Source organism: Microbispora sp. CL1-1 (assembly GCF_012034195.1).
Classification (GTDB): Bacteria; Actinomycetota; Actinomycetes; order Streptosporangiales; family Streptosporangiaceae; genus Microbispora.
The window spans coordinates 1-57,671 of sequence record NZ_JAATEK010000017.1; the positions used below are offsets into that span (position 1 = coordinate 1).

A 57,671-nucleotide genomic window follows, 5' to 3' on the forward strand; every position below is an offset into this window, starting at 1 on the left:
AGCACTCCTCGCTGCGGCGTGACCTACAATCGGAGTCTCCACTTCGGTTACAGGCTATGAAGCGGCGAATCCGGATGTCAATCGAGGCGTGGGGAGAGCCGAGGGATGCCGAAGGACCAGCGCGTTCCCGAGCAGGACGCCTCCGGAACGCCGGCCAGGACACTGCGCGCCGACGCCCAGCGCAACCGTACCCGCATCCTGGAGGCCGCGGAGACCGTCTTCGCCGCCAAGGGCCCCTCCGCCTCGACCGAGGAGATCGCCCAGAAGGCCGGAGTCGGCATCGGGACCGTCTTCCGGCACTTCCCCACCAAGGAGTCCCTGCTCAAGGCGATCATGCACGCGGTCGCGGTCAGGCTGGCCGACGAGGCCCGGGCGCTCGCGGCCGAGGGCGATCCCGCCACCGCCTTCTTCGCCTTCTTCACCCGCACGGTCGAGCAGGCCGCGGAGCAGAAGACCGTCGTCGACCTGCTCGCCCAGGCCGGCATCCCGGTCACCGTCGCCAAGCCCGTGCTCGCGCTGCGCGAGGCCGTCGAGGTGCTCGTCGGCAAGGCCCAGCAGGCCGGTGCCGTACGGCCCGACGTACGGGTGCCGGAGATCATGGCCCTGCTCGTCGGCGTGTGCCAGGCGTCCCTGCACACGCCGTGGGAGCCCGATCTGCGGGCCCGTACGCTCGCGATCGTCTTCGCGGGCCTGCGCCCCGCAGGCGCGACCGGCTGACCCCCGTCTCAAGGTGGTCACACAAAACCGCAGCTCATCGGCATGGCGGGCACGTCGTGTGAACCCTTGCACCTGACAACCGCAATGATTGGCTGCGCACGGTGCGGACGGACCCGTCGATGGGGAGGGGTCGGAGGCGCCGCGCAGCGGTCACCGCTGTCAGAGAGGAGACGACGTGCGGCGCCAGGACGAGGCCGAAGATCTGGTCCAGCTGCTCACGCCCGAAGGCGAGCGTGTCGCGCACCCCGAGTATGACCTGGACCTGTCGAAAAGCCAGTATCGGGGGCTGTACCGCGACATGGCCCTCGTACGCCGGATCGACCGGGAGGCCTTCGCTCTCCAGCGCCTCGGCGAGCTGGGAATGTGGATCCCCTGTCTGGGGCAGGAGGCCGCCCAGATCGGGTCGGGCCGGGCGCTCGCCCCGGACGACCACGTGTTCCCCTCCTATCGGGAGCACGGCGTCGCCTGGTGCCGGGGCATCCCCCCTCTCGACCTCATGGGCATGCTGCGCGGCACGACGAACGGCGGCTGGAACCCCCGGGAGACCCGCTTCCACCTCTACACGATCGTCCTCGGCGCGCAGACCCTGCACGCCGTGGGATACGCCATGGGGGTGCGCAGGGACGGCGACGACTCGGCCGTCGTGGCCTACTTCGGCGACGGCGCGGCGAGCGAGGGGGACGTCAGCGAGGCGTTCAACTTCGCGGCCGTGTTCGACGCGCCGGTGGTGTTCTTCTGCCAGAACAACCAGTGGGCCATCTCCCACCCGGTCGGCCGGCAGAGCAAGGCGCCGATCTACCAGCGCGCGCGGGGCTACGGCTTCCCCGGCGTACGAGTGGACGGCAACGACGTGCTGGCCTGCCTCGCCGTGACGAGGGCCGCCCTGCGGCACGTACGCTCCGGGGGCGGGCCGTTCCTCATCGAGGCGCACACCTATCGGATGGGCCCGCACACCACCTCCGACGACCCGGGCCGTTATCGGCCGGCCGAGGAGGTGGAGGAGTGGCGGCGGAAGGACCCGATCGCGCGCATGCGGGCCTACCTGCTGCGGGAGGGCATGGCCGACGAGGCGTTCTTCGCCGAGGTCGACGAGGAGGGCGACCGCCTGGCGCTCGAACTGCGCGACGGGGTCATCTCCATGCCGGATCCGCCGGTGGACGCCATCTTCGAGCACGTCTACTCCGACCGGCACGCGCTGGTCGAGGAGGAGCGCGCCTGGTACGCCGCCTACCTCGACCGCTTCGAGGAGCCCGGCGCCTGAGAACCGCAGGGGGCGCTGACATGACCGACCCGCCCGTACGCCTGTTCCCCGGTCGTGACGGGGCGGAGCTCGCCTATCGCGAGATCGGGGACGGCCGTCCCCTCGTCCTGTCCACGGCTTCGCCGCCGACGGGCTCCAGTGGCTGCGTCCGGGTCCCGCGGCCGACTTTCGTCACAAACTAGCAAAAGTTACGTCGTTTCGCGCGAACTATCTTCACAACTCTCAAAAAGAAGCTTACCTTCGGGGCGAATCACCGCCAGAGCGGCGGGTTTGTGAAGCGCGCGCGTGCCGAACACGCGGGCCCTCGAAGGAAAGGAAGCTCCGCCATGCCCCCCAGGCGGCCGACCGATCGCGCCAGAAAACGGATCGCGCAGACCTGCGCCCTACTCCTGGCCTTCACGGGCGTGACCGTGCTCACCCCGGCCGCGCCCGCACAGGCGCACGCGGCGCCCATCGAGGCCGCCGACTACCAGCGCGTGGAGCTGGCCAAGGGCGTCGCCGAGATGGGCGAGCCGATGACGATGACCGTGCTGCCCGACCTGTCGGTGCTGCACACCGCGCGCGAAGGCGTCCTGCGGCGCACCGACGCGCGCGGCGACACGACCGTGGTCGGCACGCTGAACGTCTACACCCACGACGAGGAGGGGCTCCAGGGAGTCGCCGCCGACCCGGGCTTCGCGACAAACCGGTTCATCTACCTCTACTACGCGCCCCGGCTCGACACGCCTGACGGCGACGCTCCGGCCACCGCGTCGGACTTCTCCGCCTGGAAGGGCGTGAACCGGCTGTCCAGGTTCACCGTCAAGCCCGACTGGACGCTCGACAAGGACAGCGAGGTCAAGATCCTCGACGTGCCCGCCGACCGCGGCATCTGCTGCCACGTGGGCGGCGACATGGACTTCGACGCCGAAGGCAACCTCTATCTCTCGACCGGCGACGACAGCAACCCCTTCGACTCGTCCGGCTACGCCCCGATCGACGAGCGGCCCGACCGCAACCCCGCGTACGACGCCCAGCGCAGCGCGGGCAACACCAACGACCTGCGCGGCAAGATCCTGCGCATCAAGGTCAAGCCCGACGGGACCTACGACATCCCCGAGGGCAACCTGTTCCCGCCGGGCACTCCCGGCACGCGGCCCGAGATCTACGCCATGGGCTTCCGCAACCCGTTCCGGCTGAGCGTCGACAAGGCCACGGGCGTCGTCTACGTCGGCGACTACGGCCCCGACGCCGGCACCAGCGACCCCAACCGGGGGCCGAGCGGCCAGGTCGAGTTCAACCGGGTCACCCGGGCCGGCAACTACGGCTGGCCCTACTGCACGGGCACCAACACGCCGGCCGAGACCTACAACGCCTTCACGTTCCCCTCCGGCCCCTCCGGGGCGAAGTACGACTGCGCCGGCGGCCCGGTCAACGCCTCCCCGCGCAACACCGGGCAGCGTACGCTGCCGCCCGCCCAGCCCGCGTGGATCAGGTACGGCGGCGACGCCGGCTCGCCGCCCGAGTTCGGCAGCGGCTCCGAGTCGCCCATGGGCGGGCCGGTCTACCACTACGACCCCGCGCTCGACTCGGCGGTCAAGTTCCCGCAGGACCTGGACGGGCACCTGTTCGCGGGCGAGTTCGGCCGCCGGTGGATCAAGGCGATCGACGTGCAGGCCGACGGGACGCGCGGCGACATCGCCGACTTCCCGTGGACCGGCACGCAGATCATGGACCTGGCGTTCGGTCCGGACGGCGCGCTGTACGTGCTCGACTACGGCACCGGCTACTTCAACGGCGACGCCAACTCGGCGCTGTATCGCTTCGAGTACATCAAGGGCCGCGACCGCTCCCCCATCGCCGTGGCCAAGGCCGACAAGACCTCGGGCAAGACGCCCCTCACCGTCACCTTCTCCTCGGCCGGCTCCGCCGACCCCGAGGGAGCCGCGCTCACCTACTCCTGGGACTTCGGCGACGGCACCAGCTCCACCGAGGCGAACCCGGTCAAGACGTACGACGAGGACGGCACGTTCACCGCGACGCTGACCGTGCGCGACCCCGCGGGCAACAGCGGCAGCGCGAGCGTGGTCGTCACGGCGGGCAACACCGCGCCGACGGTGACCATCGAGACGCCCGTCGAGGGCAGCCTGTTCCAGTGGGGTGACTCTGTCCCGTTCACGATCAAGGTCACCGACCCTGAGGACGGCGACGTCGACTGCGCCAAGGTCAAGATGACGTACGTGCTCGGCCACGACAGCCACGGCCACCAGATCAGCTCCAAGAACGGATGCTCGGGCGAGCTGACCATCCCCGTGGACGGCGAGCACGACGACGCGGCGAACATCTTCGCCGTGTTCGACGCCGAATACACCGACAAGGGCGGGCTGACCACCCACGCCCAGCACATCCTGCAGCCGCGGCACCGCCAGGCCGAGCACTACACCGCCTCCCAGGGCGTCAACCCCATCAACAAGGCGCCGGCGCACGGCGGCAGGACCGTGGGCGACATCGACAACGGCGACTGGATCTCCTTCAAGCCCTACACGCTGACCACGGCCAAGGGGATCGCGGCCCGCGTCTCCTCCGGCGGGAGGGGCGGCACCATCGAGGTCCGCGCGGGCTCGCCGACCGGCACCCTGCTGGGCAAGGTGAGCGTGCCCGTCACCGGAAGCTGGGAGACGTTCACCGACGTCTCCGCGCCGCTCGCGAACGCCCCGGCCGGGACGACCGAGCTCTACCTCTACTTCAAGGGCAACGACGGGGCGCTGTTCGACGTGGACGACTTCACGCTGACGGCCGAACCGCCCACGGGCGGCAGCCCCGGACCGATCGTCAACGCCGGCGGCCTGTGCCTCGACGTCGCGAACGCCGACCCGGCCAACGGCACCAAGGTGCAGCTCTACCAGTGCAACGACACCGGCGCGCAGGTCTGGAGCGTCAACGGCTCCACGATCCGCTCGCTCGGCAAGTGCCTCGACGTGTCCAACGGCGGCACCGCCGACGGCACGCGGGTGCAGATCTGGGACTGCGTCGCGAACGTCCCCGCGCAGATCTGGACGATCGGGACGGACGGCACCATCAAGAACCCGCAGTCGGGCAAGTGCCTCGACGGCTCGAACACCGGGCAGATGGTCATCAAGACCTGTGACGGCAGCAACGCGCAGAAGTGGACGACCTCGACGGCCCCGGGCAGCGGCGAGGGCGAGGTCCTGGTCTTCTCCCGTACGGCCGGCTTCCGGCACGACTCCATCCCGGCCGGCATCCAGGCCATCAAGGACCTGGGCTTCAGGGTCACCGCGACCGAGGACCCGGCCGTCTTCACCACCCAGAACCTGGCGAAGTACAAGGCCGTGGTGTTCCTCAGCACCACGGGCGACGTGCTGAACGACGCCCAGCAGGCGGCCTTCGAGTCGTACGTCAAGGCGGGCGGCGGCTACGCCGGCATCCACGCGGCGGCCGACACCGAATATGACTGGCCGTTCTACGGCGGCCTGGTCGGGGCGTGGTTCGCCTCGCACCCCGCCGTACAGCAGGCGACCGTGAAGGTGGAGGACCGGGCCCACCCGGCGACCGCCCACCTCGGGACGGCGTGGACCCGCACCGACGAGTGGTACGACTACCGCACCAACGCCCGCAGCACCGCCCACGTGCTGGCCACGCTGGACGAGAAGTCCTACTCCGGCGGGAAGATGGGCGAGGACCACCCGATCGCGTGGTGCAAGGAATATCAGGGCGGCCGGTCGTTCTACACGGGCGGCGGCCACACCGCGGCGTCCTTCTCCGAGCCGGCGTTCCGGCAGCACCTGCTCGGCGGCATCCGGTACGCCATGGGCGACCTCAAGGCCGACTGCCGTCCCGAGACCGGCTACACCACGCTCTACGATGGCGGCACCACCGGCTGGGAGCAGGCCGGGCCGGGCGGCTTCACCGAGACCGACGGCACGCTGACCTCGCACGGCGGCCTGGGGCTGTTCTGGTACAAGGCGAAGGAGTTCCACTCCTACTCGCTCAAGCTCGACTGGAAGATGAACGGCGACGACAACTCGGGCGTCTTCGTCGGCTTCCCCGCCTCGGACGACCCGTGGTCGGCCGTCGACAACGGCTACGAGATCCAGATCGACGCCACGGACGTGCCGGAGAAGACCACCGGGTCGGTCTACGGCTTCCAGTCGGCGGACCTCAAGGCCAGGGACGCCGCGCTCAACCCGCCCGGCCAGTGGAACACCTACGAGATCCGCGTGGAGGGCGAGCGCCTGCAAGTCTTCCTGAACGGCGTGAAGATCAACGACTTCGTCAACACCGATCCGGCGCGGTCCCTCCAGCAGGGCTACGTGGGCATCCAGAACCACGGCGACGGCGACGAGGTGTCGTTCCGGAACATCCGCATCAAGGAGCTCGGCCCGGCGACGGGCGACGTCACCGTCCAGGCCGAGAGCTGGACCGAGGCGAACGGCGTGGACACCTACCCGCACGCCCCCGCGCACGGCGGCACCGTGCTCGGCTATGTCAACCCCGGCGACTGGGCGGCGTACGACGGGATCGACCTGACCGGCGTCACCCGGTTCACGGCGCGGGTGGCCTCGCCCAACCCGAGCGGCGGCTTCGAGATCCGGACCGGTTCCCCGACCGGCCCCGTGCTCGGCACCGTCACCGTCCCCAACACCGGCGGCTGGGAGTCGTACGAGGACGTCTCCACGCCGCTCACGAACGTCCCCTCCGGGACGGCGAAGCTCTACCTGGTGTTCACCGGGGCCGACTTCGACGTGGACGACTTCACGCTCGTCCGCGACCCGAAGGACGGGCCGAAGGTCGAGCTGACCGTGACGGCCGAGTCCCGCTGCGTCGGCACCTCGGCGCACCTCGCCGTGACCGCCGTGAACGACGGTGACGTGCCCGCGACGGTCACGCTGACCACGCCGTACGGCGCCAAGACGGTGAGCGATGTGGCCCCGGGCAAGAAGGCCTACCAGTCCTTCAACACCCGGGCCGGGCATATCGACGGCGGCTCGGTCACCGTGACCGGCACCGCCACGATCGACGGCACGGAGGTCACCTCGTCGTACGACGCGGCCTACACGGCGGCCACCTGCCGCTGACCGTACCGCTGAGCCGCACTGGCCGGCCGGTTTGCGGCCACCCGGGGTGCCCCGCGACGCGAGTCGCGGGGCACCCGCTTCGTTTCCGGCCGGATACTCCCGGCGCGGTAGCCGTACGCCGGACGGAGCAGGGCCGAGGTGCCTGTGGCCGGACAACGCGATGCGGGCACGGCCCGGCCTGACGTTGCGAGGCGTCAGCCAGCCTCGGAGGGAAGGCCCCGCATGGCCGCATCGCACACAGCGTCTCCGACTGGGCCACCCACCGGGTCACCCACCGGGTGCCACTGGGTCGCCCACCGGGTTAGCCGCAGCGCCCGCACCCGCCTTCGCCCGTCCGGCCGCCCCGGGTCACCCGAACGGCTGGATCGCCGACCTCGGCTTCGCCGTACTCACCGTGGTCGTCTTCGTCGCCGTCGCCCTCGCCCTCGCCCTCGCCCTCGCCCTCGCCCTCGCCCTCGCCCTCGCCCTCGCCACGGGAGTGTGCAACCCGTGGGACGGGGTCGTCCCCCTCGCGCTGGTCCTCGGTGCGCTCCTGCTCGTCCGGCGTCGATGGCCGATCGCCGTGCTGCTGCTGTCGGTCACCGCGGTCTTCGTCTATCACCTGGGGCATCCCTCCCCCGCCGGGTGGATCCGGCCCGGCGCGGTGGCGTACTTCACCGCAACCCGCGTCTCCCCACCCGCCCGCGACCCGACTGCCCGGCCAGGCGTCCCGGCCCGGCGCGGTGGCGCATTTCACCGCAACCCGCGTCTCCCCACCCGCCCGCGACCCGACTGCCCGGCCAGGCGTCCCGGCCCGTCGCAGCGGCGTACTTCACCGCAACCCGCGTCTCCCGACCCACCCGCGACCCGACTGCCCGGCACAGTGCTCCCGCCCGACCGCGACGTCCTCCGCGCACAGCGCCCCCGACGTCGCGTGTCGGGAGATCGCCGAGCGCCCGGCCGTCTGCCTGCCGACCGCCGACCGCCGACCGCCGAAACCTACGTCAGGACCGTTGCTGTCCCCGACCTGTGATTCCAAGAGATTGCTAGTTGATCTTGAACTAGCCCCAAGGACGCGAGAGAATTAATACAAGTTTTCGAATCACTCGATGGAGGTGCCATGGATCTGTTCGATGACGATCCTGAGCGCCTTCGTCGTTCGAGCGATGCCGACGGTGAGTGGTGGGACCGTCTGATCGCCAATTCGCCGCTGTGGTCGTCCGACGGCTCGTCCGCCCGTGAGCCCTTCCCGATCATCAACTTTGGCCCCCGGCAGCCCGCCGGCACGCCCGGCACCCAGACCACGGACGCCCCAGGGACGGACGTCCCAGGCACCGACACCGACAGCGCAGACAGCGACGACACGAACGCCGTGCGTGGGGCTGCCATCGGTGCGAACGCCGCTGGCACGGACGGCGCTCGCGCGGACGCCGCCCGTGGGACTGCCGATGGTGGGGCTGCCGATGGCGCGGACGCTGCTGACGCGGATGCTTCTGGCGCGGATGCTTCTGGCGCGGATGGCGCCCGTGGTGATGCCGCTGACGCGGGTGCTTCCGGTGTGGGTGGCCGCGGTCGTGGTCGTGTGCGGTCGTCGTGGGTGGTGGTGGGGTCGGTTCGTGAGGTGGCCCAAGAGCTGGCGCTGACCCCGCTTCCCGATGACGTGGATGTGTGCCTGGCCGAGGCGGAGGAGTTGCTGTTCGCCCGGGATCGGATCACCTGCGCGCTGGCCGATCGGGTGGGGCGGGTGCATCGTGCGGGTCAGGCCAGGCAGCATGGGCATGCCTCCACCCGCTGCTGGCTGCGCACCAGTGGGGGGATGACGGTGGGCGGCGCGGGCCGCCTGCTCACCCTCGGCGCGGAACTGCCCCGCCTCCCCAAGGTGCGGGAGAAGTTCGCCACGGGTGAGCTGGCGGCCGGGGTGGTGGAAGCCATCTGCGCCGCCGTCGCCGGACTAACCGACGAGCAAGCCGCGCTGGCGGAGCCGATCCTGGTGGACCTGGCCGGCAAAGCGGGGGCGGCGGAGGTCGCCAAAGCCGGCCGCCACCTACGCGCGGTGCTCGACCCCGATGGGGAAGAACGCGACGAGCGGGCCGATTACGGGCGGCGGTTCCTGCGGGTCCGCCCGGGCAAGGGCGGCGGCGTGGAAGGAGAGTTCTACCTGCCGCGTGAGGCCGGCGCCCGGTTGATGGCCTTGTTGCAGGCGTACGCCAAGCTGAGGGCACAGGGGGATGACCGCCCGCTGACGGTACGTCAGGCCGACGCGCTGATCGCCCTGCTGGAGCAGAAGATCGCCGCCGAGCTCCTCGTCGTGGTCAGCGCCGAATCCCTCCCCACCGACCCCGAAACCACCGACCCCACCACCGACCCCACCGCCGACCCGGCCACCGACGACACCGACCCGGCCACCCAAGACCCCGCTGCCCCGGCCACCCAAGACACCGACCCGGCCACCCAAGACCCCGCTGCCCCGGCCGCCGCCGACGACGTCAGCGACCACTTCGCAGACCTCGACGACAGCACCCCCAGCGACTACGCCCCCGACACCGCCGCAAGCACTGACGAGCCGAGCCAAGCCGACGACACCACCGACCACGCCGAAAACGCGCGGGATGCCGGGGGCTTCGAGGAAGGCCAGGACGACACGGGCGACCCTGCTCCCGGCGAGGCCGGGACAGATGCCAGTGCCGAGAGCGCCGACGACACCAACGCCTACGCCCCCGACGCCACCGGAAGCGCCGACGACCCCAGCCAGGCCGACGACGCCGTCTCCGACGTGATGGGCGATCCGGGTGCTGAGGGCGGCACCGACGGCCCCGAGACCCCGGACGAGCTCGACACTGCTGAGGCTGTCCCCGCCACCGACCCTGCCGCTGGCTCCGGCGACGTCGCGACCGGACTTCGCGATGAGGAGCCTCGTGGCTGGGGAGCCGGTGAGTGCGGGGCCGGTGAGTGCGGGGCCGGTGAGTGCGGGGCCGGTGAGTGCGGGGCCGGTGAGTGCGGGGCCGGTGAGTGCGGGGCCGGTGAGTGCGGGGCCGGTGAGCGGCGGCCCGGGGAGTGCGAGCCGCGCAGCACCGCGAACACCGCCTGCGCCGAGGACAACGACACCGCGAGCACCCGCTCTGCCGAGAGCGACACGACCGCGCCTGCAGAGGGCGATGGCTGCGATCGCGGCGCGGCCCAGTCCGGAGCAACCCACGCCCGGCGGGGTGCGTCAGCATGGCCTGCTCACGGTGGCGGGCATTCGCACACAGCCCCTTCGCACGCTGCCCCTTCGGACACAGCCCCTTCGGACACAGCCCCTTCGGACACAGCCCCTTCGGGTGCGACGGCTTCGGATGCGCCGCCATCGCAGGCAGCGCCATCGCAGGCAGCGCCCTCGGAGGCAGCGCCCTCGGAGGCAGCGCCTTCGGAGGCGGTGTGGCCGGATCCTCCTCCCGAGGATGTCTCCGCTCATCACACCCACGGTGGGCCTCGGACTGCGGGGGACTGCCGGCATGGCCAGGGCACGTGCCGGTGCGGCAGCCAGGGCGCGTGGCGGTGCAGTGGCGACGCGCGGTGCTCGTGCGCGACGCAGGCAGCGGGAACTCCGGGAACAGCAGCGGGAGCCGGGCGAGGGACGCCGGAGACGGCGCAGGAGGCATCGCAAGGAGCCGCACAGGGGGCATCGCGGGGAGCGGCGCAAGGTGCGTCACCGGGATCTCCGGGTGCGTCGGCGGACGCGATGCCTGGGGCGTTCTTGGGGTCGGCGTTGGGAGCGTCGGCAGGCACGCTGCTGGGGACGGCACTGGGTGCCTCGCTGGGAGGGCCGCTGGGGATGGTGCCGCCGGGGTTGTTGCTGGCGACCGGGCAGGTGCTGCCCGTCTCCAGCGTGCACCGGCTCGCCCGGACCTCGACTCTGGTGCGGATCGTCATGAACGCCGACGGGCAGGTGCTCGACATGGGCCGCAAGGTCCGTCTGGCGACTCCTGCCCAGCGGCGGGCCATCTTCGCCCGGTATGCCACGTGCTGGGTCGACGGCTGCCCGCTCCCGGCGACCATGTGCCAGATCGACCACGCCGACAACTGGAGCACCGGCGGGCTCACGGACCTGAAGCTGCTGGGCCCGGCCTGCCAGTTCCACAACCGCGACCGCTACCAGCACCCCGACCGCTACACCCGCCGCAACGTCGGCGAAGACCGCTGGGCCTTCACCTACCACCGCCTCGGACGAGCCCGACGACTACACGAGTAAGGCCGAAGGCGCGGGGGTGAGCGATGCGCAGGGCAAGCCCGGGCGACACGCGGACAGGCCCAGCGGCTGCGGGCGGGAGGCGGGAGGCGCGAGCGCGGACGACGCACAGTGCAGGGCCGCGCGGCTGCCGGAGTGAGGTCGGAGGCACAGTGGACAACGCACAGGGCAGGCCCGGGCGCACGCACGGGCAAATCCGGGCGGCGCGCGGACAGGCCCCGCCGGCTGCGCGCGTGACCACCCGAGCCGAGGGTCGAGGGGCAACACGGGGATCGACGGGAGGCGTGAGGAAAGAGTCGCCGGTGCGCTGGCCACTGGGCTCACAGTCCTTCACAGTGCGCCGCTGGGCCTCACCGTGCGCCGACGGTTCTCACACTGTGCACGAAGCTTCGCAGCGCGGCGCAGGGCTTCGCAGCGCGGCGCAGGGCTTCGCAGCGTGCTGCAATGCTTCACGCGCGCCGGAGTTCGGTCATCGCTCCCGTCCGCTCCGCTCCCTCGAGCCTGGCGGGCCACTGTGAAACACGGCCTCGCGTGGCACCGCAGCATGGCGTCCGGGGTCACGACGCCTTGACCGCAGATCTGAGCCGCTGGGCGGCACTGTGAAGCCCCGTGGGGTGGACGGCGAAGCCGAGCGCCGCCTGGTGCCGGAAGCAGGCGGCGCCCCGCCCAGGTCGTGCGGACCGAGGGCGGGAGCGCCGCGCGGAGCCAAGCGAAAGGACATCGCGGGGGTAGTACGGACCGAGGGCGGGGAGCGCCGCGCGGAGCAAGGGAAGGGGCACCGCGGGGGGGTAGTCCGGACCATGGACGGGGCACCGCCCGGAGCGCGGAAGGGAGCGCCCGTGCGGGGCAAAGGGAATGGGCACCGCGCGGAGCGCGGAAGGGCGCACCGCGCGGTGCTGGGGAAAGCGCCCTGCGGGGTGGTGGGCCTTCCCTGCAGGGCGTCCTATCCCTGGAGGGCGTCCTGTCCCTGCGGGGCGTCCTGGTCGGGGGTCGGGGACGCGGAGGGCGAAGCGGACGCTGACGCCGAGGCCGAGCCGGCGGGCAGTGCGCTGCCGCGCTTCCACTGGTTCCAGCTCAGCTGCCAGTAGCTCCAGCCGTTGCGCCAGTCGAGCTTGCGCTTGGTGCCGGTGACCGTGATGACGTCACCGCGCTGGCTGATGCCGTAGAACCACTGGGCTCCAGCGGGGGTGGCGCGCACGCAGCCGTGGCTCTGGTTCGACTTGCCCAGGAACTGGTAGTCGCCCGCGCTCTGGTGGACGTACTCGCCGCTGTCGGAGATCCGGACCGCCCAGGGGATCTCCAGCTTGTAGTAGAGCGGGTCCTTGGGGTCGGTGACGCCGAGCCAGGACGAGGTCATCGTTTCGACCCGCTTCTTGCCCATCGCGAGGTGCACGCCGGTGGTCGTGAGGTAGACGTCGACGCCGTTGCGCTTAAGGCCGCCGCGGCCCGCGCTGATGGGGATGGTCTTGGCGAGCTTCCCGTCGCGGCGCACCTTCATCACGTGCCTCTTGGTGTCGACCACCGAGATGTTGGCGGTGCCGACGGCGAAGCGGCGCGAGACGTCCTTGGCGGCCTCGTTGCCGGGGATCTGGCTCAGCCTGGCGGTGAACAGGACCTTCTGGTGCGGCTTCCAGTAGGTCTTGGTGCGATAGATGACCTTGCGGTCGGAGACCCAGCGCCATGCGCCCTCGACGGGCTTTTGGGCCTGGACCTGCAGCACCGCTTCCGCGGCCGCCTTGTTTCGTACGGCGCGGTCGAAGGTGACGATGATCGGGAAACCGACGCCGACCCGCTCGACCTTCTCGCCCATGGGCGTGATGTCGGCGATGCCGAGCTTCGGCTTTCCTGTCTTGCGTGCCGTCTTGGACGCCGCGCGCGGGGCGAGTGCCGCCGCCTCGACGCCCTGGGCCTGAGTGGCCGGGGCCTGAGTGGTCGTACCGGCCGCACCAGTGACTGATGCGGCGGGAGCGGTTGTGCCTCCCGCCGAGCAGGCCGTAGCGACGGCGATGGCGGCAACGCTGAGTGTTACGTGGGCCGCCCGCCGGAGGGTATTCACGGTCTACTCCTCATAGGGGGTGTTCACAGCGAATTGCACTGAGTTGGAACGTGCGAAACGGTGGTTTTGTGCGGCCGATTCTGTAACGATCAAGTAACACCGATATGGGTGGTCCCGGTCGGATTTGCCGGGCCGCTCTGCCGTACGATCGGCCGCGTGCTGCTGATGACGCTGGACGCCTGTCCCGGCGGGCCCGGACTCTCCGCCCGCGACGACGAGGAGGCGCTGCGGATCGCCGCCGAGGCCTTCTCCGGGACGGATCCCGTCGTGGCGGTGGACGAGGACGACCGGGACGCGCCCCTCCGCTTCCTGCGGCGTGACGTCACCGGCGCGTTCGTGGCGATCCAGACGCGTCCCCCGATCGCCGAGGCTCTCGGCCTGCTGCCGCACCCCGAGGGCGGGTGGTATCGCGAGACGTGGCGGACGGCCGCCTCCGTCGAGCCTCCCGGGTACGGCGGCACGCGGGCGACGGCGACGGGAATCTATTTCCTGTTGGAGCCGGGCGAGGAGTCGGTCTGGCACGCCGTACGGTCCGACGAGGTGTGGTTATGGCACCGGGGCGGGCCGTTGACGCTCGTGCTCGGCGGTGCGGGCGAGCGGCCCGGCCGGGAGGACGTGATCGTCCTGGGGCCGGACGTGGAGAACGGGCAGGTCCCGCAGGCGGTGGTGCCGGCGGGCACCTGGCAGGCGGCCCGCCCGGCGGGAGACGAGGGCGTGCTGGTGAGCTGCGTCGTGTCACCCGGCTTCGACTTCGCCGACTTCACCGCGCTCTGAGGCCCGACTTCACCGTGCTCTGAGGCTGATTAACCGTGCTTTGAGGTCGGCTGTGCCGCGTCCAGTGACGGGTCGCCCCTGTGTCCATAAGGTGGCGCGGCTCATGAGGTTGCGCTGCTCATGAGGTTGCGCTGCTCATGAGGTTGCGCTGCTCATGAGGTGGTGCGGCTCAGGTGGTGGTGCCGGGGAGGCCGACTCGGTCGGGCACCTGGCGGGGCAGGCCGCGCAGCCACCCTTCCACGTCGGCGGGCCACCAGCGGCCCGCGGACAGCCCGCGCAGCGTCTCCTTGACGGCGCCGGCCGAGGCGGGGCTCGGCACCACCCGGGTCGGCGCGGCCCCGGCGAGCACGCCGAGCCACCAGTGCCGCCACGTGGGCGTGAGGTTGTCGGGGTCGAGGACGATGTAGTAGTCGGGGAGCACCAGCCGGTCGGCACGCAGCGCCCCGGCCGCCGCCTCGATGGCCACCTCCAGGCCGCCCACCGGCGTCGTACCGTCGAAGAAGCCGGTCCACGCCTCACCGACGTCGGCCAGCGGATCGGCGTCGTGCAGTACGTACGTCGCGCTCGCGCGCGTCACCACGTCGGTCATCTCGGCGGGCGTCCGTTCCCCGCGCAGAATCGCCCGCACGTTGTGCAGGCCGTCGAGCCCCGCGATCACCTCGGCCGCCCGGTCACCCACCACCACGACCACCGTGCTGCTCAGCCGTCGCATACGGGAAGTCTAGGAAGCCTGGTGATAACCGTACGGACCCGGGGGTAGGCGAGCACGGGTAGAGGCGAGCACGGGTAGGCGAGCACGGGTGGAGCGAGCAGCGGGGGGAGAACCGGGGTGCGGGACAGGGACCGCTGGGTGCTGACCGACGGCGCGTGGACGGCGAGCGCGAGCGAACGTGACCGTACGGTCGCCGACCCGGCGACCGGAGAGCCGGTGGGCGACTTCCCCGCCGGGTGCGCCGAGGACGTGGAGCGGGCGGTCCACTCGGCTCGCCGCGCCCAGCCCGCATGGGCCCGTACGGCTCCCGCCGACAGGGCGGCGTGCCTGCACCGGATGGCCGGCCGGATCGAGGCCCGCGCGGACGAGCTGGCCGCGCTGGTGACCAGGGAGATGGGCAAGCCGATCGGCGACAGCCGCGGCGGTGTGGCGGCGGCGATCGGCACGCTCCGGCAGTATGCCGAGCTGGGGCCGCTGCACCGGGGACGGAGCCTGCAGGGCGGCTGGGACGCCACCGATCTCATGGTCCACGAGCCGCTCGGCGTGGTCGCGGTGATCACACCGTGGAACGACCCGGTGGCCATCGCCTGCGGGCTCGTCGGAGCGGCCGTGGTGACCGGCAACGCGGTGGTGCACAAGCCGTCGGAGCGCACACCGCACACGGGGGCGCTGCTCGCGGAGCTGATGGCGGCGGAGCTGCCGCCGGGCGTGCTGACGATGGTGCCGGGCGACCGGCATCCGGGCGAGACCCTGGCCGCGCACCCGGGTATCGACCTCGTCGCGCACGTCGGCTCGACCGCCGCGGGCCGGGCCATCGCCGCCGTCGCCGCGCGCACCGGCGCGAGGACCCTGCTGGAGAACGGCGGCAAGGATCCGCTGATCGTGGACGCGGGCGTGGACGTGAAGTGGGCGGCGGGACAGGCGGCGACCGGCTGCTTCGCCAACGCCGGGCAGATCTGCACCTCCGTCGAGCGGGTCTACGTCCACCGCGACGTCGCCGAGGAGTTCCTCGCCGCGCTCGTGCAGCGGGCCGAGGAGCTGCGCATGGGGCCTGGCATGAACGAGGAGACGACGCTCGGCCCGCTCGTCGACCGGGCGCAGCGCGACGTCGTCGACCGGCACGTACGCGGCGCGATCGAGGCGGGGGCGCGGCTGCTGACCGGGGGATATGTGCCCGAGGGGCCGGGGGCGTTCTATCCGCCGACCGTCCTGGCCGACTGCACGGAGAACATGGACGTCATACGCGAGGAGACGTTCGGCCCGGTCGCGGCGGTGCGGGTGGTGTCGTCGTTCGACGAGGCGCTCGAGCTGGCCCGTGAGTCGCGGTATGGCCTGGCGGCCACCGTCCTCACCCCGTCGATGGCCAACGCCCAGCGGGCCTGGCGCGAGCTGCCGGTGGGCACGGTGAAGATCAACGCCGTCTTCGGCGGAGCGCCCGGCGGCGCGGCCCAGCCGGTGCGCGCCAGCGGGCACGGGTTCGGGTACGGCCCCGAGCTGCTCGACGAGATGACCCATACCAAGGTCGTCCATCTGAGCCCGCTCCCCTGAGTCGATCACCGGGACCGGCTGTCAAGAGATTCTGAGCTTTGACCCGACACTGAGCGCGGGGCGCGCGATCGGCGGTGACGTGCTGCCTACGGTCTTTCTCGTACGATCCGTCACCTCGGGGGAGACTCATGATCATCAGCTCGGCCGCCGCCGCCCTCGCCGCAACCCTGATCGCCGGACCGGTCGCGTTCGCGGACCCAGCGCCGCCCGGGGGAGCTTCCGGGGACGACGCGATCCCGGTCGCGACCACGATCTCGGCGCCGCTCGACACGGCGGTCTACGACCCCCGCTACACCAGCGAGTACGGCCCCTCCGGCCCCGACGGCCTGGGGATGGCCGGCACCGCACCCGCCGCGCTGCCCGTCACGAGGCCCGTCACGAGGCCCGTCACCATGCCGGTCACGAGGCCCGTCACGAGGCCCGTCACGAGTCAGGCCATGGAGCCGAAGCAGGCCGTCTATCACACGAAGGGCAAGGACGGCGTGCGGCACGACGTGTACGTCGTCCCGATTTCGGATGATCCCTCCCAGCCGATCACGCTGCCCGACTTCGGCTTCAAGACGTTCCACGTGGCGAACAAGCCGCGCGCCCACACCAAGCAGCGTGCGCACAAGCCGAAGAAGGCCCAGCACCGTACGGCCGTCCGCGGTGGGGGGAAGAAGAAGCACCGCCACGGCGGCAAGGGCATACACCGCGGCCGCTGACCGATCACGCGCTGACCGATCACGTGCTGACCGATCACGTGCTGACCGATCACGTGCTGACCGATCACGTGCTGACCGATCACGCTGCCGGTGCGGGCAGGTGGGCGGCGGCCCTGCGGCGTTCGGCCTCGGCGCGGGTCGCCGCCTCCCTGACCGGGCGCTGCACGAGCATTCCGGCCAGTGTGGCAGCGGTCGCGCTGCCCAGCCCGATGACCCAGCCCACCGGGCCGAGCGGCCGGCAGCCGAAGACGGCGCTGACCCCCGGCACCGTGACGATGAACCACAGGACGGCCAGCGACGACAGCGACGCGAGCACGACGATCCTGTCCCGGCCGCCCCCCGCGAGCGTCTGCAGGAGCTGCGCGGACACGAGGGCGACCAGGCCGATCGTGTTCGCGCGCCCGCGGGTGCCCGTCATGCGTCCGAGGATCCACGCGACCGTCGCCGCCGCCGTCGTGACCGCCGCCCGCAGGTAGATGTCGCGGGTCAGCGACGCGCCCAGCGACGCCTCGGGGCCCTCGGCCAGCAGCTCGTCCGGATCGGTCGACGCGGGCGGCCGTACGGCGACCGCCATGGCCGGCACCATGTCGGTGAGCAGGTTCACCAGCAGGAGCTGCCGGGCGTTGAGCGCGCTCCCGCCGGCCAGCAGGTTGGACCCCACGGTGAACGCGATCTCGCCGATGTTGCCGCCGAGGAGGATGCTCAGCGAGTCGCGCACCGAGGTCCACATCGCCCTGCCCTCGACGATGGCGTCCACGATCGTCTCGATGCGGTCGTCGGTGACGACGAGGTCGGCGGCGGACCGCGCGGCGGGCGTCGCGCGGGAGCCGAGGGCGATCCCGACGTCGGCCGTACGGATGGCGGGCGCGTCGTTGGCGCCGTCACCGGTGACGGCGACGACCTCACCGGCCCGGCGCAGGCACGTGACGATCCTGGCCTTGTGCGCGGGGGTGGTGCGGGCGAAGACCGCCACCTGGGGCAGCACCTTGGTCAGCGTCTCGTCGTCGAGCTCGTCCAGCTCGGGACCGGTCATGACGCGCCGGCCGTTCAGCGCGTTCAGCTCGACCGCGATGGCCTCGGCGGTGCTGGGGTGGTCGCCGGTGACCATGACGATCCGCACCCCGGCCCGCATGAGGCGCCCGACGCTCTCCGCGGCCGTGGACCTGACCGGGTCGGCCAGGCCGAGGAAGCCGAGGAAGCACAGCTCGTCGATGCGCGACTCGTCGAGGTCGCTCCGGTCGGAGGCGGGCCGCTGCGCGACGGCGAGCACCCGGTAGCCCTGCCGGGCCAGCCGCTCCACCTCGTGCACCAGCTCCGCGCGCACGGTCTCGTCGCAGGGCACCGCCCCGGTGTCGCGGTGCACGGTGGTGCAGTGGGTGAGCACGATCTCGGGCGCGCCCTTCACACTGAGCAGGTGCCCATGCTCGGTGCGGCCGAGCACGGCGTGGTAGCCCCGGCCCGGTTCGAACGGCAGCTCGTCCACGCGCTCCCAGCTCTCGAACCCTTCGGCCGGCGTGACGCCGAGCCGGTGGGCGCCTTCGAGCACCGCGCGGTCGGTCGGGTGGGCGATCACCCGTCCCCCGCCGGACTTGGGGCTGGCCCGGACGGCCGCGGCGAGGACGCGCCGCAGCCACGCGTCCGCCTCCTCCAGCGGACGGCCCGACCACCCGTTCGACAGGTGCCGCAGGCTGATGCGGCCCTCGGTCAGCGTGCCGGTCTTGTCGAAGCACAGCACGTTGACCCGGCCCAGGGCCTCGATGGTGGACGGGTTGCGCACCAGGGCGGCGCGCCTGGACAGCCGCCGTGCGGCGGCCAGCTCCGCCACCGTGGCGACGAACGGCAGCCCCTCGGGCACGGCGGCGACCGTCAGGCTGACGGCGGGCGTGAGCGCCGCGGCCAGCGGCCGTCCGCGCAGGAGGTCGGTGAGGAGCAGCACCACACCCGAGGCGATCGACAGCGGCAGGATGCGCCGGCTCAGGTCCCGAAGGCGCAGCTCGACGCCGGTCGGCGGGCTCGGCTCGCCCGCGAGCCTGGCGCTGCGCCCCGACTCGGTCATGTCGCCGGTCGCGACGACCACCGCCCGGCCGCTGCCCGCCGCGATCGAGGTTCCCTGGTAGACCATCGAGCTGCGGTCGGCGACGGCCGCCGCCACGGTCGGCGCGGCCGTCTTCGTGACGAGCTGCGACTCGCCGGTGAGCGTCGACTCGTCCACCTCCAGCCCGACGGCCTTGATGACGCGGGCGTCCGCGGGCACGGCGTCCCCTGCCCGCAGCTCGATGACGTCGCCGGGCGCGAGGTCGGCCTTCGTCGTCTCGACGACGCCGCCGGGGCGGCGCAGCCGTACGAGGACCTCGGTCGACTCGGTCAGGCTCAGCAGCGCCCGGTCGGCCTTGAACCGCTGCACGCCGCCGAGGAACGCGTTGATGACCATGACCCCGCTGATCAGCACGGCGTCGAGCACCGAGCCGACGAGGGCCGAGATGCCCGCGCCGGTCGCGAGGGCGGGCGTGAGCGGGTTGGCCAGCTCCTCCAGCGTGGCCCGGGCCAGCGAGTGCGGCCCCTCCGCCTCCTCGGGCACGGCCTGCGCGCGGCGCCTGCCCGCCTCCTGCTCGCCGATGCCCTCCGACGAGGAACGGAGCCGCGCGAGCACCTCACGCGCCGACATGGCGTGCCATGGTGTGCTGTCGGCGCGGGCCGGGGTGGAGACGCGGCCGGCGTTCTGCCCGTCCCACTCGCCGAGCACGATGGCGCCCAGCGAGACGGCGGCGCTGGCGAGCTGCGCCCGGCGCAGGGCGGTGGCGGCCGGGCCCGCGACGGCCAGCAGGGTGCCGACGCACGCGCCCGCCGCGCCGAGCCGTACGGCGTTCGCGCTGTTGCCGCGCGCCCGGGGCAGGCAGCGCAGGAACAGGTGGACGCCGTTCAGCTCGCCGGCGATGTCGGCGTCCCACGGCACCACGTGGCCGGGTTCCTCGGCAGCAGGATCGACCACACCGACGCCGATGTCGGCCTGGGCGAGCGCGTGCCAGGCGTTCTTCGACACGACGGCCACGCAGTGGCCCGCCGCCTGCAGGTCGTGCACGTGCCCGGCGAGCTCGGGGCCTCCGGGCAGCGTACGGACGATCCCGAGGCGCTGGGCGAGGCCCTCGTCGCCGCCCGCGAGCATGACCGTGCCGGCCGCCTTGGCGGCGCTGACGACGGGCACGGCCAGGGCGTCGATCTCCGGGGCGAGACCGGCGACGGCGACCCGTGAGCCGTCCCTCGACACCTCCACCGCCCGCAGTCCGCGTGACCGCCAGAGGTCGGCGTCCGAGAGCAGGAGATCGGGGTCGGGCAGCGGACGGACCGACCAGTCCTCCACGGTCGCCGTGTGGCCGGGGTCGGAGAAGTCGATGAGCGAGTAGAGCCGGGAGTACAGCTCGCCGGTGTCCTCCCCCTCACGCAGCGGCTCGACCCGGTCGATCGTCCACGAGCCGGTCGTCAGCGCGTCGGCGTGCAGGATGACGGTGTCGACGCGGTCCATCTTGCGCAGGCAGTCGGCGTCGAAGACGACCGTGTCGTGCTTGCCGAGCGCGCGGGTGATCGCGCCCGCGAACGCGTCGCGGCTGAGGTCGGCGACCCGTGGAGTGCCGGCGACGAGGATCGACACGGCCCGTTCGCCCCGCATGAGCGCCCGCGTCAGCGCGTACGCGGCGGCGCTGATCGGGGCGACCACGTCGGCGTAGCGCTCGATCGGCCCGTGCGGCAGGTGGGTCGGCCGCTGCCGGGTCTCGGCCCTGATGTGGTGGTAGGCGCCCGGACGCGTGGCGAGCCGCTCCTCCAGCCTCTCCCACGCGTGCCGGCTGGCTCTGGTCTCGACATAGCGGCCCACGTTGGCGACGGCCTGCACGAACAGCGCGGTGGGACGGAGCGTGAGGGTCTGGGTGACGAGGTTGGCGGTGTTGAACAGGGCGTCGGTGGGACCATGCCCCAGCCTGCGGTCGAGCTGTTCGCGGATCGCGGGCGTGGCGTTGACCAGTTGCAGCAACGCGGGCACGGCCACTGGGAGCTGCGGGGCCCGGATGGCCCTTCCCAGGAAGATCAGCCCGATTCCGGCGATGCCGGCCGTCAGCCGTACGGTCGCCCGCAGGTGCTCCTCGACGAGCTGGACGGGGCTCTCGTGGGCGTGCTCCTCCTGCTCGTCCAGCTCCGTGACGAGGGTCAGCAGCTTGTCGTGGTCGACCCGGTCCGGGTCGCAGGCGACGAAGACGGCGGAGATGCGGCCGTTGACCTCCGCCCGCTCGACGCAGGGGAGGGCCTCGAGCCGCTCCTCCAGATGACTCGCCGCGTCCTCGGAGCCCGGCCGGCCGATCCCGCGCAGGTCGATGCGCACCCCGCCGGGGCAGACGTGCATGTCGCGCGGGCAGGGAAGCAGCTCCCGGAACGGCTCGGGCAGCACGCCGCGCAACAGGGTCAGGGACGTCGTGAGCGCCTGGTTCAGGAACATTCGGCTCTCCAGCAGATGGGAGCCCGGACGCCGGGTCCGGGAAGGAACGGGCGGCCGCACCGGAGGGCCAGCCGGTGGGGGCCAGGTCGCCTCGTCACCGCGGCGCGAGCGCGCGGCTGCGGCTGTGCCACGTCGGCGGACGGCCGCAGACATCGGTGGCGGGCTGCCGGAGTGCCCGGAAACACCTCATCCCCCTCCTCGCGAGAGTCGGGGGGAACTCACGAATGGATTCCGCCTGAACCCATACGAAGGCTCAGGCGGCGGTCATAACGGTCGTGTGCGACCGTCCTCGGATACTTTTCCTCCATCCGGAGCCCGAGAAACGCGGGAATGCGAGAAACGCGGGAATACGGGCGTGAGGGGAAAATCCGGATGAGGTGGGAGTGAGGGAAACTGATCGGCGCGCCGAGGGGGCGCGCCGGGCCGCGGAGTCACCCGATGGTGAACGCGGGCCAGTCGAGCAGGGTGAGCAGCTTGCGCAGGCTCGGCTTGACGTTGTCGAGCCGGATCGGCCGGCCCACGGGAGAGTCGGACAGCAGGGCCAGGGCGCGCAGGCCGGAGAGGTCGATGAACTGGAGCTCGGCGACGTCCACGGTTCCCGTGCCCGGGCTCGCCCACTGCCGGTGCAGGGCGTCGGCCATCGCGTCGCCGTTGGTGAGGTCGATCTGTCCGATCAGCCGTACGCCGCCGTCTTCGGAGGAGCGTACGACCAGTTGCTCGTCGAGATAGAGCAGAGTTCTCTTGCTCTGGGCCGATTCGAGCGACCCATTGACGATCATCATGTCGGTGCCGCCTTCCATGTAGAGGGGCAGCCACCTCCGAGCATCACCGTCGCCGCTCACCGGCGTCAACCCGGCCGCCGTACGGCCGCGCCGTACGGCCGAGAGCGGTTCCGTCGCCGAATGGCCCGCTGCCTGCGGCGACGCGCTCCCGGCCGTACGTTTCAGGCTTTGTGCGCGACGCCGCCGACGAACGTGTGATAGGTGATGCCGGGCTCGAAGACCTCACCCGGGTCCGGCCGCCACTCCGGGAGCGGCACCAGGCCGGGTTCGAGGAGCGGCAGGTCGCCGAAGTAGGCCAAGATCTCCTCGCGGGTGCGCCACCGGCCAGTGCCCAGGTTCTCGTTGAACAGCTTTTCGGCCGTGGTCGCCTGCGCCGACACATCGGGCATGCTCGGCCCCGGGTTGTGGAAGTGGGACAGCGCCAGATAGCTGCCCGAGGGCAGGGCCTCGCGGAAGCGCGCGGCGATCCCCTGGGGGTCCTCGTGGTCGTTGACGTGATGCAGGATCGCGAACAGCAGCAGGGCCACCGGCTGGTCGAAGTCGATGAGCGCGCGGACCCCGGGGTGCCCCAGGATCGACTCCGGGTCGCGGATGTCGGCCTCGACGACCGTGGTGCTCCCGTTGGTCGCGAGCAGCGCCCTGCCGTGCAGGAGCACGATGGGGTCGTTGTCGACGTAGACGACGCGAGCCTCCGGGGCGACCTTCTGGGCCACTTCGTGCACGTTGCCCTGCGTGGGCAGGCCCGAGCCGATGTCGAGGAACTGCCGGATGCCCGCCTCGGCGGCCAGATGGTGTACGACGCGCCGGAGGAAGGCGCGGTTCGACCGGCCCGCCGCGGGGGCGTCCGGGGCGATCCGCAGCGTGGCCTCGCCCACCTGCCGGTCGATGGCGTAGTTGTCCTTGCCGCCGAGGAAGAAGTCGTAGACACGGGCGATGCTCGGCTTGCTCGTGTCGATCCTGGCGAACGCCTGGGCGCGTCCGGCAGGGTCGTCGCCCGGGTGCTGGTCGTTGTCGGCCATGATCCGTCCTGTTCCTCGCCGTGCCGGTTCAGATCATGATCATGCTATGAGCTTCCGGGGCCGCAGAGAAGGATGTTTGCGCTAAATGGCGCGAACCGGTCGGCCAGCGAACAGCATCGGCCGGCGAAGTGTCCGGTCGGAGGGTGAAGTGTCCGGTCGGAGGGTGAAGTGTCCGGTCGGAGGGCGGTCGTGGTGGGCGGCCGTGGACAGCGGGCCGCCCACGGGTGCGCACGAGTGCCGGATCAGACGCTGACGCCGACCCCGCCGCGCGTCTGCGCGCCGTAGCGCTCCAGCTCCTTCGCGAGGTCGAGCGGCCTGATCTGGGCGCGTCCGTCGAGGACCTCCTGGGTGATCAGGTCGGCGGGCACCAGCCAGGACACCTCGAACTCCAGCCCGTCCGGATCCTTCGCGTAGAGGGCCTTGGTGGTGGAGTGGTCGGACGCGCCGACCAGGGCGTTCATCTCCGTCAGCCTGGTCGCGATCCGGTGCAGCTCGGCGAGCGTGTCGACCTCCCAGGCGAGGTGATAGAGGCCGACCGTCGCGCGCCCGGCGGCCGACGGCCCCGCCTGCGCCCCGATCTGGAACAGCCCGAGGTCGTGGTCGTTCGAGGAGCCCTCGGCCTGCAGGAAGGCCGCCCCGGGGAACGACTGGACGACGCGGAAGCCGAGGGCCTCCTGGTAGAAGGCCACGCTGCGGGAGACGTCCCGCACGTACAGCACGGCGTGGTTGAGTCGCTGGACCGGCATGACGCCCTCCCGAAAACTTGAACGCTCAAGTAATTGTACCTCGGTGGGTTTCCCGGAAACTGTCGGTGCCAGGTCGTACGGTTGCCACCGGGCAGCGCCGGGGGCGCTGCCCGGGAGCGGTCCGGAGATCGGTGCCGGCGAGAGGCCGGCGGAGGGGGACGACATGATCGTGGACAGGGCGACGCGGGAGCACGAGGACAACCTGGTCCTGTTCCGGGCGGTGCACGAGGTCGCGGTCCGTCATGCCGGCGCGCCGTACCACCAGGTGATCTCGGCGCTGACCGCCTGCCTGCCCGACACTCCCCGATTGGCCGACGACGAACTGCGGCGCATCGCCGAGGAGATCACCCTCGGCCGCGATCCCTCGGGCTTGTGAGCTGCCGCCTGCGGCATCGCGAACGCGTGCCGAGGCGTCGGGCTCAGGGACCGCCATGGTTGACGCTGTGAGCCTCCACAGTCCGAGGCCGGCACTCGCCTGACCGGCGTGCTGCCGGTCGCCAGTGCCGGTCGCCGCTGTCGGCGCGCAATGCCCACGGGTGGCGCGGAGCGGACGGCGAGGTGTCAGTCCATCTCGCGGACCGGCATGCTCTGCTCCATGGTGCAGGCGGTGGGCTGCGATCCGCAGAACGCGGCCTGCAGTTTGAGCGAGTGTGTCTTGGTGATCGGTCCCTGCGACCGCCCCATCACGAAGGCGGGGGAGACGGATCCGTTGAGGCTCTGGTTGAACCGGCCCGAGGCGGACCTGCCCTGGACGGCGTTCGCGCGCCCTCCTGCGATCATCTGACGTCCGCCTCCACCGGTTCTGCGGACGCGGCCGGCCGTGGGCTCCTCGTGTACGGGCGGCGGGGTGGCACGCACTGCTGCGGACGGTCGGGGGCCATGCGTCGCTGCCGGCGGTGAGGCGAGACGCGCCGTCGCGGGCTGTGCGGCGCAGATTCCCGCCGCCGGGATCATGAGTGCGGCCATGGCCAGCCGCCGGGCCGTGAGGACTACGGCGTCGACGGGGGGCCGCGTCCAGTAGCGGGACATATCGCTATAACGCCTTCCTGCTGGACGGCCGGCGAAGAGCGCCGGCCGTCCGGGTTCCGTGGATCGGCGGCCTCATACCCGGCCGGCGCGGGTCCGTGACCTGTGCTGGGCAAGATCGGCACAGGTCCTTACGGCTTCTTGGCGCCCCGGTCCACGGTGCCCGGCCGGGGTGCTCGCGGTCAGGTGTGCAGGAGCGCGGCGGGGTCGGCCATGACCTGCTCGATCACCTGGCCGGCCGCGCCGAGGGCGGCGGCCTCTGCGCCGAGCCGTGACACGACCACGGGCGGCACGGCGCCGCGCATCTGGCCGAGCCGGTCCTTCAGCGTGTCGGCGACCATGTGGCCGATCCAGGGGAAGAGCGGCGCGTAGATGCCGCCGAGGACGATCGCGTCGGGGTCCACGAGGTTGACCGCCGACGACAGAGCCACGCCGAGCGCCCAGGCCGCCCGCTCGCAGGCGGCACGCGCGTCCGCGTCGCCTTCCTGGAGCCGGGACAGCACCCACGCCACGCCCTGCTGCGCGGGCAGGAGCATCTCGGGTGAAGACGACGGTTCGCGCGGCTCCCCCGACGTGCCCGTCTTCCCCGATGTGCCCGTCTCTCGCGATTTGTCCGTCTCCCCTGCTTTGCCGGCATCCTCGCGCGGCGGCATCCCGCCCGGCGGGTTCCCGGGCGCCGCAGCTGGCGGCGCGACAGTCGAGGGCGCCGCAGCCGGGGGCACGGGGGCGGGCCGGACCGAGGCGGCGGCGCGGGCGGCGGTCAGAAGGGCGTCCTGGCCCGCGTACTGTTCGAGGCAGCCCCGCCCGCCGCAGCGGCACGGCGGGCCGTCGGGGGAGACGACGACATGTCCGAGCTCCCCGGCGAAGCCGTGCGCGCCACGGAAGAGCCGGCCGCGGACCACGAGGCCCGCACCGATGCCGATCTCTCCCGACACATGCAGGAAGTCAGGCAGCCCCGACCCGAACCACAGCTCGCCGAGCGCGGCCAGGTTGGCCTCGTTCTCCACACGTACGGGGAAGGGGAACCGCAGGAGCGACGCCAGCGGCACGTCGCGCCAGCCCAGGTTCGGCGCGTTGTGGACGACGCCGCTGGTCATGTCCACAGGGCCGGGTACGGCCAGCACGCCGCCGACCACCCGCAGGCCGTTCTCCACAGCTTCATCCACAACCGCGGAGGCCAAATCCCCAAGTCGCGCGATCACATCCACAGGGGGTGCGGCCCGGTTGTCCACAGCCTGTGTACGACGCAGCCGTACCGTCCGGGCGAGATCGACCACGCACACCGCGAGATAGTCGACGTTCACCTCCAGACCGAGCGCGGCGACGTGCTGACCGCTGATCCGGATCTCGACGCCGGGCCTGCCGCGCTCGCCGTCCCGGACGGCGCCGGTCTCCACCACGAGCCCGCCTTCGATGAGGTCGCCGACGAGCTTCGACACGGTGGTCTTGGTCAGGCCGGTCATCTCGGCGAGGGCGGCCCGGGTCACCGACTCCCGGGCGCCGACCGCGGCGAGGACGAGCGCCAGGTTGCGGGCGCGCATCGCGTCATGCCGCAGGGCCTGCGTCATCGCACCCTCCACGCCACCTCATCACGGTCGCGGCTCTCGCGCCCGTGCCGTCCGTAGCTCTCGTGCTCGTGCTCGTACCGCCGGCTGCGCTCGCGCTCCTGCACACGTGCGGCCCGCCTCACGCCGTTCCCGCCCGCGTCATCGCACCCCTCCACGCGACTCCCGCCGCACGCCCGACGGGCTGTGCCATCACATCTTCCACTGCCGGAGGTTGATAACCCGGACACACCCCCTTGACCCTGCGGCTCCTCACGTCCGATATTTAGTCCACAACATAGACTAATTCGGAGGCGACCCATGTACACCCCCACTCCCGAGGACCGCTTCACGTTCGGGCTGTGGACCGTCGGCTGGCAGGCGCGCGACCCGTTCGGCGACGCCACCCGGGCCCCGCTGGACCCGGTCGAGAGCGTCCACCGCCTTGCCGAGCTCGGCGCGTACGGTGTGACCTTCCACGACGACGACCTCCTCGCGGTGGAGCCGGACCGGACCAAGGCCATCGAGAGCTTCAAGAAGGCGCTCAGCGAGACCGGCATGAAGGTGCCGATGGCCACGACCAACCTCTTCACCCATCCGATCTTCAAGGACGGCGGGTTCACCAGCAACGACCGCGACGTCCGGCGCTACGCCCTGCGCAAGGTCATGCGCAACATCGACCTCGCCGCCGAGCTGGGCGCGAAGACGTACGTGTGCTGGGGCGGCCGTGAGGGCGCCGAGTCCGAGGCCGCCAAGGACGTGCGGGTCGCGCTCGACCGCTACAAGGAGGGCTTCGACCTCCTGTGCCAGTACGTGATCGACAAGGGCTACGACATCCGGTTCGCCGTCGAGCCCAAGCCGAACGAGCCGCGCGGCGACATCCTGCTGCCGACGATCGGCCACGCCCTGGCGTTCATCAACTCGCTGGAGCACCCCGAGATGGTGGGCCTCAACCCCGAGGTCGGCCACGAGCAGATGGCCGGGATGAACTTCGTGCACGGCATCGCCCAGGCGCTGTGGCACGGCAAGCTTTTCCACCTCGACCTCAACGGCCAGCACGGCCCGAAGTACGACCAGGACCTCATCTTCGGCCACGGCGACGTGAAGAACGCGTTCTTCCTCGTCGACCTGCTGGAGAACGGCGGCTACGACGGCCCGCGCCACTTCGACTACAAGCCGCTGCGCACCGAGGACAAGAACGACGTCTGGGAGTCGGCCGCCGCCAACATGCGGACCTACCTCATCCTCAAGGAGAAGTCGAAGGCCTTCCGCGCCGACCCCGAGGTGCAGGAGGCGCTGGCCGCCAGCAAGCTCACCGAGCTGGCCCAGCCGACCCTGGCCGAGGGCGAGACCTACGACGACATCCTCGCCGAGTCGATCGACGTGGACGAGGTGGCGGCCCGCGGCTTCCACTTCACCCGGCTCAACCAGCTCGCGCTGGAGCACCTCCTCGGCGTGCGCGGCTGACCGGTACGACGAGAGCGGAGGGACGACTGTGACGCTGGTCGCGGGGGTCGACTCGTCGACCCAGAGCTGCAAGGTCGTCATCCGGGACGCGGAGAGCGGGGCCCTCGTGCGCGAGGGCCGCGCCTCCCACCCCGACGGCACCGAGGTCCATCCCGAGCACTGGTGGTCCGCGCTGCAGAGCGCGATCGAGCAGGCGGGAGGGCTCGCGGACGTCGCGGCGGTGAGCGTGGGGGCCCAGCAGCACGGGATGGTCTGCCTCGACGAGGACGGCGAGGTGGTCCGGCCCGCGCTGCTGTGGAACGACACCCGCTCGGCCGGAGCGGCGGCCGACCTGGTCGCCGAGCTGGGCGGCCCCAAGGCGTGGGCGGAGGCCGTCGGCAGCGTCCCGGTGGCCTCCTTCACCGTGACGAAGCTCCGCTGGCTCGCCCGCAACGAGCCGGACAACGCCGCCCGCACACGGTCGGTGTGCCTGCCGCACGACTGGCTCACCTGGCGGCTCGCCGGGCGGCCCGGCACGATCACGACCGACCGGGGCGACGCCTCCGGCACCGGTTATTGGTCGCCGGCGACCGGTGAATACCGCACCGACCTGCTCGAACTGGCCATGGGCAGGGTGCCGGAGCTGCCCCGTGTGCTCGGTCCCGCCGAGCAGGCGGGCACGGCCGAGCAGGGCGGCGCGCTGCTCGCGCCGGGCACGGGCGACAACATGGCGGCGGCGCTCGGCGTCGGCATGCGGCCCGGTGACGTGGTCGTGTCGATCGGCACCTCCGGGACGGCGTTCGCCGTCGCCGAGGGGCCGTCCGCCGACCCGTCAGGGGCGGTCGCCGGGTTCGCCGACGCCACCGGGCGCTACCTTCCGCTGGTCTGCACGCTGAACGCGGCACGGGTGCTGGACGCGGCGGCCCGGATGCTCCGGGTCACGGTCCAGGAGCTGAGCGACCTGGCGCTGCGGGCCCCGGCGGGCGCGGACGGGCTGGTGCTCGTGCCCTACCTGGAGGGGGAGCGCACGCCGAACCTGCCCGACGCCACCGGTTCGCTGCACGGCCTGCGGCTGGGCAACTCCACGCCGGAGCACCTGGCCCGGGCGGCGGTGGAGGGCATGCTCTGCGGGCTCGCCGACGCGCTCGACGCCCTCGGTCTCGAACCGCAGCGGGTGCTGCTCATCGGCGGCGGTGCGCGGTCGGAGGCGGTGCGCCGCATCGCCCCGACCGTCTTCGGGCGTCCGGTGCTCGTCCCCACCCCCGGGGAGTACGTCGCGGACGGCGCGGCCAAGCAGGCCGCCTGGCTGCTGTCGGGGCAGCCGGAACCCCCGCATTGGGACACGGGCGACACCGAGTCCTACGAGGCCGATCTGACGCCTGACCTGCGCGAGCGCTACCACGAGGCCGCGCAGCAGTAGCCGTCCGAGGTGGGGCCCGGGCCGCAGGTCTGGGCCCCACCCTGAGACGACCCTGACCCTTTCTCGGGGGCATCTACGCGTTGTCCCGGATGTCGGGAACGGGCCGTGCGCGGGATCCTGACCATATGGTCAAGAGGATCTATCCCCTGCTCGCCTGTGGCGGCATCCTGTTCGCGGTCGTCACCGTGGTGGCGGCGCAGGTGGCCGGGGACTCCTCCTTGGACCCCGTCTCCATGACGATCAGCCAGTACGCCGCCCGCGACGGGGGCGGCGCCATCGAGACGGCCATGGCCGTCCTCGGCCTGGCCTCGCTCGCGCTGCTGGCCGGGATGCGCGCGCTCGACGCGCCGGTGCACGGCTGGCCCGCCCGCCTGATCGGCCTGTGGAGCGTCTCGCTCGTCGGTGCGGCCGTGATCCCGTCCGGCACGGTCTGGCAGGGGGACGTTCACGGCGCCCTGTCGGTGGCGGCCTTCGTGAGCGTGCCCGCCGCCGCCATCCAGTTGGTGGGCCGCCTGGGACAGGACGAGCGGTGGAAGGCCGTCGCCCGGCCGCTGGAGTGGCTGACGCTCGCCTCCGGTCTCGGCCTGGCGGCCATCACGTACGTCGCGCTGCCCGGCCACGGCGTCATGATCGGCCTGGTGGAGCGGCTGCTGCTGACCGCCGAGGTGGCCGTCCTCGGCGTGCTCGCCGTACGGCTCGCGCAGCTCGTCTGGGGGCCGACGCTCAGGGCGTGGATCGGCGGACGGCGCGCCGCGCGCGACTTCCTGGTCCACCGCTGAGCAGCGTCCGCTGGAGGGGGCGGCACGCCGGATCGTGCGGGCGCGGGGGCGCCGCACGATCCGGCCGCGCCGTCAGTGACCTGCGGGGATCACGGATCGCCGAGCAGGTCGCGCAGGCGCTCGGCGTACGGGCGCCAGTCGAGGCCCCTGGCCGCCGCCCAGGCGTCGTCGTGGCACGGCCGGCCTTCCCCCCAGGCCATGGGCCCGCAGACGGCGGCCGATCGCGGCGGACGTCGCTCCGGTGCCCGCCCCGATCAGCCGAGGGTCTTGAGCAGTTCGGCGGCCAGCGGGGCGGAGGAGGCGGGGTTCTGCCCGGTGAGGACGTTGCGGTCGACGACCACGACGGGCGCCCAGGGCTCGCCTGCGGAGAACCGCACGCCCAGGGCGACCAGCCGGTCCTCCAGGACCCACTTCACCCGGTCGGCGAGCCCGGCCAGGGTCTCCTCCGCCCTGGTGAAGCCGGTGATCTCATAGCCGGTGAAGGGCGAGGCGCCGTCCGGACCCTCGGTGGCCAGGAGGGCGGCCAGGCCGTGGCAGACCAGGGCCACCGGCGTGCCCGCGGCCATGACGTCGGTCAGCAGGCGAGCCGAGTGCGGATCGGCCGCCAGATCCTCCATCGGGCCGTGCCCGCCGGGGTAGAACACCGCGGCATACTCGGCCGGATCGACGCTCTCCAGCGCGATCGGGTTCCGGAGCTCCGCGGCGGACCGGAGCGTGGCTGCCATCGCGTCCGCGCCCTCCTGGCCGCCGTTGACCTCGGGGGCGAGGCTCGCCTGGTCGACCGGGGGCACGACGCCGCCGGGGGTGGCGACGACCACCTCGTGCCCGGCCTCGGTGAACGCCAGGTAGGGAGCCGCGAACTCCTCGGCCCAGAAGCCGGTCGGATGCTCGGTCCCGTCGGCCAGCGTCAGGTGGCGCGCACCGGTCATCACAAAAAGGATCTTCGCCATTACTCGTGCTCTTTCCGGAGTCCTCGCTCAAGGCGAGGGTGAGGTGAGCCGACGACGCCCTGCGGCCCGTCGGCGAGGGAACGAGCTGGATCGTAGGCGGCTCAGGCATCAGAGAACCAATAGCATTCGCTGCATGAGCCATAGGAACGCCTATGCGTCGGGAGACCGGGCGGCGGGCGGGCCCCTGGATCTGATGCTGCTGCGGACCTTCCTCGCCGTCTATCGCGCCGGCTCCTTCACCGCGGCCGCCGCACTGCTCGGGCTGTCGCAGCCGACCGTGACGAGTCAGGTGCGCACGCTGGAGGAGCAGCTCGATCGCCAGTTGTTCGAACGGCTGCCGCGAGGAGTGGCCGCCACGTCGGTGGCCGACGAGCTGGCCGCACAGGTCGCGGGCCCGCTGGACGAGCTGGCGGTGGTGGCCGGACGAGGACGCCTGGGCGGGGAGTCCTCCGAGCCGGTGCATCTCGGGGGTCCGGCCGAGATGCTGAGCGTCCGGGTGCTGCCCGCCCTGGCACCGCTGGTCGAGCAGGGCCTGCGGCTGCGCGTCACGGCCGGGCTGGCCGACGACCTGCTGGAAGGCCTGCGCGCAGGGCGTTTCGACCTGGTCTTCTCGGCGATCCGGCCGAGGGGCCGCACCGTGGTGGCCACACCGCTCATGGACGAGGAGTTCGTGCTGGTGGCCGCGCCCGCCTGGGCGGACCGGATCGGCCCCGTCGCCTGCGATGATCCCGGCGCCCTGAACGACGCCCCGCTGGTCGCCTACGCCGAGGACGTGCCCATCCTCCGCCGATATTGGCGCCACGTCTTCCGTACGCGCCTGACCAGGTCGCCCGCGGTGACCGTGCCCGATCTGCGCGGTGTGCTGGCGGCCGTCGTCGCCGGAGCCGGAGTCACCGTGCTGCCGCGCTACCTGTGCGCCGGCGAGCTCGACAGCGGCGAGCTCGTCCTGCTCCTCGACCCGGACGACCCGCCCATCAACACCGGCTTCCTCGCGCAACGGGCGGGCGCATCCGTACGCCGCCAGGTCACCCTCGTCCGAGACCGGCTGGTGCAGGAGGCCCGCCACTGGTGAGAGCCGGAGCGCTCGTCATCGACGACGGCTGACGGACGGGAGCACCGCCCGCCGGCGCGTACGGAGTGGTCAGTCCAACATTGACGGGGGTGGGCCCGGTGCTAGCGCTGGGCCGCCGTCAGCATCTTGAGCGCGTGCTCCACGAGCGTGACGAGCACGACCTTGGCCGAGGCGCGGCGCCGTACGTCGCAGAGCAGGACGGGGACGTCCGGGTCGAGGTCGAGGGCGATCCGCACGTCCTCGGGCTCGTGCTGCTCGGCGCCGTCGAAGCAGTTGACCGCGACGATGAACGGCGTGCCGCGCTGCTCGAAGTAGTCGATCGACGGAAAGCAGTCGGTCAGCCTGCGGGTGTCGGCCAGCACGACGGCCCCGAGCGCGCCGTAGGACAGCTCGTCCCACATGAACCAGAACCGTTCCTGTCCGGGGGTGCCGAACAGGTAGACCACGAGCCCTTCCCTGATGGTGATGCGGCCGAAGTCCATGGCCACCGTCGTGGTCGTCTTGCCTTCCACGCCGTCGGTGTCGTCGACGCCGACGCCGCGATCGGACAGCACCTCCTCGGTGCGCAGGGGGCGAATCTCGCTGATCGCGCCGACCAGCGTGGTCTTGCCGACGCCGAAGCCGCCGGCCACCAATATCTTGAGGGCGACCGGCTCCTCAGAGGGCGCGAAGGCCATTGATCACTTCCTTGAGAATGCGCTCGCTTGGCAGCGGCGCCACCTTGCCCGGAGCCCGTACGTCGACGAGTCCGAGGTCGTGCAGATCCCCGATCAGGACGCGGACCACGCCCAGCGGCAGGTCGATGTCGGACGCGATGTCCGCCACCGACGCGCCTCTGCGCGCGATATCGAGGATCCGCCGCTGCTCGGGGCCAATGCCGGGGACGTCCCTCGGTGAGCCCTTGGTGGTCACCATGGTGATCAGGTCGAGCTTGGCCCCGGAGTGCCGTGCCCGGCCCCCCGTCAGCGCGTAGGGCCGGACCAACGGCCCGGCCTCCTCGTCCATCCACTGGGGTCCCGTCATGTGGCCACCAATCTCATGGGGAGATCCGCCGCGGGTTGGTGGAGATGTGCTGCCCCACCCGCTTGACCAGCATCGCCATCTCGTAAGCGATGTGCCCGACGTCGGCGTCGGAGGCGGCCAGCACGGCCAGGCAGGTGCCCTGGCCGGCGGCCGTGACGAACAGGAACGCGGCCTCCATCTCCACGATGGTCTGCCTGACCTCGCCCCCGCCGAAGTGGCGTCCCGCGCCTCGCGCCAGGCTCTGGAACCCGGCGGCGACCGCGGACAGGTGCTCCGCGTCCTCCCGGCTCAGCCCCTGGGAGGCTCCAACGACGAGACCGTCGGTGGAGAGGATCACCGCCTGGCGGACGGCGGCGACCCTGCTGATGAGATCGTCGAGCAGCCAGTTCAGTTCGCCGGTCGACGTCGCTTTGCCGGTCATTCGTCACCCTTCTCGCCGTGCGTGTTGTGTGCGTGATCACCGGGTGCGGCCCCACCCGGCTGATCGGAGTCCTCCCGGCCTCGCAGCGCGCCGCGCTGGAAGGCGCTGAACATCGCCCTGGCCTCCTCCGGTGACCGCTCCTCCACGGTCGGGGCGGACAGCGGCGGCGTCTGCGGACCGGTCTCCTGCGACTGGGCGCGAAGCTGCGGGGCGATGTTGGCCTGACGGACCCGGCGCGGCAGGCCGGCGTGGGTGCCGTTGGAGACGGGGCCCCTGGCCCGCTGCCTGCTCGTCCGCTGCGCCAGGCCGTTCGCGCCCACCCCGGCGGCGGCGGTCGCGGGCTCGGCGGCCGGTGCGGGGGTGGGGCCGGAGCCGTTGGGCCGCGGGGAGAGGTCGTCGCGCGCGGCGGAGGGCACCGCGTCGGTCCGCAGGGCGGCCGGCGTGAAGAACGGGGACGGCTCGGACGCGCCCGTGCGCTCCTCCCGGTCGCCCGTCTTCCCGGAAGCGTCACCCGATGCGGGAGCGTCGTCGGGAACGTCCTTCGCGACCTCCCCGACGAGCGTACGGACCTCGCGGGGCTCCCCGGTGGGGGCGGAGCCGCGCAGCCCGAGATCGGCCTGGAGCGTGTCGCTGAGCGAAATGTCGGTGTCGCTGCCGCCGGCGGCCAGCGCGGGCTTCGCGTGGGAGCCGCGCGAGGGCGGGCCCGCCAGCGCCGCGGGCGAGCCCTCGTCCACCACCAGGGACCGGGGCATGAGCACGATCGCCGTCGTCCCGCCGTACGGCGAACCGCGCAGGACCACCCCGATCTCGTGCCGGGCGGCGAGCTGGCCGACGACGAAGAGCCCGAGCCGGTCGCTGTCCGCCAGGTCGAACTCCGGCGGGTCGGCCAGACGCCGGTTGATCTCGTCGTACTCCTCGGGCGCCAGGCCGAGACCACGGTCCTCGACCTCCACCGCGAGCCCGTTGGCGACGACCTCCGCGCGCACCTCCACCCTGGTCTGCGGAGGCGAGAAGATCGTGGCGTTCTCCAGCAGCTCGGCGATCAGGTGCACCACGTCGGCCACGGTCGCACCGGCGATGGCGATCTCCGGCATCGGGGCCATCGTGATGCGGGTGTAGTCCTCGACCTCGGAGATCGCGGCGCGGACCACGTCGATCAACGGCACCGGCTTGCGCCACGCCCGTCCGGGCACGGAGCCGGACAGGATGATCAGGCTCTCCGCGTGGCGGCGCATGCGGGTGGTCAGGTGGTCGAGCCGGAAGAGGTCCTCCAGGCTCTCCGGGTCCTCGGTGCGGCGCTGCATCGTGTCGAGGAGCGTGAGCTGGCGGTGCAGCAGGGTCTGGTTGCGGCGGGCCAGGTTGAGGAAGACCTGGCTGACGCCGCGGCGGAGCGCGGCCTGGCCGACCGCGGCCTCCACCGCCGTGCGCTGGACGGAGCTGAACGCCCGCGCGACGTCCTCGACCTCGTTGGACCCCGTCGCCTTGATCGGGGGCGCCTCGGTCTCGACGTCCACGTCCTCGCCCCGCCGCAGCTTGCCGACGACCTGCGGCAGCCGTACGAGGGCGAGTTCGAGCGCGGCGTCGCGCAGGCCGGCGAGGTCGCGGGCGAGCCGGCGGCCGAACCGTACGGAGAAGATGATCGTGGCGATGATCACCACGAGACCGAGCCCGCCGGCGATCAGGATGCGGAGCATGATCCCGGTGGCGACCGTGGTGGCGGAGCCGCTGAGCGCGTCCGAGGCCTTCACCCGGGCCGAGTCGAGCCGGAGGATCAGCTGGTCGACGGTCGGCGACCACTTCTCGGCGTCCGCCGGGAGCGGGCCGCCGGAGCGCACCTGGTTGACGATCTCGTTCTCCAGGGCGGTGAACCGGTCGAACAGCGGCGAGGTGAGCACCTGCTCGTACGGCGCCCGCATCTCACCGCTGAGGATGGGCCGGTTCTTGCTGTAGAGGAACCGCCGGGTGGCGACCCACTCGCTGAAGGCGTTCTGCTCGTCGGCCGTCATCGTGCCGCTGGCGAGCGCGCCGCGCACGAGGGCGTCCTCACGAGTGATCATCTCGTGCGCGTTGCCCATCCCCTGCATGGCGCTGGCCTGCTGGAAGGTGGTCAGGTCGGGCACCGAGACGAGCCGCTCGTAGAGCGCGAACAGGTCGTCCATGATCGCGTTATACGCGGTGATCGTGGTCAGCCGGTCGGACCTGCCGAGCGAGACGCCCTCCCGGATCGTGGGGAGGCGTTCGAGGGAGGACAGCAGGGACTTCAGGGGTGCCTCGAGCTCCTCGCTCATGGCGTCGCGGGTGGCCTCGTCGGCGGCGGACTTCTTGAACTTCTCCGCGGCGGCGGTGGTCTTGGCCTGCTGGGCGGTGAGCGCGGCCGACGTCGTGCGGCCGCTGCTGAGGACGCCGGCGGTCAGCGCGCGCTCGGCCTGGATCTGGGTGCCGAGGTCGGTGGAGGTGACTCCGATGGTGTCGTACAGCGTCTTGGAGTGCAGGAGGACGAGGCCGTCCCCGACCGTGAGCTTTAGGGCAAACCCCCACATAGCACTCAACATGAGCAATGGCAGGAGCAGCAACAAGAAGATCTTGAACCGAATCGACCGGTTTCTCGAACCCATGGCCACTCCTGCATTGCTGGAGGCTCGCGCCGCATTTATGGGGGAATGCACCTCCGGAAGATCGCACAGAAGGCTAGCACCGATACAGTTCTGGCGCAGTGGGAGGAACTGATGATTACTGTAATCACTGGGGCAGGTGCCGGAATCGGTGCAGCGTCTGCCCTTGATCTCGCCCGGCGAGGTCACCAAATCGTGCTCGTCGGACGCACCCCGGAGAAGCTCCGCGCCGTCGCGGACCGCGCGGAGCAGGCCGGCGGAAGCCGTCCGGACACGCTCGTCGCGGACTTCTCCTCCCTCGATCAGGTGCGCCGGCTCGCCGCGGACCTGCTCGCGCGCTACGAGCGCATCGACGTGCTGATCAACAACGCCGGCGTGATGACGCCCGACCGCCGGACCACCGTGGACGGCAACGAGATGATGATCCAGGTCAACCACCTGGCGCCGTTCCTGCTGACTAACCTGCTCCTCGACCGGCTCACGGCGTCCTCCGCCAGGGTCGTCACCACCTCGTCCCGGGCCGGGAAGTCGGGCCGCATCGACCCGGCCGACCTGTCGAGGGAGCGGCGGCGCTGGAACGGCTGGCTGCAGTACGGCGACACCAAGCAGGCCAACGCGCTGTTCACCGTGTCGCTCGCCGAGAGGGGCCTGGCCGCCACGTGCCTCCACCCCGGCGTGCTCAAGACCTCGTTCGCCGAGGGCACGTTCTTCATGAAGCTGGTGTGGCTCCTGCCGGGCATGGGCGAGCCGCCGGAGGCCGGGGCCGAGCGCATCGTCCATCTCGCCACCCACCCCGACGGGGTCGATCACCCGGGCCGGTACTTCGTCAAGAACGCTCCCGCGCGGGTGCCGGAAAGGATGTCCGACCCCGCCCTCGCCGCCGCACTGTGGGACGCGAGCCTCGCCGCCACCGGCCTGGCCGCCTCATAGGGCTCCCGCCTGTATCGCCGGTCGCGGGAAGACCAGGAAGACGGGGCGTCCGGCTGTTCACCCTGCCGCCTCCGCACCCTGGAGTCGCTTCCGGGCGGAACTCGCCGCCTTCGGCGGCCAGAGCGTCCGGCTTCGCCACCCGCTATCGGACCGCCCGACCCGGCGGGCCGGGTCCGGGTGGTGGCGCAGGGCGGGGGTGACGGGGATGGCGGGGATGGCGGGGTGCGGACGGGCGCGGGAAGAGTTCGGGGACTGTTCGCCCGCGGTTGCGCCGGTGCTCACGGACGGTGACTAGGGTCCGGGCGCATGACCGTGATCGCCCCCGTCCGCCCGGCCGGAAGGTCCGCCGCTCGTGACCCGCTGCTGGACAACGCCAAGTTCCTGGCCATCGTGCTGGTCGTTTCCGGGCATCTCGTCGAGGACCTGCGGGACGTTCCCGCGGCGCATGCGCTCTACTTCTTCGTCTACCTCTTCCACATGCCGCTCTTCATCGTCGTCAGCGGCTATTTGTCCCGAAATTTCACGTTTTCTCCTGGTAAGGCGCGCAAGCTCATCAGCGGCCTCGCGGTGCCGTACGTCATCTTCGAGGTGGCCTATTCGCTGCCCCGCTACTTCCTGTACGGCAAGCTCGAGATCAGCCTGCTCGACCCGTACTACCTGACCTGGTTCCTGATGTCGCTGTTCCTGTGGCGGCTGTCCACGCCGGTCTGGCAGCAGTTGCGTCACCCTCTGGTGATCGCGGTCGGGCTGTGCCTGCTGTCGGGCACCAGTGCCCTGCCCGACGAGTTGTCGATGAACCGCACGTTCGGCCTGCTGCCGTTCTACGTGCTCGGCCTCATGCTCACGCCGGAGCACCTCGACCTCCTGCGCGGGCGGCGGGCGAGGATCGCGGGCGGGGCCGTCCTGGCGGCGGCGCTCGCCGCCGCGTTCGCCGTGCACAGGCTCGTGCCGACGGAGTGGATCCGCTGGCGTCACTCCAACCACCAGATCGGCGTGGACGACCTGACCGGCACGCTGATCCGGCTCGCGCTGCTCGCGGCCGGAGCCCTGCTGGTGGCGGCGTTCCTGGCGGTCGCGCCGAGCCGCCGCACCTGGTTCACCGGACTGGGCGTCGCCACGATGTACGCCTACCTGCTGCACGGGTTCGTCGTGAAGGTCGCCGAGCGCTTCCACGACGTCCTCGTCAACCCGCTCGGCGTGACCGCCATGGCGGTCTCCGGGGTGGGGCTCGCGGCCCTGCTCTGCACGTCTCCCGTACGCAGGGCCTTCCGGTGGGCGGTGGAGCCCGACATCTCCTGGGCGTTCACCCGGCTGCGCCGGCCCGGGAAGCGGGAGCCCGCCGCGCCGGCCCGATAGACGGCACCGCGGATTGTTTCGTTGGTGCGAGCCACGGCGTGGCCGGTGCGCACCAACGATCACGCTCGTACACCGGAACTCAGTCCACAGGAGGCGCACAGGAAGCAGAAAGGACGACGATGAACGCTTCGTCAGCAGCGGTGAGAGGCCTGATCCTGCTCGCCGCACTGGTCGCCGGCGTGCTCGGGGTCGCCGTTCCCGCGCAGGCGGCCACCTATCACGTGACCGGTGCGGACGCCCAGGGCCTCGCCATCCAGAGCGAGCCTCACGTCAACCATGTGATCCGCTACGTGCCCAACGGCACCGCCCTCAACGTGACCTGCCAGATCAACAACGGCGACCAGGTCGACGGACTGACCCGGTGCTGTCCCCCGGTGGCGCGGGGACGGTCAGGTACGCCGGTTGGGCGCCTTCCGGGTGGGAGAGCTGCGGGCAGTACATCGTCGTCGACCACGGCGGCGGGTGGTGGAGCGTCGTGTGCCACCTCAGCGCCGTGTACGTCAGGACCGGCCAGACGGTCACGAACAACACGATCATCGGCCTGGTCGGGTCCACCGGCACGTCCGAGGCCCACCTGCACTTCTCCCTGGTGAAGAACGCCTCCATCACCGCGGCGGGCGGCGTGTACGGCGGGCAGAGCGCTCGTCCCCGGCACCTCTACCACCTGGGCTGCGGCGGCGGCTACTACGACTGGATCTCCCAGGGCATGCGGGTCTGCTACTGACCTCCGCATTCATCCGGCGCATCCAGCCGGCGCATTCATCCGGCGCATCCGTCCTGCGCATCCGGCCGGGCTCCGATTCGGGGGCCCGGCCCCGGCCGCGTACGGAACTTCCGACGGCGCCTTCCCGTTCTGTCAAGTGATGGTGCGAAGTAGGGCGGATTGCGCAGCCGGCGGGCCCGGGAACGGAACTCGGCTCTGTCACGGCGCGGTGATACGGGGTAACCTGCGCATTCGCGGTGCAGCCAGGAGCGGTGGAAACGACGGGGTGACGCGGGTGGTCGGCAGACAGGGCAGGGTCACGGGCAGGATCGGCCCGGGCCTTGTCGGCGAGGTGATGGTGCCTATCCGCGGGGGTGTCGAGGCGTTCTACGCCTATCCGAGCATTCCGGACGAGGAAATCCCGGTGGGGTCCATCGTCGTCGTCGTGGAGTATTCACCCCCGCGCACCGTCTACGTCGCTCGCGCGGTCGTCTGACCCGCGCCCTCCTCCACTCCCTGATCCCCCCACTACACGGAGGCTCCAATGTCACCGGAGATCCTGGTCGTGGGCGGTGTGGCCATTGTCGCCGTCATCGTCCTCATTCTCCTGTTCAAGGCCATCTGGCGGGTGGCCGAACCCAACGAGGCGCTGATCATCTCGGGCCTCGGCGCCCACACGAAGAACGAGCTGGCCGACAGCCTCGGCTTCAAGATCATAACCGGCAAGGGCACCGCCGTGCTGCCCGGCTTCCAGACCGCCCGGCGGCTGCGGCTCGACAGCCGGGCCACGAACCTGCAGGTCAACTGCGTGACCCAGCAGGGCATCCCGGTCCAGGTGCGCGGCGTGATCATCTACAAGGTGGGCGACGACTTCACCAGCATCGCGAACGCCGCCCGGCGCTTCCTCGACCAGCAGGACTCGATGAACGGCGCCATCCACGAGCTGTTCACCGGTCACCTGCGCTCGATCATCGGCAACCTGACCGTCGAGGATCTCATTCTCAACCGCGAGCGGCTCACCAGCGAGACCCGCAGCTCCGCCGCCGACGAGATGAGCAAGCTCGGCCTGGTGGTCGACTCGCTGCAGATCCAGGAGATCGAGGACGAGACCGGCTACATCACCAACCTCGGCAAGCCGCACGCCGCGAAGATCGCCGCCGCGGCGCGCATCGCCGAGGCGCAGCGCGACCAGGAGGCCACCGAAGCCGAGCAGATCGCGGCCGCCAAGAAGGCCGCCGCCGTCCGCGAGTCGCAGATCCAGCAGGCCGGCTATCAGGCCGAGGTGGACCAGGCGGCGGCCAAGGCCCGGCAGGCAGGCCCGCTGTCGGAGGCGACCGCGCGGCAGGAGGTCGTCGTCCAGGAGACCAGGGCAGCGGAGCTGGAGGCCCAGCTCGCCGAGCAGCGGCTCCAGTCGCAGGTCCGCAAGCCCGCCGACGCCAAGGCGTACGAGACCGTCACGCTGTCGCAGGCGGAGCGCGACGCCCGCATCGCCCAGGCCGAGGCCGAGGCCAGGGAGACCGAGCTGCGCGCCGCGGCCCAGGCGTCCCAGGTGAAGCAGGCGGCGGCGGCGGACGCCGAGGCCGTGCGCGTGCGTGGTGAGGCCGCCGCGGCGGCGACCAAGGCGACCGGTCTCGGCGAGGCGGAGGCCGCCAAGGCGCGGGGTCTCGCCGAGGCCGAGGCGGCCAGGGCGAAGGGTCTCGCGGAGGCGGAGGCCGCCAAGGCGAAGGGCCTGGCCGAGGCCGACGCGATCAGGGCCCGTTCCGAGGCGCTGCGCGAGAACCAGGAGGCGGTCATCGCCCAGCAGCTCGCCGAGAACTGGCCGCAGATCGTGGAGGCCGCCTCCAAGGCGCTCGGCAACGTCGATCACATGGTGGTGCTCAACGGCGCGCAGGGCATCGAGGAGATGCTGGCCAAGGCGCTCACGCTGGGCGGCACCGGGCTGGGCCTGGCCCGCGCCCTGCTGTCCGGCGGCACCCCCGGCTCGGCCAAGGACGGCGCGAGCGTCAACGGCGCCGAGCCGCCCACGAAGGACGCCATCGACGCCGCCTCCTGACGGCCCACGTCCGTCCCCGTCCCGTCTCCGTTCGCCGGGACGGGGACGTTCAGCCGTGGGTCAGGTCCTGGAGGCCGACCACGCGCAGCAGCTCCAGCCGCTCGTACGACTCGCTGCCCGGGCGAGCGGTGTAGACGATCAGCCGCTGGTCGTGCTCCGGGCTCAGCAGCACCTCGCAGTCCAGCTCCATCAGCCCGACCACCGGATGCAGGAAGCGCTTGACGTCGGAGCGGCGTACGGCGACGTCGTGGGCCTCCCACAGCGCCGCGAACTCCTCGCTGCGGGCCCGGAGCCGGCGTACGAGCGCGGCCAGCCGCGCGTCGCCCGGGCGGCGGGCGGCCGTGGCGCGCAGATCCGCCACCGCCGTGCGGGCGGCGTTGTCACGGTCTTCGGGCGGGAAGAGCTCCCGCGCCGACGGGTCGGTGAAGTAACGCCAGATGATGTTGCGCTCCGCCTCGGGGCGGGCGGACGTGTCACCGTGCAGTGCCTTGTCCATCGCGTTCTGCGCGAGGACGTCGCCGCGGTCGTTCACCACCTGGGCGGGGGTGTCGACCAGCCGGTCGAGCACGAGCAGCAGGCCGGGACGGACATGCTCCGTGGCCGTACGGTCCCGCGGCGGCTCCTCGCCGGCCAGGTGGAAGAGATGGTCGCGTTCGTCGCCGGTCAGCCGCAGCGCGCGGGCGACGGCGGCGAGCATCTGGCGGGACGGGTGCGAGCCCCTGGCCTGCTCCAGCCGCGTGTAGTGGTCGGTGGACATGCCCGCGAGCTGCGCGACCTCCTCGCGGCGCAGTCCGGGCGTACGCCGCCGCGCGCCCTGCGACAGCCCCACGTCGGCGGGGGTCACCCGGGCGCGGCAGTGGCGCAGGAAGTCGGCGAGTTCGGTTCTGTCCACACCCTTCACCATGCCCCCGGAAACCGGACGTTGCCAGGGACGGCCTGTCCCCGGATAAGGGCGTCTCTCCCGCCGGCGCCCGCACCGCCGGAGGCTGGGAAACGGCTCGGCGGACCCGCGCCGGAGCCACGGACGACCCGCATCCTTCGACGAAAGAAGGCATGGTTCGCATGCACTACCGCACGCTCGGCCGCACCGGCATCAAGGTCAGCCCCTTCGGACTCGGCGCGCTGATGTTCGCCACGTCCATCGGCAACCCCGATCCCGACGACACGGTTCGCATCATCCACAAGGCGCTGGACGCGGGGATCAACCTCATCGACACCGCCGACGCCTACGGCGACTCGGAAGAGATCGTGGGCAGGGCGCTCAAGGGACGGCGGGACAACGTCGTGCTCGCGACCAAGGTCAGCCGCCCCGTCGGCGACGATCCCAACCAGCAGGGCGCCTCGCGGCGCTGGATCATGACCGCCGTCGAGAACTCGCTGCGCCGCCTGCAGACCGACCACATCGACCTCTATCAGATCCACCGGCCCGACCCTGCCACGGACATCGAGGAGACGCTCTCCGCGCTCTCGGACCTGATCCGCAGCGGGAAGGTCCGCGCGATCGGGACGTCCGGCATGCCGGCGTCCGACATCGTCGAGGCCCAGTGGGTCGCCGAGCGGCGCGGCCTGGCCCGGTTCCGCACCGAGCAGCCCGCATACTCGCTGCTCAACCGCGGCATCGAACGCGAGGTGCTGCCGGCCGCGCAGCGCTACGGAATGGGCACGCTCGTGTGGGGCCCGCTCGGGCAGGGACTGCTCACCGGACGGGTCCGCAAGGGGCGGCAGAACGAGCTGCGCCGCGCCGGCTTCGTCACGCACGTCAAGGACGAGCAGCGCATCGAGGTCGTCGAGCGGTTCATCGCGCTCGCCGAGGAGGCGGGCCTGCCGCTGACCCATCTCGCCTTGGCCTTCGTCATCGCGCATCCCGGCGTGACCAGCGCCCTCCTCGGGGCGCGCACGATGAGCCACCTCGACGACCTGCTCGCGGGCGTCGACGTCACGCTCACCGACGACATCCTCGACCGGATCGACGCGATCGTGCCGCCCGGCACCGACGTCGGCACGCTCGACCAGGCGTACGTGCCCCCGGCGCTCCAGCAGGAGAGCCTGCGCCGCCGTCCCCTCGCCGAACGCGCCGCGGCCTGAAACCTCCCGTACGACGTGGTCATTCGTCGTGAAGGTCGTCGAGATCCACCAGATGGACGTCGTCCCTGCGGCTCGCCTCCGCGAGCAGGTCGGCCGCGAAGCCGGACTCGCTGAAGACGGCGTAATGCGTGGCCGAGACGTCGATCTTGCCGATGGAGCGCATCCGCTTAGATGACATCAGCTAGATGACATCAGCCTGGTTAGATGACATCAGCCTGGTGCCGCTGCTCGGCGGGTGAGCTCACCAGGCAGGCATTCGGTGACAACAGCCGACGGATGTGGCCGGGCGGGCGGCCGAGCTCGGCCCGCATGGTGCGGGTGAGGTGGGCCTGGTCGGCGAAGCCGAGAGCCGCGGCGAGGCCCGCCAGGTCCTGCTCTCCCTCCTCGATGCGGGCGAGGGCTCGGCCGACCCGCACCCGGTTGCGGTAGCGGCTGACCGTCATGCCGACCTGCCTGCGGAAGGTCCGGCTCAGGTGGGAGGGCGAGACCCCGAGCACCCGGGCCAGCCGTACGAGATCGGCCGAGTCGGGGTCGTCCGCCAGGATGGCCTCTCGCGCCCGGTCCGCCAGGACTCCGCCGCGGTTCGGGCTTCGCCGGTCGGCTCGCGGGCGGATCGTCGTGACGAGCGTGTGCACCAGCCGTTCCGCGGGGTCGGCCGAGCCGTGCGCGGCGCGCAGGAGAAGCCGGTGTGCGAGCTCGGCCCGGCCGTCGATCGCCAGCGACGGATGCGGCGGCTCGTCGCCCACCACCGCGTGCCACAGCGAGGGCCGCACCCCGACGAACGTGCAGACGTCGCCGCCGGCGGGGTGCGCGAACGCGTACTCGCCGCCCGGCCACTGCGCGTAGCCCATCGTGGGATCGGCGACCATGCGGTGACCGTCGCCGCGCACCCGGAACATCCCGCGGCGCACGAGGACGATGCCGTACGACCCGCCCTCCTCGGGCGTCGACCAGGTGTGATGCCGGGCCGTGCAGGAGACCACGTGGACGGAGAAATCCGGCGTATCGATGACTGACCTCGATGTCCGCACCGGTCCACTGTACGGATCCCCGCACGGGCAAAAATGTTCAAGACCCCGGGGCCCGCGATCGCGGAGCCTGAGGGCCATGTCGAGATTGACGAGGCCACGGCCGTGGGGGGTGCTCACCGTGCTTCTGGCCGGGCAGATGATGGCGTCGATGGACGGCTCGATCGTCACGGTCGCGCTGCCGTCGATACAGCACGATCTGCGGGTCGATGACGCCGTCCTGCAACTGGTCCCGTCGGCGTACCTGCTCACGCTCGGGGTGCTCAACGTGACCGGCGCCCGTACGGGGGATCTGATCGGCCATCGGCGGGCCTTCCTCGGCGGACTGGCGGCCTTCACACTGGCGTCGCTGCTGTGCGGGCTCGCACCGGCGGCGCCGGTGCTGGTGGCGGCCCGGGTGGCCCAGGCCGTGGCGGCCGCGCTGATGGTGCCGCAGGTCTTCTCGCTGATCCAGCTTCGCTTCGACGGCTCCGCCCGCAAACGGGCCATCGGCGTCTACTCGATGGTGCTGGCCCTGGGCGTCGCCCTCGGTCAGGTGATCGGCGGCCTGGTGGTCGGGGCCGACCTGCTCGGGCTGACCTGGCGGCCGGTCTTCCTGGTCAACGTCCCGGTGGGGGCCGTGCTGATGGTCGTGGGGCTGCGCGCGCTCCCGGAGAGCGCGCCGGTGGCCCGCAGGCTCGACCTGGGCGGGGTCGCGCTGCTCACCGCGGCGATGTCGGCGGTGATCGTCCCGCTGATCTTCGGCAGGCAGTACGGCTGGCCGGAGTGGGCCTGGGCCTCGCTGCTCGCCGGCCTGCTCCTGCTGGTGGTCCTCGTGAGGTTCGAGGGCCGGGTCGTCCGCCGGGGCGGCCTGCCGCTTCTCGATCTCTCTGTCCTGCGGCCTGCGGGGGTGGGAGCCGCGCTCGCCACCTGTGTCGCGGTGATGGGCTGTTACACCGCGTTCCTGTTCGTGCTGACCCTGCATCTCCAGAACGAGCTCGGGTTCGGCCCGCTCGCCGCCGGGCTCGCCTTCGTGCCGTACGCGATCGGGTTCGCCACGCTGAGCCTGACCTGGGCCCGGCTGCCCGAGGGGGCGCAGTCGGTCCTTCCGGTCGCCGGGCCGGCCTTCTTCGCCGCGGGCGCCCTGACAGTGGCCGCGCTGCCCGGTGACGGGTGGCCCCCGGTGCTCATGATCCCGGTGTTGTTCCTGGCCGGCGCGGGGCACGCGGCCGGTTACAGCCCGCTGGTGGCACGGGTGGCCGCCATCGTGGGCCCGGAGCGCGCATCGGCGTTGTCGGCGTTGAACTCGACCGGGCCCGTGCTGGCCGGCGTCAGCGCCGTCGCCGGGCTCGGCAGCCTCTATCTCAGCACCGGCCTCGGCTTCGCCTTGGTGGCCGTCGCCGCGCTGCTCGCGGCGGGGGCGTTGAGCGCCGCCGCCGCGCGTGCGACGTGGCGGAGCGGCTCCCATGCCCCCGAACGCGCGGCGCGGACACCGGGCGGCTGATCGGCCGCGGCGGGCCGTCCCGTCAGTCGAACGACAACTCGGTCGTACGGCGGGGCATGAGCAGCAGAGCGGCGACGCTGAGCACGGCCACGACGACGAGCGCGATGAAGATGTGGTGGACCGCGTCGTACAACGCGCCCCGGACGAAGGTCGCGGCGGCGGAGTGGGCCGCCGCGCCCTGGGCCTTCAGCACCAGGCTCGTGGCGTCGAGGCTGTCCGGCAGGTGTCCCGCGACGTCGGCGGGCGGGTGGGCGAAGCGGTCCGACAGCGTCGAGTTGGCGATGGCGCCGAGCACGGCGGCCCCGACCGTGCTGCCGAGCGAGCGGCAGAACATGTTGGTGGCGGTGACCACGCCGCGGCGTTCCCAGCCGACGACCGACTGCACGGCGACCATCGTGGGGCTGGCCGACAGGCCGAGGCCGACGCCGACGACGAAGCAGGCGGCCGCGACCTGCCAGATCATGGCGTTCTGGCCGAGCAGCGCGCACAGCACGGAGCCGGCCACCACCACGACGATGCCGATCAGCGCGGTGTCGCGGAACCCGATGCGCATGTAGAAGCGGCCGGAGAACGTCGCCGCGAGGGGCCAGCCGACGGTGAGCGCGGCGAGGGCGAAGCCCGCCACCAGCGCGCCGGTGCCCAGCACGCCCTGCGCGTACGTCGGGACGTACGAGGTGAGCCCGATCGTGAGGGCGCCGATGCCGAGGGAGGTCAGGTTGCCGCCGGTGAGCGTGCGGCGGCGGAACACCCACAGGGGCAGCACCGGCTCGGCCGCGCGGCGCTCCACGAGCACGAAGGCGGCGATCAGGAGGAGGCCCGCCGCGAAGATCAGCAGACTGGGCGCCGAGTCCCAGTCCCAGGAGACGCCGCCCTCCAGCAGGCCGAGGATGAGCAGGGAGGAGCCGCCGGTGAGCAGCACGGCGCCGGTGTAGTCGATCCGGTGGGAGCCCCGCTTCACCTGCTCCTTGAAGCGCCGGGCGAGCATCCAGGTGGCCAGGGCGCCGAGCGGCAGGTTGATGAAGAAGATCCAGCGCCAGGAGACGTACTCGGAGAAGACGCCGCCGAGCGTCGGGCCGACCACCGCCGAGATGCCCCACACGCTGGCGAGGTAGCCCTGGACGCGGGCCCGCTCCTCGACCGTGTAGAGGTCGCCCGCCATCGTCATGCTGATGGGCTGCACCGCCCCGGCGCCGATGCCCTGGATCGCGCGGAAGGCGATCAGCGCGGGCATGCTCCAGGCCACCCCGCACAGCACCGACCCGAGCAGGAACGCCCCGATGCCGAAGAACATCACCGGCTTGCGCCCGAACACGTCGGCGAGCTTGCCGTAGATGGGCACGGTCACGGCCTGGGTGAGCAGGTAGATCGAGAACAGCCAGGGGAACTGGGAGAACCCGCCGAGGTCGGTGACGACGGACGGCACCGCGGTGGCGATGATCGTGCTGTCCAGCGCCACCAGAGCGGTGCAGAGCATGATGGCGGCGAGCACGGGACCGCGCTCCGACCGTAGCCCGATGCCTTTCGATGCCGTCGTCGTGGTCGACTTCGTGGTCACGTGGTGGCTCCCCTGTCCCTTCGCGCACGTACACGGGACCCCTCCGCTTGAGAGCGGAAGAGTCCCGAAACAGGGCAACTATCGCAAACCGCCCGGCATTCCTCGTTGGCACCCTCAGCCGCGGCGCTGGGTGTCCTCCAGGTAGCGCAGGACGGCCGTGACCCTCCGGTCCGCGCGGTCGGTGGGCGCCAGGTCGAGCTTCGCGAAGATGTTGCGGATGTGCTTGTGCACGGCGCCTTCGCTGATGAACAGCCGCTCGGAGATGGCGGTGTTGCCCAGCCCCTCGGCCATCAGGGCGAGCACGTCGCGCTCGCGGGCGGTCAGCCGTTCCAGCCCGCTGTCGGAGCGGGTGCGCGTGAGCAACTGGGCGACGACCTCGGGGTCGATGGCCGTGCCTCCGGCGGCGACCCGGTGCAGGGCGTCGAGGAACTCGCCGACCCGGCCGACCCGCTCCTTGAGCAGATAGCCGAGCCGGTCGGTCCCCCCGGCGAGCAGCTCGGTGGCGAACGCCTGCTCGACATACGCGGACAGCACGAGCACCGCCAGACCGGGCAGCCGGCGCCTGGCCTCCACGGCCGCGGCGATCCCCTCGGTGGTGTGGGTCGGCGGCATCCGGACGTCGACGATGGCCACGTCGGGCCGGTGGGCGTCGACGGCCGCCAGGAAGGCGTCCGGGGAGTCGGTCGTCGCCACCACGTCCAGGGACTCCGCGCGCAGCAGCAGCGCGACCCCCTCACGCAGCAGCGGGTCGTCTTCGGCTATCACGATCCGCACGGCAACTCCACGTCGATGGTGGTCGGCCCACCGGGTGGGCTGGTCAGGGTGAGACGGCCGTCGTGGGCCTCGATCCGGCTGCGCATGCCGGTGAGCCCGGAGCCCTGGCGTTCGTCCGCGCCGCCGACGCCGTCGTCCTCGATCCGCAGGCGCAGCCGGCCGCCCTCACGCCGTACGGTCACGGTGGCGTGCCGGGCCCGGCTGTGCCTGGAGATGTTGGTGAGCGCCTCGGCGCTCACGAAGTAGGCGGTCGCCTCGATGGAGGCGGCGCACCTGCCGGGCGCGTCGACGTCGACCCGGCAGGGCACCCCGCAGTTGGCCGCGAGCCCGGCGAGCGCGTCGGCGAGCCCCCGGTCGGCCAGCACGGGCGGCAGGATGCCGCGCACGACCGTACGGAGCTCGGCCAGCGCCTGCTCGGCGGTCTCCTGCGCGCGTTCGAGCATGTCCTCCGCGCCCGGCCGGTTCTGCGACAGCGCGCGGCGGGCCGCGCCGAGCAGCACGGTGACGGCGACCAGCCGGTTCTGCGTCCCGTCGTGCAGGGAGCGTTCGATCCGCCGCAGCTCGGCGGCGTGGGCGTCCAGCGCCGCCGCGCGGGTGGCCGACAGCTCCGCGACGCGCAGGGAGAGGTCCATGTCCGCGGTGGGCGCCAGGAGCCGGCGTCCCGGCCACGCCTGCAACCGGGCCATTCCGCTCCCGAGCGCCAGGAAGCCGACGGCAAGCCCCACGCCGAGGAGCGCGACCGCCCAGGCGTCGGCGTCATCGCGCACGTCCCAGAACACCAGCGTCGGGGCGGGGTCCTCCGCGGGCAGCGTCCGCCACCACAGCGGATAGGTGACGTCCTGCACGGCGTCCACCACCAGGGTCAGCGCCGCCAGGCCGAGGAACAGGCCCAGCGTGGCGTGCACGAGGAGCCAGCCCAGCTCCCGCCGCACCGCCCGGTCGGCGAAGGCCGCGCGCACACCGGCCGGCGCGGGCCCCAGGGCGACGATCTCCGGCCCCCACCGGGACAGCCGGCCGCGCTCCCGCTCGGCGACGGACCGTACGACCCGTGGCACGGTGGGCGCGAGGAGCAGGCCCACACCGATCACGCAGGTGAGCGCGACCACGACGAGCCACAGCAGAGCGGCGAACGCCAGCAGCGCGGTGCCGAGACCGCCGACGAGGTGTTCGAAGGCGTCGAAGAGGCCGCGGGCGTACGCGGCGACGCCCCTGGCCGGTTTCCGCTGACGCGCCGCCATCATGCACCCCCTCGGGCTGACGAGCTTAGGGTCTTCGCGCGGTGGCCGTTCACCGCTGCGCGGCGAGTCCCGGTGTGAGCTCCGGTGTGAGCTCCGGTGTGAGCTCCGGTGTGAGTTCCGCCGTGCGCTCCGGCGCGGGCTCCTCGGCGGGACGGTAGCCGAGGCGTCCGCGGGTCGCGATGAGCACCAGGACCGCCGCCGTGGTGCCCGCGAGCAGGGTGACGTGGCTCGCGTGCTCGGGGGTGCCGAGCGACGGGAACATGTCCGAGTAGACGATCGACATGAAGTTGTTGACGCTGACGTGCAGCACCATGATCAGCGGCAGGCTCTGGCCGGTGCGGTTGAACACCCAGGTGACGACCACGCTGAAGACGGTGGCGAAGGCGACGAACTCGCCGATCCTCGTCCAGGTGACGTCCGGCCAGCCGCCCCACTCGCTCAGGAACAGCGGCAGGTGCCAGACGCCCCACAGCGGGCCCAGGATGGCGGTGGCGCCCAGCGGGCCGAACCTCCGCTGCATGCGGGGCAGGGCGAAGTCGCGCCAGCCGGGCTCCTCGGCGAGACCGGTGGTGACCATCTGGAGCAGCAGGCCGGGCACGTACGCGACCAGCGCGGCGACGGGCGGCATGTGGATGTTCTCGCCGGAGAGCGCGAGACCGGTGACGATGATGAGGGCGGGCACACCGAGGGCGGTCCCGAGGTACCAGAGCCGGCCGACCCGCCACTTGGTCATCCGGCCGACCCACCGGCGGACGCCCTCCCTGCCGTCCGCGACCCTCGTCACGACGTACGCGGCGAAGATGGGGCCGAGATAGGCGCCGGGGAGAACGCCGGCGAACTGGGTGGTGCCGAGCACGGCGGGGAAGTCGAAGTCCCAAACCCCCAGGCCGTTGTTCGAGAGCACGTAGGGTGACCAGGCCGCCCAGCTCATGAGGTTGGCCAGGGTGAAGAAGGCGACCAGCGGGTGGCGGCGGATGAAGCCCTTGATCCCGGTCTCGTTCGTGTGGTGCCCGGCCCGCGGCCGGCTGTCGAGTGCCATTTCACGTCTCCTGTGGAGTGCCGACTGACACTGATCAGCACACCAGCCGGAGGCCCTCCCGGTCGCTCCCGCATGCTGCCCAATGGAGGTACAGCCAGGGGTACCAAGCGAAGACCGCCCAGAGCCGCGACAGGCCCTGAGCGGTCTCCTCCCACAGGAACGCCGGGTCAGATGAGGACGTGCGCCTCGGGGTTGCCGGCGAAGCAGAACTGCGCGTTGCGGGTCAGCTTGTAGTCGGCCGCCTGCCAGGTGTGGGCGGTGGCGTCCGAGCCGCGCATGTAGATGAAGTTGTATCGGTCGGCCGAGTAGATCCGGACGCCCTCCGCCTTGCAGCGCCGTACGAGACGGGTGTCCTCGCCCGCGTTGACCGGTTCGAACGGGAACGCCCGCAGCAGGTCGGACTTGGCCAGGATCGTCGCCCCCTGGATGAGGTGGGCGTAGCGGTGTTCCAGCCCCGGCAGGCGGAAGATCGTGACGTCCTGGTCGGGGAAGTAGGTGTAGTGCGCGCCCTTGCCGACCATCTCGGCGTCGGCGTAGTCGAACGCGCGCACCAGGTCGGACAGGTAGTGCTCGCCGTAGATGTTGTCGTCGTCCATCTTGGAGATCAGCTCGCCCTCGGCGTGGGCGATGCCGTGGTTGAGCACCTCGCCCAGCGTCCAGGACGGGTCGGCGGTCAGCACCTTCACGGCCGGGATGCCCGCCGCGAGGGCCTTGTCGCGCACGACCGCCGGGTCCTCCGACAGGCCGTGCATGACCAGCACGAGCTCCAGGTTGCGGTGCCGCTGCCGCGCCACCTGGCTGATCGCGTGTTCGAGCTGACCGGCCCGGTTGGTCGGCAGCACCACGGAGATCGACCGCGAGCGCGAGACGACCGGCAGGCCGAGGTCGGTGAGGATCTGGTCGACGCGGTGGGAGAACAGGTGCTTGTCGAACACCTCGCGCATCGCCAGGTGGCCCTGGCGCGCCCGCAGCTCGGGGCTGTTGATCAGGTAGATCGCCCGGTTGTACGCCTCCTCCTGGGAGTGCGCGACCGGGATGAGCGGGCCGAACGTCTCCTCGATGGCCCGCGACCACCCCGACAGCACGGTGGTCGAGCAGGCCGACAGCTCGAAGACCCGGCGCGCGCACATGGTGGGCGAGTCGATCACCGAGTTCACGTTCAGGAAGACCTTGTACATCTTGTACGCGGCCAGCATCTGCTCGTACGGCAGCTCGCCCACGATGTGGGGGCGATACTCCTCCGGCCAGGCGTACTTGTCGGCCACGGAGGCGTTCCTGGCGTAGATGTGCAGGCCGAGCGGGCGCACCGGCGCGAGGATCGTCTCCATCTGCTCGCGCCGCTCGGGGTGCTTGTCGCGGAAGTACATCCCCGCGAAGACCACGTCGTACGGCCGGCCCTGCTTGGTCTGGATCGGGTTGTGGATCCGGGGCTGGGCGGCGAACTGCAGCACACCGACACGGTCATGACCCAGCATCTCGCGATATTTCGGGATCATGTCGCCGTCGCACGTGTACACGTAGTCGAACAGCTTGGCCGTCTCGATGAAGAAGTCGAAGTTGGGCGGGTCCTCCTTGTTCCAGAAGACCGTGGGGATGCCCTCCTCGCGGCACCAGGCGATCAGGTCGCGCAGCTCCTGCTTGGGCGCGTTGGTCCCGGTCATCTGGTAGCGCCAGCGGCCCTGGTTGCCGTGCCAGGCCGACTCGCAGAACAGCATCTCGGGCCGCTTCTCGGCGAAGATCTCCCGCCAGTCCTGCAGCCCGAACTCGATCTGGTCCCACTCGTACTTGAACGCCATGCGGGAGAAGTCGTCGAGGATGACCGCGACGCGCAGGTCGGGCCGTACGACCGGGCCGTCGGGCCACTTGAGGCCGGGGATCTTGACCTCGGGGCCGCGCTTCTCGGCCTCGGCGGCGACCTCGATCGCGGACGGCGGCGCCTGCGGCGGCTTCTTGCCGTCCTTCATCGCCTTGCTGAGATCACGCGGCAGCCGGACGATCTTCTTGGGCTTCGCCGCGTTCGTCAGCACCTGCGCGACCCGGTAGGGCTTCTGGGTCTGGGTGGCCTGCAGCCGCCAGAGGGCGTAGTCGGCGCGGGCCTCCTGGTAGGCGAGCCGGTTCTCCAGGTCGCGGATCCGCTGCTCGTACTGCTCGATGTGCTTGCGCTCCTCGGGCAGCCAGTTCACCGGCCCCAGTCGCTGGAAACGGGGCTCTTCAGGAGTCTCTTCGGTCTCAGCCATACCTCTCCCCCTTACGGACAAGCCATCGTAAAGGGCCACAGAGACCTTTGTGCCGATATAGGGGATTCAGCCGAGCGAGGTCTTCCCCCCGTCCTGAACCGTCCTGAGAACTAACGCAGGATGCCCTTGGCGGCGGGGGAGAGGTTGTCGCCACGCAGCCAGGCCTCGATGACGCGGGCGATCCGCGGCCCGGCGGCGCCGTCCCACAGCGGCGGCAGGTCGCCGCTCGGCGTGGCCGCGCCGTCCGCGAGCGCCTTGGACGCCGCGGCGGGCAGCGAGGCGGGCGTGACGAGCCGGTTCGTGCCGTGGGTCACGGTGATCGGCCGCTCGGTGTTGGGCCGGACGGTCAGGCAGGGGACGCCCAGCATGGTCGTCTCCTCCTGCACGCCGCCGGAGTCGGTCACCACCAGGGCGGCCCCGCGCACCAGGGACAGGAAGTCCACGTAGCCGAGCGGGTCGACGATCTTCAGGTTCGGCCGGTTGACGAGACCGGCGTCCGCCAGCCGCTGCCGGCCGCGGGGGTGCAGCGGCACGACGACCTGCACCTGCTCGGCCACGCCGAGCACGGCCTCGACCAGCTCGCGGGCCGCCTCGGGGTCGTCCACGTTGGCCGGTCGGTGCAGCGTGGCCACCGCGTAGTCGCCCTCGATCCCCAGCCGCTCCCGCACCGGCGCCGGGTCGAGCTTGGGCAGCGCGGCGAACAGGCTGTCGATCATCGGATTGCCGACGAGGTGCACCTTCGCCGGGTCCACGCCCTCGTTGGCCAGGTGCGACAGCGCCTCGGGCGAGGTGGCGAACAGCAGGTCCGACAGCGCGTCGGTGACGACCCGGTTGACCTCCTCCGGCATCTCCCGGTCGAAGGAGCGCAGGCCCGCCTCGACGTGCGCGGTCGGCACGTGCAGCTTGGCGCAGACGAGGATCGCCGCGAGCGTCGAGTTCACGTCGCCGTACACCACCACGAGCGCCGGGCGGTGTTCGAGCACGACGTCCTCAAGCCCGGTGAGCAGGGCGGCCGTCTGCCGGGCGTGGGTGCCGCTGCCGACGCCGAGGTTGGCGATCGGCTCGGGCAGCCCCAGGTCGGCGAAGAACACGTCCGACATCAGCGCGTCGTAGTGCTGGCCGGTGTGGATGATGCCCTGCCGGACCCCGAGCTCGGCCAGCCCCCTGACGACCGGGGCCGCCTTGACGAAGTTCGGCCGGGCGCCCAGTACGTGCAGGACGAGGGGGTTGTCTCTCATCTGCCTCGCCTTTCGTCTCTGGTCGTGCTCACAAGCCGTGCCCTGCCGCGCGTTTTCGCACTCCCTGGCACAAACGTTGCCTATGGTACGGTCGCGCCGTGGAAACCGAGGCCAACAAGCCCGCAAAGGCCGTGTCCGCCGCGTCCGCGAAGGCCGGCCTCGGCGGCTTCCTCCGGGGGTTCGCGAGGAACCCTGTCCTCGTCTCCCGGATCTTCGTCAGCAAGGTCAAGTCCGACCCGATGCGGGTAGCCCAGGCCGCCGCCGACGCGATCCCTCCCGGCATGCGCCCGGTCGTCGGACGCGTCGCCTGGCCCGCCGCCCGGTTCGTCAAGGTCAGGACCCGCAAGATCCTGCAGCGCGCGGCCAAGGGCCCGCTGCGGGACGCCAAGGCCCACTTCGACGCCGGCCGGCTCACCGAGGCGGTCCAGGTGCTCAAGCCGCAGTCCCGGTGGCCGTTCGTCCGCCGCAGGATGGCCTACTACGAGGGGGAGAAGGCCGCGCTCGGCCCGAACCCGATCCCGCCCAAGCCGAAGATCATCATGGGTGAGCGGGTGAACGGCCGGGTGCTGCACATGGTCACCAACGCCCTGCCGTACACGCAGGCGGGCTACACCGTGCGCACCCACCGCATCGTCACCGCCCAGAAGGCGGCGGGGCTCGACCCCCACGTCGTGACGAGCTGGGGCTGGCCCATGCTCCAGGGCCACACCGACGCCGAGCCGTACGAGGAGATCGACGGCATCCCCTACTACCGGCTCCTGCCCAAGGGCGAGGTGCCGTTCGAGAGCCAGGGCCGGATGATCCGCGGCGCCGCGGACGTCTCCGAGCTGGTCAGGACCCTCCGCCCGCAGGTGCTGCACGCGGCGACCGACCACCGCAACGGCTCCGTCGCGCTCGCCGTGCGCGAGCGGACGAACACGCCCTTCGTGTACGAGGTGCGCGGCTTCCTGGAGGAGACCTGGGTCTCCCGCGACCCGGCGAGGGTCGGCAGCGAGCGGCACAGGCTGCAGCGTGAGCGTGAGGCGCAGATCATGCGCGAGGCCGACGCGGTCGTGACGCTCGCCGAGACGATGGCCGCCGAGATCGTGGAGCGCGGCGTGCCCAGGGAGCGCATCTTCCTCGCGCCCAACGCCGTGGACGACGCCCTGCTGACGGCCGACTACGACGGCGAGGCGTTCCGCGACCGGTTCGGGATCGGGCGCGACGAGATCGTCGTGGGCTCGGTGTCGAGCATCGTCGCCTATGAGGGCTTCGCCACACTTCTGAGCGCCGCCGCGCTGCTGCGCGAGGCCGGGACGCCGGTGAAGGTCCTGCTGGTCGGGGACGGCGCCGAGCGGCCCGCGCTGCTCGAACAGGTCGAGAAGCTGCGCCTGACGGACGCGATCCTGCCCGGCCGGGTGGGCCCGGACGAGGCGCTGCAGGCGCAGGCGGCCATCGACATCTTCGTCTGCCCGCGCGAGGACCTGCGGGTGTGCCGTCTCGTCACCCCGCTGAAGCCGGTCGAGGCGATGGCGCTCGGCAAGCCGGTCGTGCTGAGCGACCTGCCCGCGCTGTCGGAGCTCGTCGGCGGTGAGGGCGCCGGCCTGCTGGTGCCGCCCGGCGATCCCGCCGCGCTGGCCAAGGCGCTCGCCGCGCTGCGCGACGATCCGGAGCGCCGGAGGATCATGGGCGAGGCGGGCAAGGCCGAGGTCGCCGCGCACCGGACCTGGAGCAGCCTGGCCCGCACGTACCAAGGGATCTACCAGTCCTTGACCGAAAACCGATAAACAGCAGAAAGTCGGATGTGTTGCATCAGGCATGCTTGGTTCCGAGTTGAGATAACCTTTGCCACCATGAAGTGTTGTTTCCGCCCCCAGGTTCCCCCCAAGGCCTCGTCGTGACAGCCTTCGATCTCACGATCATCGGGCTGGGATACGTGGGCATGCCGCTGGCCAAGGAGGCCACGGCGGCGGGCCTGCGGGTGGCTGGTCTGGACGTCGACCCCCGTAAGGTCGAGGCCCTGAACGCCGGCCGCTCCTACATCGACGACCTGACCGACGCCGACCTCGACGCGATGCTCGCCGCCGGCTTCACGGCCACGCTGGACGCATCGGTGCTGTCGAAGTCGCGCACCATCGTCATCTGCGTCCCGACGCCGCTGGACGAGGACCACCGTCCGGACCTGTCGGCCGTGGAGGGCGCCACCAAGGTCGTCGCCGAGCACCTCCAGGAGGGCACGCTCGTCGTGCTGGAGTCCACCACGTGGCCCGGCACCACGGACGAGCTGGCGCGGCCGATCCTGGAGCAGTCAGGTCTGGTGGCGGGCAAGGACTTCTACCTGGCGTTCTCGCCGGAGCGGATCGACCCGGGCAACGCCAAGTTCGGCCTGCGCAACACTCCCAAGGTCGTCGGCGGCTACACCGCAGCCTGCAAGGAGCGGGCCGCCGCCTTCTACTCGCAGTTCGTCGAGCGGGTCGTGCCGGTCAGCGGCACCCGCGAGGCGGAGATGGCCAAGCTGCTCGAGAACACCTACCGGCACGTCAACATCGCCCTCGTCAACGAGATGGCGATCTTCTGCGACGAGCTCGGCGTCAACCTGTGGGAGGCCATCGAGGCCGCCTCCACCAAGCCGTTCGGTTTCCAGAAGTTCCTGCCGGGCCCCGGCGTCGGCGGGCACTGCATCCCCGTCGATCCGTCGTACCTGTCGTACACGGTGCGCAAGCTCGGCTATCCCTTCCGGTTCGTCGAACTGGCCCAGGAGATCAACGAGCGGATGCCGTCGTACGTGGTGGCCCGCGTGCAGCGGCTGCTCAACCGGGCACGCAAGCCCGTGAACGGCTCGCGCGTGCTGCTCCTCGGCGTGACGTACAAGCCGGACATCGCCGACGAGCGGGAGACACCGGCCATCCCCGTGGCCGAGGCGCTCCTCGAACTGGGCGCCGAGCTGGCGTTCTGCGATCCGTACGTGAAGGAGTGGTCGGTCGAGGGCAGGCGGATCCCCCGCGAGGAGGACCTGGCCGAGGCCGTGGCCGCCGCCGACGTGGTGGTCCTGCTCCAGCAGCACTCGGCCTTCGACCTCGACATCGTGGAGGAGCGAGCCCCTCTCGTCCTGGACACTCGCGGCGTGCTGGCCACGAGCGAACGCGTCGAGCGGTTGTAGGAAGGGTTTCGCGCGTGCACGTGCTCGTCATGACGGTGGTGCATCACCCCGAGGACGCCCGGATCCTGCACCGGCAGATCCGGGCACTCGTCGACGCCGGTCATGAGGTCACGTACGCCGCGCCGTACACCGCGCGGGGAGTCGTGCCGCGCTCCTGGGTGACGGGTGTGGACCTGCCCCGGGCCGCGGAGCGGCGCCGCGTGACCGCGGTGCGGGCCGCCCGCAAGCTCTTCAAGAGCATGCGGGGCAAGGTCGACCTGGCCCTCATCCACGACCCCGAGCTGCTGCTCGCGGTCGCCGGGGTGCGCGGCCGCCCGCCGGTCGTCTGGGACGTCCACGAGGACACGCCCGCGACGCTGTCGCTCAAGCCGTGGCTGCCGGCGTTCCTGCGCCCGCCGGTGCGCTTCCTCGCCCGGCTCCTCGAGACCACCGCCGA

Annotated in this window: 47 protein-coding genes (1 of these 47 running past the window's edge); 24 read left to right on the forward strand and 23 right to left on the reverse strand. The window is 71.7% G+C overall.

The window, feature by feature from the left end; genetic code table 11:
* Positions 1-105: 105 nt before the first annotated feature.
* The 6 genes from HCK04_RS20435 to HCK04_RS20460 all read left to right on the forward strand — a co-directional run bounded on the left by HCK04_RS20435 (position 106) and on the right by HCK04_RS20460 (position 11,263).
* Complete coding sequence (locus HCK04_RS20435; protein ID WP_142648986.1) at positions 106-717, forward strand: TetR/AcrR family transcriptional regulator; 612 nt, start codon at positions 106-108, stop codon at positions 715-717.
* 175 nt (positions 718-892) lie between these two features.
* The gene (pdhA, locus tag HCK04_RS20440; RefSeq protein WP_221889945.1) at positions 893-1,978 is read left to right on the forward strand and encodes a pyruvate dehydrogenase (acetyl-transferring) E1 component subunit alpha; all 1,086 of its coding nucleotides are present in this window, start codon (positions 893-895) and stop codon (positions 1,976-1,978) included.
* 326 nt (positions 1,979-2,304) lie between these two features.
* The gene (locus HCK04_RS42585; RefSeq protein ID WP_142648988.1) at positions 2,305-7,053 is read left to right on the forward strand and encodes a ThuA domain-containing protein; all 4,749 of its coding nucleotides are present in this window, start codon (positions 2,305-2,307) and stop codon (positions 7,051-7,053) included.
* Between the two features lie 394 nt (positions 7,054-7,447).
* Positions 7,448-8,065, forward strand: a complete 618-nt coding sequence (locus HCK04_RS20450; RefSeq protein ID WP_168066104.1) for a hypothetical protein — start codon at positions 7,448-7,450, stop codon at positions 8,063-8,065.
* 358 nt (positions 8,066-8,423) lie between these two features.
* Entirely contained in the window at positions 8,424-8,675 is a 252-nt protein-coding gene (locus HCK04_RS44270; RefSeq protein ID WP_168066106.1) for a hypothetical protein, read from the forward strand.
* Positions 8,654-11,263 (forward strand): DUF222 domain-containing protein, encoded by a 2,610-nt coding sequence (locus HCK04_RS20460; protein ID WP_168066108.1) that lies wholly within the window; start codon positions 8,654-8,656, stop codon positions 11,261-11,263. Before HCK04_RS44270 ends, HCK04_RS20460 begins: the two co-directional genes overlap by 22 nt.
* Positions 11,264-12,203: 940 nt before the next feature.
* Here the strand turns inward: HCK04_RS20460 and HCK04_RS20465 are convergent.
* Positions 12,204-13,316: a L,D-transpeptidase gene (locus tag HCK04_RS20465; protein WP_142648991.1), complete on the reverse strand. Its 1,113-nt coding sequence runs from the start codon at positions 13,314-13,316 to the stop codon at positions 12,204-12,206.
* Between the two features lie 165 nt (positions 13,317-13,481).
* Here HCK04_RS20465 and HCK04_RS20470 point away from each other — a divergent pair, with 165 nt between their 5' ends.
* On the forward strand, positions 13,482-14,090 hold the full coding sequence (locus HCK04_RS20470) for a cupin domain-containing protein (RefSeq protein WP_142649085.1): 609 nt from the start codon (positions 13,482-13,484) through the stop codon (positions 14,088-14,090).
* A gap of 169 nt (positions 14,091-14,259) precedes the next feature.
* Here the strand turns inward: HCK04_RS20470 and HCK04_RS20475 are convergent, their stop codons facing one another.
* Positions 14,260-14,802, reverse strand: a complete 543-nt coding sequence (locus tag HCK04_RS20475) for a hypothetical protein (protein WP_142648992.1) — start codon at positions 14,800-14,802, stop codon at positions 14,260-14,262.
* A gap of 117 nt (positions 14,803-14,919) precedes the next feature.
* On the opposite strand from HCK04_RS20475, the gene HCK04_RS20480 reads away from it, so the two are divergent.
* Entirely contained in the window at positions 14,920-16,350 is a 1,431-nt protein-coding gene (locus HCK04_RS20480) for an aldehyde dehydrogenase family protein (protein WP_221889946.1), read from the forward strand.
* 128 nt (positions 16,351-16,478) lie between these two features.
* Positions 16,479-17,054 carry a hypothetical protein gene (locus tag HCK04_RS20485; RefSeq protein ID WP_168066110.1) on the forward strand — a complete coding sequence of 192 codons (576 nt, stop codon included), beginning with the start codon at positions 16,479-16,481 and terminating at the stop codon, positions 17,052-17,054.
* 79 nt (positions 17,055-17,133) lie between these two features.
* Here HCK04_RS20485 and HCK04_RS20490 read toward each other — a convergent pair whose 3' ends face one another.
* From HCK04_RS20490 to HCK04_RS20505, 4 genes are all read right to left on the reverse strand, one after another.
* Complete coding sequence (locus HCK04_RS20490) at positions 17,134-21,537, reverse strand: cation-translocating P-type ATPase (protein WP_142648994.1); 4,404 nt, start codon at positions 21,535-21,537, stop codon at positions 17,134-17,136.
* A gap of 431 nt (positions 21,538-21,968) precedes the next feature.
* Positions 21,969-22,319, reverse strand: a complete 351-nt coding sequence (locus HCK04_RS20495; RefSeq protein WP_168066112.1) for an STAS domain-containing protein — start codon at positions 22,317-22,319, stop codon at positions 21,969-21,971.
* A 161-nt stretch (positions 22,320-22,480) separates the two neighbouring features.
* Complete coding sequence (locus HCK04_RS20500) at positions 22,481-23,338, reverse strand: SAM-dependent methyltransferase (protein ID WP_142648996.1); 858 nt, start codon at positions 23,336-23,338, stop codon at positions 22,481-22,483.
* 242 nt (positions 23,339-23,580) lie between these two features.
* The gene (locus HCK04_RS20505; RefSeq protein WP_142648997.1) at positions 23,581-24,084 is read right to left on the reverse strand and encodes a VOC family protein; all 504 of its coding nucleotides are present in this window, start codon (positions 24,082-24,084) and stop codon (positions 23,581-23,583) included.
* 163 nt (positions 24,085-24,247) lie between these two features.
* Here HCK04_RS20505 and HCK04_RS20510 point away from each other — a divergent pair, with 163 nt between their 5' ends.
* Entirely contained in the window at positions 24,248-24,460 is a 213-nt protein-coding gene (locus HCK04_RS20510) for a hypothetical protein (RefSeq protein WP_142648998.1), read from the forward strand.
* A gap of 185 nt (positions 24,461-24,645) precedes the next feature.
* Here HCK04_RS20510 and HCK04_RS20515 read toward each other — a convergent pair whose 3' ends face one another.
* Positions 24,646-24,864, reverse strand: a complete 219-nt coding sequence (locus tag HCK04_RS20515) for a hypothetical protein (RefSeq protein ID WP_142648999.1) — start codon at positions 24,862-24,864, stop codon at positions 24,646-24,648.
* Positions 24,865-25,292: 428 nt separating this feature from the next.
* Positions 25,293-26,678, reverse strand: a complete 1,386-nt coding sequence (locus tag HCK04_RS42590) for an ROK family transcriptional regulator (protein WP_240971634.1) — start codon at positions 26,676-26,678, stop codon at positions 25,293-25,295.
* A 297-nt stretch (positions 26,679-26,975) separates the two neighbouring features.
* On the opposite strand from HCK04_RS42590, the gene xylA reads away from it, so the two are divergent.
* The 3 genes from xylA (at position 26,976) to HCK04_RS20540 (ending at position 30,299) form a co-directional block, all read left to right on the forward strand.
* On the forward strand, positions 26,976-28,121 hold the full coding sequence (gene xylA / locus HCK04_RS20530) for a xylose isomerase (protein WP_142649000.1): 1,146 nt from the start codon (positions 26,976-26,978) through the stop codon (positions 28,119-28,121).
* Positions 28,122-28,149: 28 nt separating this feature from the next.
* Complete coding sequence (gene xylB, locus HCK04_RS20535) at positions 28,150-29,520, forward strand: xylulokinase (RefSeq protein ID WP_142649001.1); 1,371 nt, start codon at positions 28,150-28,152, stop codon at positions 29,518-29,520.
* Between the two features lie 125 nt (positions 29,521-29,645).
* On the forward strand, positions 29,646-30,299 hold the full coding sequence (locus HCK04_RS20540) for a DUF998 domain-containing protein (RefSeq protein WP_142649002.1): 654 nt from the start codon (positions 29,646-29,648) through the stop codon (positions 30,297-30,299).
* 254 nt (positions 30,300-30,553) lie between these two features.
* On the opposite strand, the gene HCK04_RS20545 is transcribed toward HCK04_RS20540, so the two are convergent.
* The gene (locus HCK04_RS20545; protein ID WP_142649003.1) at positions 30,554-31,249 is read right to left on the reverse strand and encodes a type 1 glutamine amidotransferase domain-containing protein; all 696 of its coding nucleotides are present in this window, start codon (positions 31,247-31,249) and stop codon (positions 30,554-30,556) included.
* Positions 31,250-31,382: 133 nt separating this feature from the next.
* Between HCK04_RS20545 and HCK04_RS20550 the strand changes: the two genes are divergently transcribed.
* Positions 31,383-32,321, forward strand: a complete 939-nt coding sequence (locus tag HCK04_RS20550; protein WP_142649004.1) for a LysR family transcriptional regulator — start codon at positions 31,383-31,385, stop codon at positions 32,319-32,321.
* Positions 32,322-32,422: 101 nt separating this feature from the next.
* On the opposite strand, the gene HCK04_RS20555 is transcribed toward HCK04_RS20550, so the two are convergent.
* The 4 genes from HCK04_RS20555 to HCK04_RS20570 are packed head-to-tail and all read right to left on the reverse strand — an operon-like array spanning position 32,423 to position 36,305.
* Entirely contained in the window at positions 32,423-32,998 is a 576-nt protein-coding gene (locus HCK04_RS20555; RefSeq protein WP_142615891.1) for an ATP/GTP-binding protein, read from the reverse strand.
* The gene (locus tag HCK04_RS20560) at positions 32,979-33,344 is read right to left on the reverse strand and encodes a DUF742 domain-containing protein (protein ID WP_142615892.1); all 366 of its coding nucleotides are present in this window, start codon (positions 33,342-33,344) and stop codon (positions 32,979-32,981) included. The genes HCK04_RS20555 and HCK04_RS20560 overlap by 20 nt, the downstream gene beginning before the upstream one ends.
* A gap of 13 nt (positions 33,345-33,357) precedes the next feature.
* Positions 33,358-33,765, reverse strand: a complete 408-nt coding sequence (locus tag HCK04_RS20565; RefSeq protein ID WP_030507694.1) for a roadblock/LC7 domain-containing protein — start codon at positions 33,763-33,765, stop codon at positions 33,358-33,360.
* Entirely contained in the window at positions 33,762-36,305 is a 2,544-nt protein-coding gene (locus HCK04_RS20570; protein ID WP_168066114.1) for a nitrate- and nitrite sensing domain-containing protein, read from the reverse strand. The genes HCK04_RS20565 and HCK04_RS20570 overlap by 4 nt, the downstream gene beginning before the upstream one ends.
* 186 nt (positions 36,306-36,491) lie before the next feature.
* Between HCK04_RS20570 and HCK04_RS20575 the strand changes: the two genes are divergently transcribed.
* A complete protein-coding gene (locus tag HCK04_RS20575) occupies positions 36,492-37,307 on the forward strand; it encodes an SDR family NAD(P)-dependent oxidoreductase (RefSeq protein ID WP_142649006.1) in 816 nt (271 codons plus the stop codon).
* Positions 37,308-37,613: 306 nt separating this feature from the next.
* A complete protein-coding gene (locus tag HCK04_RS20580; RefSeq protein WP_142649007.1) occupies positions 37,614-38,663 on the forward strand; it encodes an acyltransferase family protein in 1,050 nt (349 codons plus the stop codon).
* Positions 38,664-38,794: 131 nt separating this feature from the next.
* Here the strand turns inward: HCK04_RS20580 and HCK04_RS20585 are convergent, their stop codons facing one another.
* Positions 38,795-38,932 (reverse strand): hypothetical protein, encoded by a 138-nt coding sequence (locus HCK04_RS20585; protein WP_168066116.1) that lies wholly within the window; start codon positions 38,930-38,932, stop codon positions 38,795-38,797.
* Between the two features lie 92 nt (positions 38,933-39,024).
* Here HCK04_RS20585 and HCK04_RS20590 point away from each other — a divergent pair, with 92 nt between their 5' ends.
* The 3 genes from HCK04_RS20590 (at position 39,025) to HCK04_RS20600 (ending at position 41,419) form a co-directional block, all read left to right on the forward strand.
* Positions 39,025-39,387: a M23 family metallopeptidase gene (locus HCK04_RS20590; RefSeq protein ID WP_168066118.1), complete on the forward strand. Its 363-nt coding sequence runs from the start codon at positions 39,025-39,027 to the stop codon at positions 39,385-39,387.
* Positions 39,388-39,661: 274 nt separating this feature from the next.
* The gene (locus tag HCK04_RS20595; protein WP_030507699.1) at positions 39,662-39,862 is read left to right on the forward strand and encodes a hypothetical protein; all 201 of its coding nucleotides are present in this window, start codon (positions 39,662-39,664) and stop codon (positions 39,860-39,862) included.
* A gap of 48 nt (positions 39,863-39,910) precedes the next feature.
* Positions 39,911-41,419 carry a flotillin family protein gene (locus HCK04_RS20600; RefSeq protein WP_142649009.1) on the forward strand — a complete coding sequence of 503 codons (1,509 nt, stop codon included), beginning with the start codon at positions 39,911-39,913 and terminating at the stop codon, positions 41,417-41,419.
* 49 nt (positions 41,420-41,468) lie between these two features.
* Here the strand turns inward: HCK04_RS20600 and HCK04_RS20605 are convergent, their stop codons facing one another.
* On the reverse strand, positions 41,469-42,311 hold the full coding sequence (locus HCK04_RS20605; RefSeq protein ID WP_185949003.1) for a helix-turn-helix transcriptional regulator: 843 nt from the start codon (positions 42,309-42,311) through the stop codon (positions 41,469-41,471).
* Positions 42,312-42,472: 161 nt separating this feature from the next.
* Here HCK04_RS20605 and HCK04_RS20610 point away from each other — a divergent pair, with 161 nt between their 5' ends.
* Positions 42,473-43,504: an aldo/keto reductase gene (locus tag HCK04_RS20610; RefSeq protein ID WP_312845753.1), complete on the forward strand. Its 1,032-nt coding sequence runs from the start codon at positions 42,473-42,475 to the stop codon at positions 43,502-43,504.
* A 19-nt stretch (positions 43,505-43,523) separates the two neighbouring features.
* Here HCK04_RS20610 and HCK04_RS20615 read toward each other — a convergent pair whose 3' ends face one another.
* Both HCK04_RS20615 and HCK04_RS20620 read right to left on the reverse strand, forming a co-directional pair.
* Positions 43,524-43,682 (reverse strand): hypothetical protein, encoded by a 159-nt coding sequence (locus HCK04_RS20615; protein ID WP_168066120.1) that lies wholly within the window; start codon positions 43,680-43,682, stop codon positions 43,524-43,526.
* A 22-nt stretch (positions 43,683-43,704) separates the two neighbouring features.
* Positions 43,705-44,535, reverse strand: a complete 831-nt coding sequence (locus tag HCK04_RS20620) for an AraC family transcriptional regulator (protein ID WP_168066122.1) — start codon at positions 44,533-44,535, stop codon at positions 43,705-43,707.
* 76 nt (positions 44,536-44,611) lie between these two features.
* Between HCK04_RS20620 and HCK04_RS20625 the strand changes: the two genes are divergently transcribed.
* Positions 44,612-46,015: an MFS transporter gene (locus HCK04_RS20625; RefSeq protein ID WP_142649012.1), complete on the forward strand. Its 1,404-nt coding sequence runs from the start codon at positions 44,612-44,614 to the stop codon at positions 46,013-46,015.
* A gap of 22 nt (positions 46,016-46,037) precedes the next feature.
* Here the strand turns inward: HCK04_RS20625 and HCK04_RS20630 are convergent, their stop codons facing one another.
* From HCK04_RS20630 to wecB, 6 genes are all read right to left on the reverse strand, one after another.
* On the reverse strand, positions 46,038-47,570 hold the full coding sequence (locus tag HCK04_RS20630) for an MDR family MFS transporter (RefSeq protein WP_221889947.1): 1,533 nt from the start codon (positions 47,568-47,570) through the stop codon (positions 46,038-46,040).
* A gap of 114 nt (positions 47,571-47,684) precedes the next feature.
* Complete coding sequence (locus HCK04_RS20635; RefSeq protein WP_142649013.1) at positions 47,685-48,344, reverse strand: response regulator transcription factor; 660 nt, start codon at positions 48,342-48,344, stop codon at positions 47,685-47,687.
* Entirely contained in the window at positions 48,332-49,585 is a 1,254-nt protein-coding gene (locus HCK04_RS20640; protein WP_185949004.1) for a sensor histidine kinase, read from the reverse strand. Before HCK04_RS20640 ends, HCK04_RS20635 begins: the two co-directional genes overlap by 13 nt.
* Before the next feature lie 46 nt (positions 49,586-49,631).
* Positions 49,632-50,621 (reverse strand): CPBP family intramembrane glutamic endopeptidase, encoded by a 990-nt coding sequence (locus tag HCK04_RS20645; RefSeq protein WP_142649014.1) that lies wholly within the window; start codon positions 50,619-50,621, stop codon positions 49,632-49,634.
* Between the two features lie 167 nt (positions 50,622-50,788).
* Entirely contained in the window at positions 50,789-52,858 is a 2,070-nt protein-coding gene (locus HCK04_RS20650) for a glycosyltransferase (protein WP_142649015.1), read from the reverse strand.
* A gap of 110 nt (positions 52,859-52,968) precedes the next feature.
* The gene (gene wecB, locus HCK04_RS20655) at positions 52,969-54,096 is read right to left on the reverse strand and encodes a UDP-N-acetylglucosamine 2-epimerase (non-hydrolyzing) (RefSeq protein WP_142649016.1); all 1,128 of its coding nucleotides are present in this window, start codon (positions 54,094-54,096) and stop codon (positions 52,969-52,971) included.
* Positions 54,097-54,194: 98 nt separating this feature from the next.
* Here wecB and HCK04_RS20660 point away from each other — a divergent pair, with 98 nt between their 5' ends.
* The 3 genes from HCK04_RS20660 to HCK04_RS20670 form a co-directional block, all read left to right on the forward strand.
* On the forward strand, positions 54,195-55,862 hold the full coding sequence (locus tag HCK04_RS20660) for a glycosyltransferase family 4 protein (RefSeq protein ID WP_142649017.1): 1,668 nt from the start codon (positions 54,195-54,197) through the stop codon (positions 55,860-55,862).
* A 110-nt stretch (positions 55,863-55,972) separates the two neighbouring features.
* Complete coding sequence (locus HCK04_RS20665; protein ID WP_142649018.1) at positions 55,973-57,235, forward strand: nucleotide sugar dehydrogenase; 1,263 nt, start codon at positions 55,973-55,975, stop codon at positions 57,233-57,235.
* Positions 57,236-57,249: 14 nt separating this feature from the next.
* Positions 57,250-57,671, forward strand: the 5' portion of a protein-coding gene (locus HCK04_RS20670; protein WP_185949005.1) for a glycosyltransferase. Its footprint extends 667 nt past the window's final position; the window shows 422 of its 1,089 coding nt (coding positions 1-422); its start codon is at positions 57,250-57,252; the stop codon falls past the right edge of the window.

Bases quoted from the DNA above. Each gene is read 5' to 3' on its own strand.
- HCK04_RS20560 (WP_142615892.1), bottom strand. From the start codon at position 33,344: ATGACGGGACCCCAGTGGATGGACGAGGAGGCCGGGCCGTTGGTCCGG.
- HCK04_RS20485 (WP_168066110.1), top strand. From the start codon at position 16,479: ATGATCATCAGCTCGGCCGCCGCCGCCCTCGCCGCAACCCTGATCGCC.
- HCK04_RS20575 (WP_142649006.1), top strand. From the start codon at position 36,492: ATGATTACTGTAATCACTGGGGCAGGTGCCGGAATCGGTGCAGCGTCT.
- HCK04_RS20540 (WP_142649002.1), top strand. From the start codon at position 29,646: ATGGTCAAGAGGATCTATCCCCTGCTCGCCTGTGGCGGCATCCTGTTC.
- wecB (WP_142649016.1), bottom strand. From the start codon at position 54,096: ATGAGAGACAACCCCCTCGTCCTGCACGTACTGGGCGCCCGGCCGAAC.
- HCK04_RS20640 (WP_185949004.1), bottom strand. From the start codon at position 49,585: ATGATGGCGGCGCGTCAGCGGAAACCGGCCAGGGGCGTCGCCGCGTAC.
- HCK04_RS20490 (WP_142648994.1), bottom strand. From the start codon at position 21,537: ATGTTCCTGAACCAGGCGCTCACGACGTCCCTGACCCTGTTGCGCGGC.
- HCK04_RS20470 (WP_142649085.1), top strand. From the start codon at position 13,482: ATGACGCTGGACGCCTGTCCCGGCGGGCCCGGACTCTCCGCCCGCGAC.
- HCK04_RS42590 (WP_240971634.1), bottom strand. From the start codon at position 26,678: ATGACGCAGGCCCTGCGGCATGACGCGATGCGCGCCCGCAACCTGGCG.
- HCK04_RS20570 (WP_168066114.1), bottom strand. From the start codon at position 36,305: ATGTGGGGGTTTGCCCTAAAGCTCACGGTCGGGGACGGCCTCGTCCTC.
- HCK04_RS20555 (WP_142615891.1), bottom strand. From the start codon at position 32,998: ATGGCCTTCGCGCCCTCTGAGGAGCCGGTCGCCCTCAAGATATTGGTG.
- HCK04_RS20625 (WP_142649012.1), top strand. From the start codon at position 44,612: ATGTCGAGATTGACGAGGCCACGGCCGTGGGGGGTGCTCACCGTGCTT.
- HCK04_RS20475 (WP_142648992.1), bottom strand. From the start codon at position 14,802: ATGCGACGGCTGAGCAGCACGGTGGTCGTGGTGGTGGGTGACCGGGCG.
- HCK04_RS20500 (WP_142648996.1), bottom strand. From the start codon at position 23,338: ATGGCCGACAACGACCAGCACCCGGGCGACGACCCTGCCGGACGCGCC.
- HCK04_RS20515 (WP_142648999.1), bottom strand. From the start codon at position 24,864: ATGATCGCAGGAGGGCGCGCGAACGCCGTCCAGGGCAGGTCCGCCTCG.
- HCK04_RS20650 (WP_142649015.1), bottom strand. From the start codon at position 52,858: ATGGCTGAGACCGAAGAGACTCCTGAAGAGCCCCGTTTCCAGCGACTG.
- HCK04_RS42585 (WP_142648988.1), top strand. From the start codon at position 2,305: ATGCCCCCCAGGCGGCCGACCGATCGCGCCAGAAAACGGATCGCGCAG.
- HCK04_RS20435 (WP_142648986.1), top strand. From the start codon at position 106: ATGCCGAAGGACCAGCGCGTTCCCGAGCAGGACGCCTCCGGAACGCCG.
- xylA (WP_142649000.1), top strand. From the start codon at position 26,976: ATGTACACCCCCACTCCCGAGGACCGCTTCACGTTCGGGCTGTGGACC.
- HCK04_RS20545 (WP_142649003.1), bottom strand. From the start codon at position 31,249: ATGGCGAAGATCCTTTTTGTGATGACCGGTGCGCGCCACCTGACGCTG.
- HCK04_RS20645 (WP_142649014.1), bottom strand. From the start codon at position 50,621: ATGGCACTCGACAGCCGGCCGCGGGCCGGGCACCACACGAACGAGACC.
- HCK04_RS20505 (WP_142648997.1), bottom strand. From the start codon at position 24,084: ATGCCGGTCCAGCGACTCAACCACGCCGTGCTGTACGTGCGGGACGTC.
- HCK04_RS20510 (WP_142648998.1), top strand. From the start codon at position 24,248: ATGATCGTGGACAGGGCGACGCGGGAGCACGAGGACAACCTGGTCCTG.
- HCK04_RS20610 (WP_312845753.1), top strand. From the start codon at position 42,473: ATGGTTCGCATGCACTACCGCACGCTCGGCCGCACCGGCATCAAGGTC.
- HCK04_RS20600 (WP_142649009.1), top strand. From the start codon at position 39,911: ATGTCACCGGAGATCCTGGTCGTGGGCGGTGTGGCCATTGTCGCCGTC.
- HCK04_RS20565 (WP_030507694.1), bottom strand. From the start codon at position 33,765: ATGACCGGCAAAGCGACGTCGACCGGCGAACTGAACTGGCTGCTCGAC.
- HCK04_RS20550 (WP_142649004.1), top strand. From the start codon at position 31,383: ATGAGCCATAGGAACGCCTATGCGTCGGGAGACCGGGCGGCGGGCGGG.
- HCK04_RS20495 (WP_168066112.1), bottom strand. From the start codon at position 22,319: ATGATGATCGTCAATGGGTCGCTCGAATCGGCCCAGAGCAAGAGAACT.
- HCK04_RS20615 (WP_168066120.1), bottom strand. From the start codon at position 43,682: ATGTCATCTAAGCGGATGCGCTCCATCGGCAAGATCGACGTCTCGGCC.
- HCK04_RS20580 (WP_142649007.1), top strand. From the start codon at position 37,614: ATGACCGTGATCGCCCCCGTCCGCCCGGCCGGAAGGTCCGCCGCTCGT.